The sequence below is a fragment of the Bradyrhizobium sp. Rc3b genome, assembly GCF_900114915.1.
Lineage (GTDB): Bacteria > Pseudomonadota > Alphaproteobacteria > Rhizobiales > Xanthobacteraceae > Bradyrhizobium.
The window spans coordinates 221,506-276,460 of record NZ_FOUS01000011.1; the positions used below are offsets into that span (position 1 = coordinate 221,506).

Annotated in this window: 57 protein-coding genes, 3 tRNA genes and 1 pseudogene (2 of these 61 running past the window's edge); 22 read left to right on the top strand and 39 right to left on the bottom strand. The window is 64.9% G+C overall.

The features are described 5' to 3' along the window. On the top strand, positions 1-742 hold the 3' portion of the coding sequence (locus BM190_RS26160; RefSeq protein WP_018322223.1) for an SDR family NAD(P)-dependent oxidoreductase. 44 nt of this gene lie to the left of the window's left edge; 742 of the gene's 786 nt are visible here — the last part of the coding sequence; the start codon falls outside the window, past its left edge; the stop codon is at positions 740-742. A 583-nt stretch (positions 743-1,325) separates the two neighbouring features. Here the strand turns inward: BM190_RS26160 and BM190_RS41215 are convergent. Beyond that, on the bottom strand, positions 1,326-1,646 hold the full coding sequence (locus BM190_RS41215) for a hypothetical protein (protein WP_244550736.1): 321 nt from the start codon (positions 1,644-1,646) through the stop codon (positions 1,326-1,328). Positions 1,647-1,778: 132 nt separating this feature from the next. Here BM190_RS41215 and argE point away from each other — a divergent pair, with 132 nt between their 5' ends. Then, the gene (gene argE / locus BM190_RS26170) at positions 1,779-2,957 is read left to right on the top strand and encodes an acetylornithine deacetylase (protein ID WP_092260271.1); all 1,179 of its coding nucleotides are present in this window, start codon (positions 1,779-1,781) and stop codon (positions 2,955-2,957) included. A 277-nt stretch (positions 2,958-3,234) separates the two neighbouring features. On the opposite strand, the gene BM190_RS26175 is transcribed toward argE, so the two are convergent. Both BM190_RS26175 and BM190_RS26180 read right to left on the bottom strand, forming a co-directional pair. After that, positions 3,235-4,293 (bottom strand): phosphotransferase family protein, encoded by a 1,059-nt coding sequence (locus BM190_RS26175; RefSeq protein WP_092260273.1) that lies wholly within the window; start codon positions 4,291-4,293, stop codon positions 3,235-3,237. Positions 4,294-4,433: 140 nt separating this feature from the next. After that, positions 4,434-5,669, bottom strand: coding sequence for an acyl-CoA dehydrogenase family protein (locus tag BM190_RS26180; protein WP_018322220.1), 1,236 nt, complete (start codon positions 5,667-5,669; stop codon positions 4,434-4,436). Positions 5,670-5,881: 212 nt separating this feature from the next. On the opposite strand from BM190_RS26180, the gene BM190_RS26185 reads away from it, so the two are divergent. Beyond that, on the top strand, positions 5,882-6,544 hold the full coding sequence (locus tag BM190_RS26185) for a TetR/AcrR family transcriptional regulator (protein ID WP_092260275.1): 663 nt from the start codon (positions 5,882-5,884) through the stop codon (positions 6,542-6,544). 4 nt (positions 6,545-6,548) lie between these two features. Here BM190_RS26185 and BM190_RS26190 read toward each other — a convergent pair whose 3' ends face one another. The 7 genes from BM190_RS26190 to BM190_RS26220 form a co-directional block, all read right to left on the bottom strand. After that, the gene (locus BM190_RS26190; protein ID WP_092260277.1) at positions 6,549-6,941 is read right to left on the bottom strand and encodes a RidA family protein; all 393 of its coding nucleotides are present in this window, start codon (positions 6,939-6,941) and stop codon (positions 6,549-6,551) included. 97 nt (positions 6,942-7,038) lie between these two features. After that, a complete protein-coding gene (locus BM190_RS26195; protein ID WP_018322217.1) occupies positions 7,039-7,254 on the bottom strand; it encodes a hypothetical protein in 216 nt (71 codons plus the stop codon). A 212-nt stretch (positions 7,255-7,466) separates the two neighbouring features. Beyond that, positions 7,467-8,696, bottom strand: coding sequence for a CaiB/BaiF CoA transferase family protein (locus BM190_RS26200; RefSeq protein ID WP_092260279.1), 1,230 nt, complete (start codon positions 8,694-8,696; stop codon positions 7,467-7,469). A gap of 191 nt (positions 8,697-8,887) precedes the next feature. Then, on the bottom strand, positions 8,888-10,093 hold the full coding sequence (locus BM190_RS26205) for an MFS transporter (RefSeq protein WP_092260281.1): 1,206 nt from the start codon (positions 10,091-10,093) through the stop codon (positions 8,888-8,890). A 134-nt stretch (positions 10,094-10,227) separates the two neighbouring features. Beyond that, positions 10,228-11,055, bottom strand: a complete 828-nt coding sequence (locus BM190_RS26210; RefSeq protein WP_092260283.1) for a 3-oxoadipate:acetyl-CoA acetyltransferase — start codon at positions 11,053-11,055, stop codon at positions 10,228-10,230. Positions 11,056-11,177: 122 nt separating this feature from the next. Continuing rightward, the gene (locus BM190_RS26215) at positions 11,178-12,575 is read right to left on the bottom strand and encodes an MFS transporter (RefSeq protein WP_092260285.1); all 1,398 of its coding nucleotides are present in this window, start codon (positions 12,573-12,575) and stop codon (positions 11,178-11,180) included. A 268-nt stretch (positions 12,576-12,843) separates the two neighbouring features. After that, complete coding sequence (locus tag BM190_RS26220; protein WP_092260287.1) at positions 12,844-13,584, bottom strand: NUDIX hydrolase; 741 nt, start codon at positions 13,582-13,584, stop codon at positions 12,844-12,846. A 101-nt stretch (positions 13,585-13,685) separates the two neighbouring features. Here BM190_RS26220 and BM190_RS26225 point away from each other — a divergent pair, with 101 nt between their 5' ends. Together BM190_RS26225 and BM190_RS26230 are read left to right on the top strand one after the other, a co-directional pair. Then, complete coding sequence (locus BM190_RS26225; protein ID WP_092260289.1) at positions 13,686-14,726, top strand: SPFH domain-containing protein; 1,041 nt, start codon at positions 13,686-13,688, stop codon at positions 14,724-14,726. Next, positions 14,710-15,648: a diacylglycerol kinase catalytic domain-containing protein gene (locus BM190_RS26230; protein ID WP_092260291.1), complete on the top strand. Its 939-nt coding sequence runs from the start codon at positions 14,710-14,712 to the stop codon at positions 15,646-15,648. Before BM190_RS26225 ends, BM190_RS26230 begins: the two co-directional genes overlap by 17 nt. Before the next feature lie 23 nt (positions 15,649-15,671). Here BM190_RS26230 and BM190_RS40655 read toward each other — a convergent pair whose 3' ends face one another. From BM190_RS40655 to BM190_RS26275, 10 genes are all read right to left on the bottom strand, one after another. Beyond that, the gene (locus tag BM190_RS40655; RefSeq protein ID WP_018322208.1) at positions 15,672-15,842 is read right to left on the bottom strand and encodes a hypothetical protein; all 171 of its coding nucleotides are present in this window, start codon (positions 15,840-15,842) and stop codon (positions 15,672-15,674) included. Positions 15,843-15,855: 13 nt separating this feature from the next. Then, the gene (locus tag BM190_RS26235; protein ID WP_018322207.1) at positions 15,856-16,071 is read right to left on the bottom strand and encodes a hypothetical protein; all 216 of its coding nucleotides are present in this window, start codon (positions 16,069-16,071) and stop codon (positions 15,856-15,858) included. A gap of 68 nt (positions 16,072-16,139) precedes the next feature. Continuing rightward, positions 16,140-17,477, bottom strand: coding sequence for a PQQ-dependent sugar dehydrogenase (locus BM190_RS26240; RefSeq protein WP_092260293.1), 1,338 nt, complete (start codon positions 17,475-17,477; stop codon positions 16,140-16,142). After that, positions 17,474-17,914 carry a DUF2231 domain-containing protein gene (locus BM190_RS26245; RefSeq protein ID WP_177237300.1) on the bottom strand — a complete coding sequence of 147 codons (441 nt, stop codon included), beginning with the start codon at positions 17,912-17,914 and terminating at the stop codon, positions 17,474-17,476. The genes BM190_RS26240 and BM190_RS26245 overlap by 4 nt, the downstream gene beginning before the upstream one ends. A 163-nt stretch (positions 17,915-18,077) precedes the next feature. Next, a complete protein-coding gene (locus BM190_RS26250; protein WP_092260297.1) occupies positions 18,078-18,383 on the bottom strand; it encodes a hypothetical protein in 306 nt (101 codons plus the stop codon). 324 nt (positions 18,384-18,707) lie between these two features. Further along, positions 18,708-19,241 (bottom strand): hypothetical protein, encoded by a 534-nt coding sequence (locus tag BM190_RS26255; protein WP_092260300.1) that lies wholly within the window; start codon positions 19,239-19,241, stop codon positions 18,708-18,710. Between the two features lie 39 nt (positions 19,242-19,280). Continuing rightward, the gene (locus tag BM190_RS26260; RefSeq protein WP_092260302.1) at positions 19,281-20,597 is read right to left on the bottom strand and encodes a pentapeptide repeat-containing protein; all 1,317 of its coding nucleotides are present in this window, start codon (positions 20,595-20,597) and stop codon (positions 19,281-19,283) included. Between the two features lie 19 nt (positions 20,598-20,616). Next, positions 20,617-21,915, bottom strand: coding sequence for a T6SS phospholipase effector Tle1-like catalytic domain-containing protein (locus tag BM190_RS26265; RefSeq protein WP_092260304.1), 1,299 nt, complete (start codon positions 21,913-21,915; stop codon positions 20,617-20,619). 214 nt (positions 21,916-22,129) lie between these two features. Then, positions 22,130-22,203 (bottom strand) — tRNA-Gly (locus BM190_RS26270). 329 nt (positions 22,204-22,532) lie between these two features. Further along, positions 22,533-24,938: an ATP-binding protein gene (locus BM190_RS26275; RefSeq protein WP_092260306.1), complete on the bottom strand. Its 2,406-nt coding sequence runs from the start codon at positions 24,936-24,938 to the stop codon at positions 22,533-22,535. Positions 24,939-25,284: 346 nt separating this feature from the next. Between BM190_RS26275 and BM190_RS26280 the strand changes: the two genes are divergently transcribed. Further along, positions 25,285-25,998 (top strand): substrate-binding periplasmic protein, encoded by a 714-nt coding sequence (locus tag BM190_RS26280; protein ID WP_092260308.1) that lies wholly within the window; start codon positions 25,285-25,287, stop codon positions 25,996-25,998. Positions 25,999-26,009: 11 nt separating this feature from the next. Here BM190_RS26280 and BM190_RS26285 read toward each other — a convergent pair whose 3' ends face one another. Together BM190_RS26285 and BM190_RS26290 are read right to left on the bottom strand one after the other, a co-directional pair. Further along, positions 26,010-26,213 (bottom strand): hypothetical protein, encoded by a 204-nt coding sequence (locus tag BM190_RS26285; RefSeq protein ID WP_092260310.1) that lies wholly within the window; start codon positions 26,211-26,213, stop codon positions 26,010-26,012. A gap of 22 nt (positions 26,214-26,235) precedes the next feature. Continuing rightward, entirely contained in the window at positions 26,236-26,418 is a 183-nt protein-coding gene (locus tag BM190_RS26290; RefSeq protein WP_038950498.1) for a hypothetical protein, read from the bottom strand. A gap of 212 nt (positions 26,419-26,630) precedes the next feature. On the opposite strand from BM190_RS26290, the gene BM190_RS26295 reads away from it, so the two are divergent. Beyond that, positions 26,631-27,011: a YciI family protein gene (locus BM190_RS26295; RefSeq protein ID WP_177237290.1), complete on the top strand. Its 381-nt coding sequence runs from the start codon at positions 26,631-26,633 to the stop codon at positions 27,009-27,011. A 9-nt stretch (positions 27,012-27,020) separates the two neighbouring features. Here BM190_RS26295 and BM190_RS26300 read toward each other — a convergent pair whose 3' ends face one another. Then, positions 27,021-27,611, bottom strand: coding sequence for a TMEM175 family protein (locus tag BM190_RS26300; protein WP_092260314.1), 591 nt, complete (start codon positions 27,609-27,611; stop codon positions 27,021-27,023). A gap of 126 nt (positions 27,612-27,737) precedes the next feature. Between BM190_RS26300 and BM190_RS26305 the strand changes: the two genes are divergently transcribed. Together BM190_RS26305 and BM190_RS26310 are read left to right on the top strand one after the other, a co-directional pair. Continuing rightward, positions 27,738-29,795 carry an ATP-dependent helicase gene (locus BM190_RS26305; protein ID WP_092260316.1) on the top strand — a complete coding sequence of 686 codons (2,058 nt, stop codon included), beginning with the start codon at positions 27,738-27,740 and terminating at the stop codon, positions 29,793-29,795. 56 nt (positions 29,796-29,851) lie between these two features. After that, complete coding sequence (locus BM190_RS26310) at positions 29,852-30,832, top strand: NADPH:quinone oxidoreductase family protein (RefSeq protein WP_092260318.1); 981 nt, start codon at positions 29,852-29,854, stop codon at positions 30,830-30,832. A gap of 39 nt (positions 30,833-30,871) precedes the next feature. Here BM190_RS26310 and BM190_RS26315 read toward each other — a convergent pair whose 3' ends face one another. Genes BM190_RS26315 through BM190_RS26325 form a run of 3 tightly spaced genes read right to left on the bottom strand, consistent with a single transcriptional unit; the run spans position 30,872 to position 33,989 of the window. Continuing rightward, positions 30,872-32,119, bottom strand: coding sequence for a metal-dependent hydrolase family protein (locus BM190_RS26315; protein ID WP_092260320.1), 1,248 nt, complete (start codon positions 32,117-32,119; stop codon positions 30,872-30,874). Between the two features lie 17 nt (positions 32,120-32,136). Next, positions 32,137-32,634, bottom strand: coding sequence for a GAF domain-containing protein (locus BM190_RS26320; protein WP_092260322.1), 498 nt, complete (start codon positions 32,632-32,634; stop codon positions 32,137-32,139). Continuing rightward, the gene (locus tag BM190_RS26325; protein ID WP_092260324.1) at positions 32,631-33,989 is read right to left on the bottom strand and encodes an MFS transporter; all 1,359 of its coding nucleotides are present in this window, start codon (positions 33,987-33,989) and stop codon (positions 32,631-32,633) included. Before BM190_RS26325 ends, BM190_RS26320 begins: the two co-directional genes overlap by 4 nt. Positions 33,990-34,077: 88 nt before the next feature. Between BM190_RS26325 and BM190_RS26330 the strand changes: the two genes are divergently transcribed. Both BM190_RS26330 and BM190_RS26335 read left to right on the top strand, forming a co-directional pair. Further along, positions 34,078-35,025, top strand: coding sequence for a LysR family transcriptional regulator (locus BM190_RS26330; protein ID WP_283806125.1), 948 nt, complete (start codon positions 34,078-34,080; stop codon positions 35,023-35,025). Positions 35,026-35,175: 150 nt separating this feature from the next. Continuing rightward, positions 35,176-36,207 carry an LLM class flavin-dependent oxidoreductase gene (locus BM190_RS26335; protein ID WP_092260326.1) on the top strand — a complete coding sequence of 344 codons (1,032 nt, stop codon included), beginning with the start codon at positions 35,176-35,178 and terminating at the stop codon, positions 36,205-36,207. A gap of 17 nt (positions 36,208-36,224) precedes the next feature. Here the strand turns inward: BM190_RS26335 and rlmB are convergent, their stop codons facing one another. Continuing rightward, complete coding sequence (rlmB, locus tag BM190_RS26340) at positions 36,225-37,052, bottom strand: 23S rRNA (guanosine(2251)-2'-O)-methyltransferase RlmB (protein ID WP_177237291.1); 828 nt, start codon at positions 37,050-37,052, stop codon at positions 36,225-36,227. A gap of 206 nt (positions 37,053-37,258) precedes the next feature. On the opposite strand from rlmB, the gene BM190_RS26345 reads away from it, so the two are divergent. Next, positions 37,259-37,344: transfer RNA gene (locus BM190_RS26345), tRNA-Tyr, on the top strand. Between the two features lie 212 nt (positions 37,345-37,556). Here the strand turns inward: BM190_RS26345 and BM190_RS26350 are convergent. Both BM190_RS26350 and BM190_RS26355 read right to left on the bottom strand, forming a co-directional pair. After that, positions 37,557-38,054 (bottom strand): hypothetical protein, encoded by a 498-nt coding sequence (locus BM190_RS26350; protein WP_092260331.1) that lies wholly within the window; start codon positions 38,052-38,054, stop codon positions 37,557-37,559. A 43-nt stretch (positions 38,055-38,097) separates the two neighbouring features. Continuing rightward, positions 38,098-38,583, bottom strand: a complete 486-nt coding sequence (locus tag BM190_RS26355) for a hypothetical protein (RefSeq protein WP_092260333.1) — start codon at positions 38,581-38,583, stop codon at positions 38,098-38,100. Positions 38,584-38,865: 282 nt separating this feature from the next. Between BM190_RS26355 and BM190_RS26360 the strand changes: the two genes are divergently transcribed. Next, complete coding sequence (locus BM190_RS26360) at positions 38,866-39,360, top strand: hypothetical protein (RefSeq protein WP_092260335.1); 495 nt, start codon at positions 38,866-38,868, stop codon at positions 39,358-39,360. A 164-nt stretch (positions 39,361-39,524) separates the two neighbouring features. Then, a tRNA-Thr gene (locus BM190_RS26365) sits at positions 39,525-39,599 on the top strand. A gap of 18 nt (positions 39,600-39,617) precedes the next feature. Here BM190_RS26365 and BM190_RS26370 read toward each other — a convergent pair. The 4 genes from BM190_RS26370 to BM190_RS26385 form a co-directional block, all read right to left on the bottom strand. Further along, a complete protein-coding gene (locus BM190_RS26370) occupies positions 39,618-40,031 on the bottom strand; it encodes a GFA family protein (protein WP_177237292.1) in 414 nt (137 codons plus the stop codon). A 232-nt stretch (positions 40,032-40,263) separates the two neighbouring features. Continuing rightward, the gene (locus BM190_RS26375) at positions 40,264-42,096 is read right to left on the bottom strand and encodes an outer membrane protein assembly factor BamB family protein (RefSeq protein WP_092260337.1); all 1,833 of its coding nucleotides are present in this window, start codon (positions 42,094-42,096) and stop codon (positions 40,264-40,266) included. 99 nt (positions 42,097-42,195) lie between these two features. Beyond that, a complete protein-coding gene (locus tag BM190_RS26380; protein WP_092260339.1) occupies positions 42,196-42,909 on the bottom strand; it encodes a class I SAM-dependent methyltransferase in 714 nt (237 codons plus the stop codon). 197 nt (positions 42,910-43,106) lie between these two features. Next, positions 43,107-44,804: a methyl-accepting chemotaxis protein gene (locus tag BM190_RS26385; RefSeq protein WP_092260341.1), complete on the bottom strand. Its 1,698-nt coding sequence runs from the start codon at positions 44,802-44,804 to the stop codon at positions 43,107-43,109. Between the two features lie 246 nt (positions 44,805-45,050). On the opposite strand from BM190_RS26385, the gene BM190_RS26390 reads away from it, so the two are divergent. Further along, positions 45,051-45,251: a hypothetical protein gene (locus tag BM190_RS26390; RefSeq protein ID WP_018322178.1), complete on the top strand. Its 201-nt coding sequence runs from the start codon at positions 45,051-45,053 to the stop codon at positions 45,249-45,251. A 3-nt stretch (positions 45,252-45,254) separates the two neighbouring features. On the opposite strand, the gene BM190_RS39750 is transcribed toward BM190_RS26390, so the two are convergent. Further along, the gene (locus BM190_RS39750; protein ID WP_143109081.1) at positions 45,255-45,521 is read right to left on the bottom strand and encodes a hypothetical protein; all 267 of its coding nucleotides are present in this window, start codon (positions 45,519-45,521) and stop codon (positions 45,255-45,257) included. Here BM190_RS39750 and BM190_RS26395 point away from each other — a divergent pair. Together BM190_RS26395 and BM190_RS26400 are read left to right on the top strand one after the other, a co-directional pair. Further along, positions 45,520-45,894 (top strand): hypothetical protein, encoded by a 375-nt coding sequence (locus BM190_RS26395; protein WP_092260409.1) that lies wholly within the window; start codon positions 45,520-45,522, stop codon positions 45,892-45,894. The two genes, BM190_RS39750 and BM190_RS26395, sit on opposite strands and share 2 nt — an antisense overlap. 304 nt (positions 45,895-46,198) lie before the next feature. Further along, entirely contained in the window at positions 46,199-46,453 is a 255-nt protein-coding gene (locus tag BM190_RS26400) for a hypothetical protein (RefSeq protein WP_018322174.1), read from the top strand. Between the two features lie 27 nt (positions 46,454-46,480). On the opposite strand, the gene BM190_RS26405 is transcribed toward BM190_RS26400, so the two are convergent. From BM190_RS26405 to BM190_RS26420, 4 genes are all read right to left on the bottom strand, one after another. Further along, a complete protein-coding gene (locus BM190_RS26405) occupies positions 46,481-46,723 on the bottom strand; it encodes a DUF6719 family protein (RefSeq protein ID WP_018322173.1) in 243 nt (80 codons plus the stop codon). A gap of 249 nt (positions 46,724-46,972) precedes the next feature. Further along, positions 46,973-47,680 carry an outer membrane protein gene (locus BM190_RS26410; protein WP_026202698.1) on the bottom strand — a complete coding sequence of 236 codons (708 nt, stop codon included), beginning with the start codon at positions 47,678-47,680 and terminating at the stop codon, positions 46,973-46,975. A gap of 286 nt (positions 47,681-47,966) precedes the next feature. After that, on the bottom strand, positions 47,967-48,401 hold the full coding sequence (locus BM190_RS26415; protein WP_177237293.1) for a hypothetical protein: 435 nt from the start codon (positions 48,399-48,401) through the stop codon (positions 47,967-47,969). 211 nt (positions 48,402-48,612) lie between these two features. Continuing rightward, a complete protein-coding gene (locus tag BM190_RS26420) occupies positions 48,613-49,020 on the bottom strand; it encodes a His-rich protein BRANT (RefSeq protein ID WP_092260343.1) in 408 nt (135 codons plus the stop codon). 250 nt (positions 49,021-49,270) lie between these two features. Here BM190_RS26420 and BM190_RS26425 point away from each other — a divergent pair, with 250 nt between their 5' ends. Continuing rightward, positions 49,271-49,813: a tetratricopeptide repeat protein gene (locus tag BM190_RS26425; protein ID WP_092260345.1), complete on the top strand. Its 543-nt coding sequence runs from the start codon at positions 49,271-49,273 to the stop codon at positions 49,811-49,813. 107 nt (positions 49,814-49,920) lie between these two features. Further along, positions 49,921-51,306: pseudogene (locus BM190_RS26430) on the top strand (serine hydrolase domain-containing protein). On the opposite strand, the gene BM190_RS26435 reads toward BM190_RS26430, so the two are convergent. Continuing rightward, positions 51,296-52,864, bottom strand: a complete 1,569-nt coding sequence (locus BM190_RS26435; RefSeq protein ID WP_092260348.1) for a S10 family peptidase — start codon at positions 52,862-52,864, stop codon at positions 51,296-51,298. The pseudogene BM190_RS26430 and the gene BM190_RS26435 sit on opposite strands and share 11 nt — an antisense overlap. A 249-nt stretch (positions 52,865-53,113) precedes the next feature. Between BM190_RS26435 and BM190_RS26440 the strand changes: the two genes are divergently transcribed. From BM190_RS26440 to BM190_RS26450, 3 genes are all read left to right on the top strand, one after another. After that, positions 53,114-53,893, top strand: a complete 780-nt coding sequence (locus tag BM190_RS26440) for an NAD kinase (protein WP_092260350.1) — start codon at positions 53,114-53,116, stop codon at positions 53,891-53,893. Positions 53,894-53,991: 98 nt separating this feature from the next. Beyond that, positions 53,992-54,537, top strand: coding sequence for a response regulator (locus BM190_RS26445; RefSeq protein ID WP_008549760.1), 546 nt, complete (start codon positions 53,992-53,994; stop codon positions 54,535-54,537). Between the two features lie 28 nt (positions 54,538-54,565). Then, positions 54,566-54,955 carry the 5' portion of an Hpt domain-containing protein gene (locus BM190_RS26450; protein ID WP_092260352.1) on the top strand. Its footprint extends 189 nt past the window's final position, so the window shows 390 of its 579 coding nt (coding positions 1-390); its start codon is at positions 54,566-54,568; the stop codon falls past the right edge of the window.

The following is a 54,955-nucleotide window of genomic DNA, read 5'->3' on the forward strand; positions in this document are numbered from 1 at the left end:
CAGCGGCATCGGTCGCGCCGCCGCGCTGCTGTTCACCCGGGAAGGCGCCAAGCTGATCGCGGTCGATCGCACCGAGGCGGTGAAGGAGACCGTCGACGAGGTGAAGAAGGCCGGCGGCGTCGCGGAAGCCATGATCGCGGACGCGGGCTCCGAGACGGACGTCATCGCCGTGATCGACAAGGCGGTGAAGACCCACGGGCGACTCGACGTGATCTGGGCCAATGCCGGCGTCAGCGGCGGGCTCGTCCCGCTCGGCGAGCAAACCGTAGAGCATTGGCAGGAGGTCTTGCGCGTCAATCTGATCGGCCCGTTCCTCGCCGTGAAGCACGCGATGCCGCACATGGTGAAGCAGCAGTCCGGCGCGATCGTGCTGACCGCGTCCGTCGCAGGCCTCAAGGCCGGTGCCAGCGGGCATCCCTATGCCGCAAGCAAGGCCGGCGTGATCAGCCTGGTGCAGACCACGGCGTATTCGCTCACCGGCACCGGCGTGCGCATCAACGCGGTGTGCCCGGGCCTGATCGAAACAGGCATGACAAAACCGATCTTCGACCGCGCCAAGGAGCGCGGCACCCAGGACAAGATCGGCCAGCTCAATCCGCTCAAGCGCCCCGGTCAACCGCACGAGCTCGCAGCGATGGGGTTGTTTTTGGCCAGCGACGAAGCCTCGTATGTGAACGGCCAGGCGTTCCCGGTCGACGGTGGCCTCACCGCGTCGATGCCGTATACGGGCAAGCCGGTTTAACTCTCGCGTGTCCCGGACGCGCTGCAGCGTTCTTACGCTGCTGCGCAGCGTCCAGCGCACGAGAGGCGAGTTTGGCAGCTCTCTCCACATCGTCATTGCGATGCTCCAGTGCAGATCCAGCCGCCGTGCCGTAGGGTGGGCAAAGGCGCATAGCAGCGCCGTGCCCACGATCTCCTCTCCATGAGCCACAGGGCGTGGGCACGCTGTGCTTTGCCCACCCTACGAGATCGAGATCGTGGCACGTAGCTCAAACCGCAGACACACCCTCGCATCCTCGCGGCTCATCTCGCCCGAGCTTTGCTTCATCTCTTCACCCTCAATTGAAAGAGGGCGCAGGGAAGACCGGGAGCCCGCTGGCACCCGAGGTCCACTGTGCGAAACCTGCGTGAACAAGAAGCTGCACAGCGGCATACAGGTGTAGCCAGGACATCCCGGCCTTCCCTGCGCAGTGGGCTTACGGCTTATGTCGCGCTCTCCCCGGGGAGCGTTGCACTATTGCCCCCGTCGCCTTGCGGATGGCTGGCGGATGCGTCCGGTTGGACGACACCCATCACCACAAGACTTGACGCACAGACCCCGGGCGTCAGGACCACACGATTTTGCCGTACGCTAGAATCACACCGGTCGTGTGCGCGACGCCATCGCTCACGGTTCCCCGCCCTGCGAAGCTGTTCGCGCCGATGTCACCTGCGTCCACCGCCACCCGGCCCGCGTTCGTGACGATCGCGATACGCCCCTCTTCCTTGGGCCGGGTTGCCGCGACACATACGCCATTTCCGAATTTCGGTAAAGTGGAATATTTTTGTCGCCGCGCGTTGACCCAGGGCTCGCGTGTTTTGCCCGCCGGGCAGCGCAAGATCTTGTAGCCCGGATGAAGCGCAGCGTAATCCGGGAGTCCTGTCACGAAGCACGAAGGCCCCGGATTGCGCTTCGCTCCATCCGGCTACGGGTTTGTGTTGATTTGCGCAATCAGCCACCGCGTTGGTATGGTTCCTGCAAGCACTGCAGCCTCCATACTCCCTGACAGAACGAGACAATGCCAAGCTCAAGACCCGACCGTATCCGCAAACTCCTCGCCGACCTCGTCGGCTTCGACACCGTCAGCGACCGCACCAACCTGCCCCTGATTGCCCATATCGAGAGCTACCTCGCCGCGTTCGGCGTCAAGGGCGAGCGCATCACCGACGTAACAGGGCAAAAGGCCTCGCTTTGGGTCTCGATCGGCCCTGAAGATCGCCCCGGTTTCGTGCTGTCAGGCCATACCGACGTCGTGCCGGTGGCGGGCCAGGACTGGAGCCACGATCCGTTCAGGCTGGTCGAGCGCGACGGCAAGCTCTACGGCCGCGGCACCACTGACATGAAGGGTTTTGTCGCGGTGTGCCTCGCCATGGTGCCGGAGATGCTGGAGGCCAAGCTCGCAACGCCAATTCATCTGGCGATCTCCTACGACGAGGAGATCGGCTGCGTCGGCGTGCGGCCGATGCTCGGCGAGGTCGCGAAGAAACGGATCATACCGCTCGGCGCCTTCATCGGCGAGCCAACCGAGATGAAGGTCATCATCGGCCACAAGGGCAAGCACGGCGTGCGCGCAACCTTCCGCGGCCTCGCCCGCCACTCCTCGATCGCGCCCGACGGCGTCAACGCGATCGAATATGCCGCCGAGCTGATCGTTGAGATCCGCCGCCGCGCCGTGGCGCTCGCAGCCGTGCGAGCGACCGACAGCCTCTACGACGTTCCGCATTCGACGCTGCTCACCAGCATCGTGCATGGCGGCGCGGCGCTGAACATCGTGCCTGATACCTGCACGGTGGATTTCGAATGCCGCGGAATCGGCATCACCGAGTCCAGGGAGGTGACGGATGCGATCGTCGCCTGGGCCAGGGCCGAGCTCGAGCCGGCGATGAAGGCGCGGCATCCGGAGTGCGGCATCGATTTCGAAGAGATCCTCGACTATCCCGCCCTCGACACCGCCGCCGACGCCGCCATCGTCACGCTCGCCAAGAGCCTTGCAGGGCGCAACGACCACGCCAAGGTCGCCTTCGGCACCGAGGCCAGCCTGTTCGCCAGCATGGCCGACATCCCATCCGTGGTGATCGGCCCGGGCTCGATCGCGCAGGCGCATACGCCGGATGAATTCGTGGAGATGGCGGAGCTGGAGAAGTGTGCGGGGTTCGTGGAGAGACTGATCGCGCATTGTGCGAAGGCGGCGTCGTAGGTGCCGTAGGGTGCGCAAAGCGAAGCGTGCCCACCATTAGGCTGCGATCACGGGGAGATCGTTGGCACAGCGCTGCGCGCTTTTGCCCACCCTACGAGAGCTGTCAGGGGACTTGTGGCCCGCCTCCTCGTCATTGCGAGGAGCCCTTGCGACGAAGCAATCCAGGCTGCCCCGCGGAAATGGTCTGGATTGCTTCGCTACGCTCGCAATGACGGAGTGTGTGGCGAGAGTGGCGCAAGAAAAAAGCGCGGCCACACCGACCGCGCCTTCGTCGTTCCTACACCGCGCCGGCCTTCTGCGCGTATTCCCATGAGGCCTGCGACAGCGGCACGGTGCGCTTGGCTGACTCCAGCGCCTTGGCGTTGGCGGCGGTGCCGTCGCGGACGCGGCCGGCGATGCCTTGGGTGATGCCGGCGAGACGGAACAGATTGTAGGCGAAGTACCAGTTGAGATCAGGCACCGTCATCTTGGTGACGTTGCAATAGATCTGCGCAGCTTCTTCCACGCTCGGGATGTTGAGCGCCTTGAGGTCCGCGCCCTGCAGGCCCGGCATGATCCACTGCATCAACAGGTAGGTGAAGTCGGCCATGGGATCGCCGAGCGTCGACAGCTCCCAGTCCAGCACGGCCTGTACGCGCGGTTCCGTCGCGTGGAAAATCATGTTGTCGAGACGATAGTCGCCATGGACGATCGAGACGCGGGCCTGCTCCGGCACCGTCTTGGGCAGCCATTCGGCGACCTTCTCGAACTCCGGAATGTGCTGCGTCTCTGACGCGCGATACTGCTTGGTCCAGCGGTCGATCTGGCGCGCGAAATAATTGCCGGGCTTGCCGAACTCGCCGAGCCCGATCGCCGTGGGATCGTACATGTGGAGCTTCGCCAGCGTCTCGATCTTGCTGGTGAAGATCTTGCGCCGCGCATCGCCATCCTGGCTCGGCAGTGTCGGATCCCAGAACACCCGGCCCTCCTCCATCGACATGATGTAGAAGGCCGCGCCGATGACGCTGTCGTCCTGGCACAGCGCATAGGCGTGCGCGACGGGAAAGCCCTGCTTGCCGAGCGCCGCGATCACCCGATATTCGCGATCGACCGCGTGCGCCGAGGGCAGTAATTTGCCGAACGGCTTGCGGCGCATCACGTAGGAACGGTTCGGCGTGTTCAGCCGGTAGGTCGGATTGGACTGGCCGCCCCTGAACTGGAGCACGACCAGCGGCCCCTGATAGCCTTCGACGTTGTCGCGCATCCAGGCTTCGAGCCGCATCTCGTCGAAGCGATGACGCTCCTCGACCGGCTTGGTGCCCGAGAACTCTTCGTCTTTCCTGACGCCGTCAGCCACGATGACGCTCCCTCTTCAGTCCTGACCATTTCAGGTCGAGCATGATCCTAATCGGTAACCGCTGACGCACTTGCGTCAAGCGGTCACCGCATCATGCCCTGCCGTTTCTTCAGATCGGGAGCGCCTCCCGGCTCTCCCTCTTAGTGACCGGGAGAGTTTGCATACTTCCGAACCTCAAGTCTGGCAATGGCGCGATTGTGCACCTCGTCCGGACCGTCGGCGAGACGGAGCGTGCGGATGTGGGCGTAGTCCTTGGCAAGGCCCGCCTCGTCCGAGACACCGGCGCCGCCGAAAGCCTGGATCGCCTCGTCGATGATCTTCAGCGCCATGTTGGGCGCTGCGACCTTGATCATGGCGATCTCGGCCTGCGCGGTCTTGTTGCCGACCTTGTCCATCATGTCGGCGGCCTTGAGGCAGAGCAGGCGCGTCATCTCGATATTGGTGCGGGCATCGCCGATGCGCTGCTCCCACACGCTGTGCTCGACAATCTTCTTGCCGAAGGCGCTGCGCGAGGACAGGCGCTTCACCATCTTCTCAAGCGCCTCCTCGGCCTTGCCGATGGTGCGCATGCAGTGATGGATGCGGCCCGGGCCGAGCCGGCCCTGCGCGATCTCGAAGCCACGGCCTTCGCCGAGCAGGATGTTCTCTTTCGGCACCCTGACGTTCTCCAGCAACACCTGGGCATGGCCGTGCGGCGCGTCGTCGAAGCCGAACACGGGCAACATCTTCTCGACCTTGATGCCGGGCGTGTCGAGCGGAACCAGGATCTGCGACTGCTGTTGATGCTTGGCCGCCTTGAAATCGGTCTTGCCCATCAGGATCGCGATCTTGCAGCGGGGATCGCCGACGCCGGACGACCACCATTTGCGGCCATTGATGACGTAATGATCGCCATCCTTCTCGATGCGGGTTTCGATGTTGGTTGCGTCCGAGGAGGCCACCGCCGGTTCCGTCATCAGGAAGGCGGAGCGGATCTCGCCGTCCATCAGCGGGCGCAGCCATTTGCGCTTCTGCTCCTTGGAGCCGTAGCGGATGAACACTTCCATGTTGCCGGTGTCGGGCGCGGAACAGTTGAACACTTCCGAGGCCCAGGTGATGCGGCCCATCTCTTCCGACAGCAGCGCGTATTCCAGATTGGTCAGTCCCGCGCCGCGGAATTCGTCGTCCTCATGCTCGCTCGGCGGCATGAACATGTTCCAGAGGCCTTCGGCCTTCGCCTTCTTCTTGAGGTCCTCGAGGATCGGGATCACCTTCCAGCGCTCGCCGGCATGATCCTGCTGGTCATAGATCGGCACCGCCGGGCGCACGTGCTTGGCCATGAAGGACCGCACGCGGTCGAGCCATTCCTTCTGCTTGGGGGACAGATCGAAATCCATGGGACGCTCCTCGTCTCTCTTCTGCGAAGCTGTTTGCCTCGCGAGCCTGTTTTGCGCCGGACCGTCCGGCCCGCAAGCGCACAGCTTGCGGGCGCTTCGGAACCGGCTTCGCGAGTTGCGAACGAGTCCCGATTGCGATTGACATCTCCGGCCTTCAAACGATAGTTTCATACAACTGTTTGAATTGCAACTCCCTCCCCTCCGGGACATCCATGGCCAGCGATCATACGAGATCTGCCATTCTCGCCGCCGCCGAACGGCTCTACGCCGATCGCGGCTTCGGCGACGTGACGCTGCGCGACATCGTCGCGGAGGCGGGCGTCAACCTCGCGGCGGTGAACTATCATTTCGGCTCGAAGGATGAGCTGATCGCGGAATTATTCGTCACCCGCTCGATCGCCACCAACCGCGAGCGCCTGCGCGAATTGAAGGCGGCGGAAGAGCAAGGCGGCGGCCGTGCACCGATCGAGGTGATCTTGCACGCGCTGGTCGGGCCGACCTTGCGCGGCTGCCTCGGGCCTGAGAACCAGCGCTCGACCGCAGCGCGCTTCATGATCCGCGCCTCGATCGAATCCGTGCCGCCGATCCGCCGCATCAAGAACCGCGAGATCGACCATTTGCGCAAATTCGCCGGCGCGATGCGCCGTGCCCTGCCCGACCGCAGCGACGTCGATATCTACTGGGGCCTCAACTTCGCGCTCGCGATGGCGCACCACACCATCCGCGAGAGCGAGCGGCTGACAAAACTGTCGGAAGGCAAATGCGACCTCGACGACGTCGAGGACGTGGTCGCGCGCGTGGTCAGCGTGGCCACGATGGCGCTGACGGCGGGACGGGCGGAGACGAAGGCACCGGCGCGGGTCGCGGCGCGGTAGTCCCTCACATCATCGCGATGCAGTCGATCTCGACGTCGAAGGGGCCGAACCATTCCGGCGTGCAGACGAAGATCCGCGCCGGCGGATCTTCAGGGAAATAGCGTGCATAGATGGCGTTGAACGCGGCGAAATGTTTCGTCGAGGTACAGTAGACGTTGCACTTCATGACGTTGTCGAGCGAGGCACCGGCCGTCTGGAGGCACAGCTTCATCTGCTCCATGACGATCTCGCTCTGCCGCTCGATCGGCATTTGCACGATCTCGCCCGTCTCCGGGTCGAACGGCGGCAGGCCCGAGACGAAGATCATGTTGCCGGCGCGCGTCACCGGCGAGACCGGTGCGTTGCGGCGGTCGAGAAAGGTCGAGATCGGTTCGACGCGGAGCGCTTCGCGTTTCATGCAGCCACCTTCGGTTCAAGCGAGACCGACGCCGGACTACATCATCCTGCAGCCGGCATGCTTCGCTTCTAATCGAAGTGTGGTTGTCGCGACGGGTTCAGGCCCGCTGCGGCATCTCCTCGGCCTCTTCCTTGGCGAGCAGCAGCAGCATCTCGATGCCCATCTCGCCTTCCTGCGGCGAGCGGATGAACTTGATCTCCTCGGCACTCTGCCGCAGTGCGGCAACGATGGCGACGGCCTGATTGGCGGTGGCCGCCTCGGTCGCCAGAATTGCCTTCTGGTCCTTGGCCTGGAACCCGATCGTGTAGGACATCCATTTCCCTCCCGACGTTAGTGGAGAGATCGAAACAGAGTCTGGCGCGGAACGGAAGCCTGTGAGACTACGGACCGGAACTATCTGGGGATGGCGCGCAAGCCTCAGGCAAGCCCGAGCATCGCGCGCGCGTCCTCTGCGGCCGCCGCTTTGCTGCGAACCACCCTCTCCCACGAGGGAAGAGGGTAAGAGCGCACGCTGCTTCTGCTGAGTTAGATGATCCCCTGCTGCTTCAGCGTCTCGATTTTGGCCGCATCGTAGCCGAGCTTGCCGCCGAGGACCTCCTGCGTGTGCTCACCAAGCAGCGGCGGGGCGCGATATTCGGTGATGGGGGTGCCCGAAAGAGTCAGCGCGTTTCGGATCAGCGAGAGTTCCGGTTCGAACTTGTGCTCGGTCTTCACCCGCATGCCGCGCGACTGGACGTGCGGATCGGAAAACACCTGCTCGAAATTGTTGATCGGACCCGAGGGCACGCCGGCCTCCTCCAGCTTTTCCAGCCAGTAGGCCACCGGCTGCTTCAGGAACAGGCCGGCGAAGATCGCCATGATCTCCTTGCCGTGCGTGACGCGGTCGTTGTTCTTGACGAAGCGCGGATCGCTCGCAAGCTCGGGTTCGCCGAGCACGGCGCAGGTCTTCCGGAACTGGCCGTCATTGCCGACCACCAGCATCAGCTCGCCATCGGTGCAGCGGAACACGCCGGCCGGCATGCCGCCATTGCCCCAGGTGCCGCGTCGCGGCGGCGTCTTGCCGTTGACGAGATAGATCTGCAGCCAGTGCGACAACGACGCGATGACGGTGTCGAACAGGCAGACGTCGATGTGCTGGCCCTGCCCATCATTGGCGTCGCGATGGTAGAGCGCCGAGAGAATCCCGATCGAGGTGTTCATGCCGGTCATGTAGTCGACAATGGAGGGACCGACCTTCATCGGGCCCTCGCCCGGCTCGCCATCCATGTGGCCGGTGACGCTCATCAGGCCGCCCATCGCCTGCAGGATGGCGTCATAGCCGGCGCGCGGCGCGTACGGTCCGGTCTGGCCGAAGCCGGTCACCGAGCAATAGATGATGCCGGGGTTGATCGCCTTGATGGTCTCGTAGTCGAGGCCGTAGCGCTTGAGATCGCCGACCTTGTAGTTCTCCATGAAGACGTCGACGTCCTTGGCGAGCTCGCGGATGATCGCCTGGCCCTCGGGCTTGGCGATGTTGACGGTGACCGACTTCTTGTTGCGGTTGGCGCAGAGATAGAAGGAATTGTTGTTGTTGGCCTTGCCCTCGGGATCGCTGAGATAGGGCGGGCCGAAGGCGCGCGCGTCGTCGCCGGTGCCCGGCCGCTCGATCTTGATCACCTCGGCGCCGAGATCGCCCAGCATCTGGGCCGACAAAGGCCCGGCAAGCACGCGCGTGAGGTCAAGGATCTTGATGCCTGAAAGCGGCAGGGCCGACATGTCGATTTCCTCCGGGGAACTGAATCTTAGAGCTGATTTTGGCGCGGCGGCTCGGAGCGGCCGCGCTCCCCAGCGGATACACTATTTTGGCGCCTTGAGCCCTGCACTGGCGGCATACGGCTATCCGCAGCTTCGGCAGCAAGCCACTTCCTGTCGGCAGCTTTCCGCGCCGCGAATATTGCCTGATCGGCTCAGGTCACGGCTGCCGCCGCAACCCGCGGCCGCCGCCGGCCGAGCAGGACCAGGATCAATACCGTCGCGCAGGAGCAGACGAAGGTGAGACCGAGCGCGCCGCGGCTGCCGAATTGGGTGAGAAGGCCGACAAGGAGCGGCGGCGAGATCGCGGACGCCAGATTGAGCGGCAGCGCGATCATCGACATCGCCTTGGCGAACTCGGCCTGGTCGTAGAACACCAGCGGGATGGTCGCCCGCGCCACCGCCATCGCGCCGCTGCCGGCGCCATAGAGCAGGATGAAGACCGCGACCGCCCAGGTCGCGCCTTCGCTCAGCATCAGCAGCAGCATCGCGACGGGCAGCGCGGTGCCCGCGACGAGCCCGGTCGTAATCCCGTCCCATCGCCCGCCGCCGAGAAGATCGAGCCCGCGGGCGCTGACCTGGATCACGCCCAGCATCGAGCCGAACGCGAGGGCCTGCGCAGGCGTGAGCCCCTCCGCCCGCAACAGCTCGATCATGATGGCGCTGATGCCGAAATTGACGAAGGCGTTGAGCGTGATCGCGGCGACCACGAGGCCGAAAGTGCTCCTTGGAATCGCGGGCACATCGGCAGACTTGGCCGGCGTGCCGCCATCGTCCTTCGCAAGTCTCCGGCGCGGCGCCACGAATGCATAGAGCGGAAGCGACACGAGGATCAGCATGGCCGCGTAAACCAGGCACGTCCCGCGCCAGCCGAGGTGTCCGCTGAGGAACGACGTCGTCGGCCAGAAGATGCTGCTGGACAGGCCCGTCACCAGCATCAAGGCCCCGATCGCGTTCTTGGCCTGCCGTCCCGCGACCTCGTTCAGCATGATATAGGCGCCGGTCGACAGCGTGGCGCTGCCGGCGATGCCGAGGACGATCCAGGCGGCGAAATAGAGCATCGGCTCGTGCGCGAGAGACAGCAGCACGAAGCCCGGCGCGGTGACGACCGTGCCGACCATCATGACCGTCCGCGCGCCATGCCGCGCAAACGATCTGGCGAGCCACGGCGCGCACAGCCCCATCGAGACGTAGAGAACGGACGTCCCGGCGAACACCGCCGGCAGGCTCATGCCGAGATCGGCGGCGAGATCGCGCCCGACGATGGCAGGAAGCCCGATCGTGCCCCATCCGACCAGCTGCGTGATGGCGAGCACCAGCAGGACCCCGATCAGCCTGCTGTCAGATTTCAAGAACCGCATTCCAAACGTTCGCCTGCCCGGCAGGCGCCGATCACGCCTGTGAACCTCTCTTAGCCGGAGACTCAGCGCGCGGGAACGCCGGCCGCCGAATGGCAGAAGGCAGCCGGGAGCATGTCAGGAGGAGGCAGTAGCCTCTACCGCGCGATCCCGAGCAGGGATCGCGCCTCGGCGGCGGTCGCAACGCGGCGACCGTGGCGCGTGACAGCCTCGCAGGCGATGGTCACGAGCTCCGCATTGCTGGCGGCCAGGCGTGTCTTGTCGATCCTGATATTGTCCTCGAGCCCGGTCCGAACCGCGTCGGCGCCCCGCGCCAGCGCCCAGCCCATGACCTCGGCTTGGTGACGTCCGATCCCGGCCGCGGTCCAGGTCGCGTGCGGGATCAGCCGCCTGAGCTCTGCCAGCAGGATGTCGAGGACATGCTCGTCCGCCGGCATCGCGTTCTTGACGCCCATGACGAACTGCACGTGCGGACGCGGGTCGATCAGCCCCGCCTCGATCAGGCGGCGGGCACCATGGATATGAGACAGATCGAAGATCTCGATCTCCGGCCGGATGCCATTCGTCTGCATACCGGTGGCGAGGGTCTCGACCAGGGCGGCGCTATTCTCATAAACAATCGTCGGGAAGTTCACCGATCCCGTGGACAGCGAGGCCATGTCCGGCTTCAGATAGAGCGACGATCCACGCGCCGAGGGATCGCGGCCCCGCCCGCCGGTCGAGAACTGCACGATCATGCCGGGACAATGCTTCCTGATCCCCTCCGCTACCTTCGCAAAACGTTCGGGATCGGACGACGGCGTCTCGTCATCATTGCGAACGTGGATGTGGGCAAGCGTGGCGCCGGCCTCGAAGGCCTCCTGCGTCGACTCGATCTGTTCGGACGGCAAAATCGGCACCGCAGGATTGTCCTTCTTGCGCGGAACGGAGCCGGTGATAGCGACAGCAACGACGACGGGGTTCATCCTGCAACCTCATGATGATCGCGCTTACGCGCACCAAGTTCGATCAGGCCCTGACATAGCGCGCGGAGCCCTGCCGCCGCAAACATCAATTGTCGCGGCGGCAAGGCTTCCTTGCGTTCGCGTCAGGTCTGAACTGCGGCCACACCATTCGCGGCTTCCGCACGCTGCCGCTCGTAGTCGGCTCGGGCGATCGGAACGGCCTTGGGATTGCCGAGATCATCGATGCTGATCCGATAGGTCTCCCGGGCCGAGACGGCCGCCAGCGCCGCGATCACCGTGATGCCGAAGGCGATCGCGCCCACCGTCAAGGGAATGTTGGCCGAGCCGGGAGGCGCTACGATGGCGAACAGGGCTGGAAGCAAGGCGGTGATGGTCGTTCCGATGTTCTGCGAGATCGCCATCGCCGACACCCGTGTGCGGGTCGGAAACAGCTCCGGGTAAAAGCTCGGGAAGATCGCGTTATAGCCCTGATAGACGACGCCCCACATCAGGAGCGACAGCAGGATCGCCAGCGGCACGTTCCTGATGCTGATGGCATAGAGATAGCCAAAGGCGAGCAAGCCGGAGAGCAGCGCGCCCACGACGATCGGAGGCTTGCGCCCGACCTTGTCGGAGAGATTGCCGACGAAGGGAATGACGAACACGGCCAGCATGTTTCCGAGGACCGGGATCCACAGATAAACGTCCTTGGCAAAGCCGATGCCGTAGGCCGGCTGCACCGCGTAGGCCGCACCGAAGATGGTCGCGACAACCGGAATGACATTCATCAGCGCCATGCAGATGACCCTGAGCATGTCGGGCCAGTTCAGCTTGATGGCCTGAACGATGGGCGCCCGCGGCGTTTCTCCCCGCTCGCCCTCTCGCGCAAAGGCCGGGGTCTCGTCGACTTCGCGGCGAATGATGTAGCCCGCGACGATGACGAAGAAGCTGAGCAGGAAGGGAATCCGCCAGCCCCAGCTGTTGAAGGCGTCGGTCGGCATATAGGCCGCCAGCGGCAGGAAGACCGCAGCTGCGAGAATTTGTCCAGCCTGTACGCCCTGAAGGGCGAAGCTTGCATAGAAACCGCGTCGACCGAACGGCGCATGCTCCAGAATCATCGAGCTTGCGCCGGAGATTTCACCGGCAACGGCAAATCCCTGCACGAGGCGCAGCATGACGAGCAGGATCGGCGCCAGGATGCCGACCTGCTGATAGGTCGGCAGGATGCCCACCGCCATGGTCGAGATGCCCATCAGGAACATGCAGAGGATGAGGACGGTCTTGCGGCCATGGGTGTCGCCCCAATGTCCGAGCACGAAGGCGCCGATCGGCCGGGCCACATATCCAACGCCATAGGTCGCCAGCGATGCGACGATCGCGACCGTGGGATTGTCCGACGGGAAGAAGATTTGCGGGAAGATCAGCGACGCAGCGGTCGCATAGATGAAGAAGTCATAATATTCGAGAGCCGACCCGATCCAGCCGCTGGCAGCAGCCTTTCTGGACTGACTCATGTCGTGGATCGCGCGCGTGGTACCCATCACAAAAGCTCCTCCCGATCTGTTCGTTTGATGCGTCCCGTTGGCGGGCTTCGCTGGACAATTGGACAGCAATCCCCGGGCGCTCTGCGGAGCTCCGCGAGCGCTTGGCACTGCCGGTCGGTGTCTTGAGTGAAGAGACAGTAGGCTTTCGCCGGGCTAACACAATTACCCAGTTATGCGATAAACCTAACATGATGTTATCTGGGCTAAAGGGCCGAGCCGACCCACTCTGCACGCTGACCGACGGCTCGGCATGTCGCCGCGGAATTCATTCCGGCGGATTGAACGTCCGCACGAAATACACGGGCTCGCTGCCCTTCTTCAGGCGGTAGAGTTGCGCCGGGCGGTTCGGGCCGCGCCGCATCTTCGCGACCGGCTCGATCATGTCGGCCGACAGGATGCGGGTGCGGAAGGCGCTCTTCTCCAGCGGGCGGTCGAGCACGATCTCGTAGACGCGCTGCAAATCCGGCAGCGTGAATTCCGGCGGCATCAGATAGGCCGGCAGCGAGGTGTATTCCACCTTGTTGCGCAGGCGCTGGATCGCGGTTGCGAGGATGTCGCCGTGATCGAAGGCGAGCTTGTCCTTGAGCCTGCCCCCTCGAATTGGAAACCAGTGCGCATCGTTCGCCAGCACGCTTGCGTCCGCCGGGATCAGCGCGAAATAGGCGTGCGTCGCCGACCAGCCGCGCGGATCGCGCGTCGCGCTTCCCCAGCTTCCGAGTTGCTCCAGATAAGGGCTGGTGACCCCGGTCTTCTCCTTCAGCTTGCGGGCCGCGCAAGCCGCGAGGTCGCGGTCCTTCGTGACGTCCACGAAGCCGCCCGGCAGCGCCAAGCTGAGCGGAAACGGCTCGCCCTCGCCGGCCGGGCGCTGCATCAGCAGCACCTGAAGGCTGTCGTCGAGGATCGTAAAGATCACGACATCGACCGTGGTCAGGGGGCGCGGAAAGTCCAATTCTCCAGACTTTCCAAGGCCCTTGCCAAGGTCCTTGCTCCGCCCCTCACCTGCCATCGCCAATCTCTCCTGTTCGGTCTTGACAGTAGCATAGTTAGTTGTACAGTCCAACTTACTTAGTTGCTCAGACACACTTATTGCAGCCGTTGGAGAAACACATGTTCGGCGTCAGGTTCATCAAGGCCCAGCCCACCACCTATCTGATGAAGTATCGCGCCGGCGCGATCGTCGCCGAGGGTGCTGGTCTTTCCGCGCTGTATTACGCGCCGGTGACCATGCTGGTCGCGGTGCCCATCGGCAGCCGCGACGCCTCGTTCATCTTCGAGCAGACCGCGCGCGACTTTCAGACGCTGACCGTGCAGGGCCAGGTGACTTATCGCGTCAGCGACCCGAAGAAGGCGGCCTCGATGCTCGACTTCACCCTGAAGGCTGACGGCAAGACCTATGCGAGCGACGATCCGGAAAAGCTGCCGGAACGCATCCTCGGCACGGTCGAGGTCCTCGCCCAGCAAGCGGTGAAGGAACTGACGCTGAGGGACGCGTTGCAGGCGTCCGACCGCATCGCCGACATCATCGCGGGCGGCTTGAGGGCGCGCGCCGACATCGCAGCTCTCGGCCTCGAAATCCTCGGCGTGTCGATCCGCGGCATCAAGCCGACGCCGGACACCGCGAAGGCGCTGGAGGCGCAAGCGCGCGAAGCGATCCTGAAATACGCGGACGAAGCGATCTTCGCCCGGCGCAACTTCGCCGTCGAGCAGGAACGCGCCATTCGCGAGAGCGAACTCGACACCGAGATCGCGGTCGAGCAGAAGAAGCGGTCAATTCGCGAGACCCAGATGGACGCCGAGGCGAGCGTTGCGGCAAAGCGCAATGAGCTGCGCGAGGCCGGCATGGCCGCGGACATCGTGCTGGAAGGCAAGCGCAAGGATTTCGTCGGCCTCAATGCCGAGAACACCAGGACGCTGGCCGACGCCGAGGCCTATCGCGTCGGCGCGCTGATGAAGATCTTCGAAGGCGTCGACACCCGCGTGATCCAGGCGCTTGCCGCTGCCGGCATGCAGCCGGGTCAGCTGATCGCACAAGCCTTCTCCGGCATTGCCGAGAAGGCCGAGAAGATCGGCCAGCTCAACGTCTCGCCGGACCTGCTCAGCCAATTGATGGAGAAGCCGAAGGAGGCCGCCAATGCCCGCCGCCAATGACCGAAAGGTGGTGCTGGTGACGCGCAAGACCAGGTTGGAGGACCTGATCGCGCGCCACCTGACGGCGGCGCAGGCGCGCTTCTATGTCGAACATCTCGGCGCCGACTTCTCCGACTATGAGCGCGAGCACGAGGTCTATCGTGCCCAGCGTCACACGACGCTGCAAGTGCTGGAGCAATGGGGGCGCTATCAGGTCATCGACCGCGGCTTCCTGCCGAACTTCCTCTTCGGGCCTGATGACATCGTCGTCGCGCTCGGCCAGGACGGCGTCGTCGCCAACACGATGAAATATCTCGATGACCATCCGCTGATCGGGCTCAATCCGGATCCCGCGCGCCACGACGGCATCCTCCTGCCCTTCGCGCCGCGCGACCTCGCCAAGCTCCTGCCGGAGGTCGCCACTGAGAAGCGCGACAGCCAGGCCGTGACGATGGCGGAAGCACGGCTCAACGACGGCCAGGTGCTCTACGCCGTCAATGATTTGTTCATCGGCGCACGGACGCATGTCTCCGCGATCTACGAGATTGCCGCCGGCGGGGCGACGGAACGGCAATCTTCAAGCGGACTGATCGTCTCGACCGGCCTCGGATCGACCGCCTGGTTCAAAAGCATCGTCACGGGCTCGCTGGCCATTGCCGGCAGTCTTGTTGGGCAGCCTCCCCCGCTGACCGGTTACGAGGCCCTGCCCTGGGACGCGCCAGAGCTGCGCTTCGCGGTGCGCGAGCCCTTCCCCAGCCGCCATTCGCAGACCCATCTCGTCTGCGGCCGGCTCGCCTCGGCGGACCAGTTGCGCATCCGCTCGCTGATGGCGGAAAACGGCGTCATCTTCAGCGACGGCATTGAAGCCGACCGTCTCGACTTCAACGCGGGTGCCGAGGTTGCGATCGGGATCGCCGCGCGGCGCGGACGATTGATCGTCTGATCATGTTAGGCCGCCGCGCCGCCTCACGCGGTGTGGCCGGGATCGACGTGCTTCGGCGTCTTCTTGTCGCGCTGCGGGGTCATCTTGGCCGGATCAGGCGCACCGGGCACGCCGCGGGGACCCAGCTGCTCCCGCTGGATGTCGTCCTCGGAACGGGATGGCTCGACGCCGTTCGGCTCACGCGGCTTGGTCATCGCGTCTTCCTTCTCAAGCGTTGTCCTGGACGCCGAGCGCGTTGCCTCCGGCTTCGCGGCCAGGCACGCTGACCTGGACTTCATGTCCCTCACGCAGCGCGAGGGATGCGGCGGCGACCGCCGATTCGAATGCAGCTTCCTTGGTGGCGTATGTGTTCTTGACGTCGCCGTCGTGCAGCACGCCCCATTCGTCCCTCACCGGCACGATGGCATATTGAGCAAGGCCCATTGTCCAACTCCTGGCTTTGAGTTTCAGAATTTGGCTTTCACCGTCTGTCCGATAACGCGCCGGCGGGCCTATCGTTGCGTCAACTGCGGATGCGCAGCTGTGACGCGCCACACCGTGTTGCCGCTGTCGTCTGCGATCAGCAACGCGCCTGATTTGTCGATGGCGACGCCGACGGGACGGCCACGCGCCTGGTTGTCGCTGTTCAAAAAGCCCGTCACGACGTCCTGCGCCGGTCCGCTCGGCTTGCCGTCCGTGAACGGCACGAACACGACCTTGTAGCCGTTGAGCACCTGCCTGTTCCAGCTGCCATGCTCGCCGACGAAGGCGCCGCCACGATAGGCGGCCGGCAGGCCGGAGCCGGTGTTGAAGACGAGCCCGAGCGGGGCGACATGCGAGCTCAGGGCATAATCCGGCACGATCGCCTTGGCGACGAGATCCGGTCGCTGCGGCTTGACGCGGGGATCGACGTGCTGGCCGTAATAGCTATAGGGCCAGCCGTAAAAGCCGCCGTCCTTCACCGAGGTCATGTAGTCAGGGACGAGATCGGGACCGAGTTCGTCGCGCTCGTTCACCACCGTCCACAACGCGCCGGTCTGCGGCTCGAAGCTGAGCCCGTTGGGATTGCGCAGGCCGCTTGCGAACACGCGCCAGCGGCCGCTGGCACGATCGACCTCGAGGATCGCGGCGCGGTTGTGCTCGGCCTCCATGCCGTTCTCGGTGATGTTGCTGTTGGAGCCGACGCCGGCATAGAGTTTCGAGCCGTCGGGGCTCGCGACCAGGCTCTTGGTCCAGTGATGGTTGATCGGCCCACCCGGCAGCGGCGTCAGCACCGTGCCCGGCGCGGTGATCTTGGTGTCGCCTTCCGTGTAGGGATATTTGACGATCGCATCGGCGTTGGCGACATAGAGGTCGTTGCCAACCAGCGCGATGCCGAAGGGCGAATTGAGATGGTCGAGGAAGACGCTTTGCGTCTCCGGCACGCCGTCGCCATTGCTGTCGCGCAGTAGCGTGATGCGGTTGCCCGGCCCGGTGTCGTTGCCGCCCGAGGTCGCCCAGGACTCGATGTAGCCCATGACGATCTCTTTGGGCCGCTTGATCCCGGCCCCCTTCGGCGCCTTGGATTCCGCCACCAGCACGTCACCATTGGGCAGCACGTAGATGAAACGCGGATGCTGCAGGCCGGTCGCGAAGGCCTTGACCTGCAGGCCCTCAGCCACAGCCGGCGTCTCGTTCTTCTTCCAGCCGACGATGCGCGCGATGTGGACCGGCGGCAGCAAATATTGCTGGATGTCGGGAAGTTTTGGGTTGGCGCCGATCTGCGCCTTGGGGTCGCCGCTGCCGTCGTCGCAGCCAGCCAGCAACAGCAGCGGCGAGAACACCAGCGCCCGGGCAAGCTTCGATATCATCGTGCAACTCCTATGCCGTGGCGATAGACCATGGCCCAGCCGAGCCAGCCGGTGACGGGCAGGATCAGCACCGTGATCACGGACAGAACGAGCCCGGTCGGCCACACCGAGGTCCAGGCATCGCGGGTGTGGATCAGCGCGTTGACGACGGCGAGGATCAGCGCCACGGCATTTCCGATCAGATGCGGCCATGCCGGCATCTGCGCCCGCACCAGGCGGTTGCCGAGGAAATCGGTCAGACCCGCGATCGCCGCCAGCACGCCGAAGACGACGCCAGCGAGCAGAAGCCAGGCGGAAAAATTCGCCCACATGATCTCGGCGCTGGCGACATAGGCGATGTCGGTCAAGAGCGCCCCGACGAAGCACGCGATCGGGATCGGCACCAGCATCGGATGAATCGGATGACCCGCGATCTGCGCGGTGGTTCGCACGCGCATGTCGTCTTGCACGGTCGGCCTCGTGTGATTTTCGGTCCTGCCCGACCGGCCAACTCGTGCGTCGTGCGATGGTTCCTAGGGGATCCCCGCCGCCTCGTTCCGACGCGCGCGGATAACATTCATCGCCGTAGCGATATCAGCGATCTCACGGGCTACGATGGCCTTAGATGCGCGCCAGACCCAGCTTTTCGCGGACCTCGTCATCCTCGATCACCTGATCGAGGCGCGCATTCTTGTCGGCTTCCAAATCTTCCGCGATCGTCTCGAGGGTTCGAAATGCGTCGCCAGCGCTCGCGGCCGTTTCGAGGTGAGCGATCGACTGACCGTTCACCGAGAGGTCGGCCTCGCCCCAGGGCGTAGTGTCGATCTCCAGGCGATCGCCGCCGGCCTTGGCGATGAAGTGCTGGACGGTGGATTTGGAGGTCGGCAGGGAGAGGTCCGGCGTCCAATCGATCGGCTTGTTGGTCATGTGTACGTCCCGAAGTTGCGACCAATGGATAGACCATCCGGCGCGGGGGACATTGACCTGGATCAGGCCGCGACCGGGCCGTCCTTGTTCTGCGGGCTGAGGTTAATATTCTCGATGCTTTCTTTCGGGGGTATCGAATGAAATTGATATGTCCGTGGCGGTGTGCCTGACGCTGGCATTGTGCACGACCGCTCACAGCCATCCTGTGGCGAGTTGCGCAGGCAAGTTCGTCGGCACCTGGATTCACCAAGAGCCTCGTGCGGAGCGACTGAGGTGGACCACTACTCTGGAGGCGTGGCCGCAAGGCCGCGTCTCGAAGGAATATTAGGCCGCACTCAGGAGCAGCGCGCAAATGCCGAGGACAACGGTCTGAGCCGCGGCCGCTCCGAAGGTCACGATCTTGATCGTCGTCGCCAGACGCATCAGGTTGAATTTGGTGTCACTCACGTCATGGCGCAGGAGGCTCTGCGCGATCATGGCGTCTTCCACGAAATCGCTGATGATATAGGCGGCCGGCACGATGCAGACCGCGACACAATACCACCAATTGGCCGGGTCAGGCCATGTCAGCGCCGCGGCGAGCCATAGCGAGCCAGTGACGAAAAACCCTCCGACAAGAAAAATGTAGATGACATCCAGAAGCATGATGCATCGAGCATAGGGCCTGCGGAAGGGACCATTGGTGGGCGACCGCAGCCACTGCTCAAGCGATCTCCGGGTGAGCGCCTCGCCGGTCGATGGAATAAGTCCTGGGCGCTCGAGGAAGCGAGCGCTCACATCGGCGCCGAACCTGCTCGAAATCATGGCCACGATGAACGGCCAGATGATGGCCGCCGCAGCGAACGTGATTGCGTACATCGTTCCTCCCGAAATTCGCTTAGGTGACCGATACCCTTCTCAGCGACGTGGCCGGTTCAGGGCCTTCGACGTCTGATCAGCACTTGGCTGGCAATCGCCCCGCCGAACTCCGCACATCTCGACGCGCCTGAACTCGCCGGAAAAATACGGCTCCAAACCGAGCGGCTGCGCAGCGATGATGGTGTCTTCATCGTCTCCAAACCTGCCGACGCAAACTTGTCGCAGCATCGCGGTCGTCAAACCCTTGGCGTCCCTGAAATTGGCCCGGCTGACCGTGGCGCCGCACAGATTGGCGCCGGTCAGATCTGCGTTCCTGAAATCGGCGCCTCCCAGGGAGGCATTTTCGAAGTTGACGCCGCGGAGATCGGCGTTGCGCAAATCGGTGATGAAGCAGCGATAGGTCTGCCAGACGTCCAATTTAGGAGATGCGTTGGTCTTTCTTTCCTCTTTCTTCTTCGGAGCCGGATCGGTTTCATCGAAGCCGATGCTCTCGGCGGTGAACCGCGTCTTCTCAAATTGCTTCGGTCTCTCGGATTCCTTCCACAACCATCCCGAACTAGCCGGCGAGCCTGGGACATCCCAGTCGGCCAGACTTGCGCCACCGAGATCAGCACCAAAAAGATTGGCGTATCGTAAGCTGACCCGACGCAGCTGGGCTTGCGTCATCACCGAACAAGAAAGGTCGAGCCCGCTAAGATCGAAATTGTCCAATCCGAGATTGGCCAGATTCAAGCGCCTGTCACCGGCACACAACCTGCCGCTGGGTAAACTGCGGACCCTCGATAGCACACCACCGCCGAGTTGCCGGATAGCAGCCTGAGCAGCAGGTGGGGGCTCCTCGCGGCGCTCGACGACCGGCCTTGGCCGGGTCGGATCTCCCGCGTCGCAAGTCCCGGATTCCTGCATCCGGTTGGCCTTCGTTCCATCGACGACGACGCTTTCCAGAATTGTGATAGCCTGCTGCCCGAAAGCGCCGGGGCTCTCCGAGACAAGGCTGGTGATCCGCTGCGCGGCCACCTGTGCATAGGGTTTGTCCGGGGCGTCAACCAGGCTGCGGGTCGCCTCCGCAAATTGCTGGCCCCGCTCGTGATCCAGACGAAGCCTGTAGTCTGCATTCCACTGATTGCTCGTCAACCAGAGCTGGACGGCACCGGCAATGAAGGTCGCGACGAGTCCCAGCCCGGTCAGGACCTGATAGTTCGTCTGGCGCAGGCGATCCTGAACCTCCAACTGCTTGATCTGATCGGCATCGAAGTGAAGCAGGACCTGCGCGCGCGGCGTTGCCCACCAGAACCAGAAAAACGCCCCGAGCAGGAAAATCGCAATGAAGACCAGCGGCACGATCAAGTAAAACATGACTAAGCTCCGCTCGCGGTTACCCGACTCTTTGCAGCCCTTGCCTCATCAACACCGTCGCCAGCAGGAGCGGCGTCGACATGGCATTCCAGTCCACGACGGCAACATCGCCGTTCAGCTGAACCAACTGCTGGAGGGCCGACATGAGGTTCCGCGGGGCGTATGTCGCGTCAACGCCGCCGATCCCGACGGATAGACCCAGGCGCTCGATGGCGCTGACGTGGATCGCCTCTCCGATCGGCTTGGCGTGCCGGTCGAAGCAGACGTTTCGTTCGAACGGTCTGGGCGCAACGGGTACGGGCAGATTTCCGATCGACCGGTAGACATAGGGCATGAAACGATACAGCCCCTGACGAGGTTCGTGCTGGGGCGCCGTGATACAATCAGGAGCGAGTGCTGGCGGCGGATCCAACGGGAAGTCGTCGCCGGCAATCTGGCGAACGCGCTTGATCATCCAATCCAGAGTGATGTCTTCGAGCTCATGCGGCCCGGACCGCACATATCCGCCGCCGACGTCGGCATGGGCCCCCGCGAACCACACCTGCTCCACGTTTGCCGGCCGTGCGGTGAAGGGCAATCGCCGCCAGAGAGTGGCTTCGAAAGCCTCCCGATGTTCGTCGATCGCCAGCGCCTGCAGGCTGTGCTCGCAGATCCCCGACAGACCGACGTCATGGAAGCCGTACAGGTCGCGATTTTCTTTCCAGAACGCATTCAGCGGTATCCCCAGGGCGCCCACGGTGTCGAACACGCCGAGCAACTTGACTGGAATGCTGTTCGGACCTGACGAAATCTTTCTGACGAGTATCTCGTCACAAGGGAGGCGGTTGGCCGGATGCGTGCGATAATGCGCCCACAGCCGCGACAAGGCCTTGGCGTCGAACTTATTGCGATAAATCAGACCGACGGCTGCCAGGCAGCCCACCAACGACCGGGCGGTGTATGAGCCGCGCGAGAAGCCGAAGATGAAAATCTCGTCTCCCCGGTCGTAGTGCTGGGCCAGAAAAGTGTAGGCACGGCGAACGTTTTCCGACAGGCCTGCGCCAAGGGCACCACCGCTGAACCGATCCAGAAAACCGCTGGTTCCTACCCCTCGCTCGTAGAGGATGACGTTGTCCCGGCCGCCCGGCTTGCCGCCCTTCAGGACGAATGTCTGCTGAGGCACGGCAGCGGAACTCGTGACGTCGCTCGTGGCGCGCGAATGCGCGTTGGAGAGATGCTCTGCAATTCTCTGCCTGAGGCGAACGATGTTGGTGTCGGCCCCGCCGTCATCGGCGTCGTTCCAGGTGCCGTCCAGAAGCAAGATGATCCGCTTCGCCACCCCAGCCCCCCAGCCTCATGGCACGCTCCGGCAGAACTCGATCAATCTAGCGAGATCGTGTCCCCTGCCCGCAACTTGAGGATGCTACACTTCCTCCGAGGATGTCCAGCCGGTTCGCTGTCAGCGCACAGCGAGTGCCAACGAACATTCGAAACGCGTCACTTGCAGGGGGATCGAGCAGATGCGCTCAGGGACATTCTGGCGCGGCACGTTTTGGAGCGGGTGAAGGGAATCGAACCCTCGTATTCAGCTTGGAAGGCTGCTGCTCTACCATTGAGCTACACCCGCGTTACGGGCTCCCTAACACGGCCGGGCGGCGGTCTCAACTGTTCAGGAGGTCGCTTTCCGGCCGTCCTGAGCCCTTGCGAATCGCGCCCGGTTCCTGCGGACCCGCCGCCCCTTAACAGCGGCGGCAATGCCCCCTATATTGAAATCTTCCGAAACCAACGAAAGGAGGTGATCCAGTGTCTTTTACCAAGCGCTGTCACCTCGCTGGGATCGCCCGCTAAGCTTTGAATAGGGCTTGGCATCGGGGCGCTCTCAGCCCTGGACCAGCGAGCAAGAAATCGGGCGCGACGGGGCTTCCCCGCCGCGCCTTTTTCGTCCGGGAGCGCGCTTCAACCCGGCGGCTCGCCCGCAAGCACCTCGCGAATCTTCTGCGACAGCTCCGACTTCCGGTAGGGCTTCTTGAGCAGCGCCACGCCGGAATCGAGATGTCCTTCGTGGACCATGGCGTTGTCGGTGTAGCCGGAGGTATAGAGCACCCTTGCCCCCGGCCGGCGGAGCCGGATCGCGTCGGCCAATTCCCGCCCGTTCATGCCGCCGGGCATGATGATGTCCGTGAACAGCAGATCGAATTTGGCGCCCTGGTCGACCAGCGCCAGTGCGGACGCGCCGTCGCCGGCCACCAGCGTGCGATAGCCGAGGCTGCCGAGCCGGGCGATGACATAGCCCTGCACCAGGGGATCGTCCTCGACCACGAGGATCGTTTCGTGTCCGCGTGCCGTGTCGAGCGCCTGGACCGGCGCGGTCCTGGCCGGCGCCTCGCCCTTCGATCGCGGCAGGAACAGCCGCATCACGGTGCCGCGCCCCTCCTCGCTCTCGACGGCGACCGTGCCGCCGGTCTGCTTGGCAAAGCCGTAGACCATGCTGAGCCCGAGGCCGGTGCCGCGACCGACGCCCTTGGTGGTGAAGAACGGCTCGAACACGCGCTCGCGGATGTCGGCGGGGATGCCGTGGCCGGTGTCGGCGACCGCGACCATCACGAAGGCGCCGCGAACGGCATCGCCATCACCGGCAACGCCGGTGTCGTCGAGCTCGCGGTTCGCGGTCTCGATCGTGAGCTTGCCCCCGCCCGGCATTGCGTCGCGCGCGTTGACGGCGAGGTTGACGATCGCGGAGGAGAGCTGCGAGGGATCGGCCATCGCGGACCAGGCGTCATCGGCGAGCCGGGTCACGATCTCGATATGGGCGCCGAGGATCGGCCTCAGCAACTTCGTAGACTCGAGCACGAGGGCGTTGACGTCGATCTCGCGCGGCTCCAGCGGCTGGCGGCGCGCGAAGGTCAGCAGCTGCGAGGTGATCTCCGCACCGCGCGCGGCCGCATCGTCGATCAGCTGCGCGATCGCGGCGAATTCGGGCTTGTCCGCAAGCCCTTCCTGGATGATCTCGATGGTGCCGGTGATGACCGTGAGCACGTTGTTGAAATCGTGCGCGACGCCGCCGGTGAGCTGGCCGATCGCGTCCATCTTCTGGGATTGACGTAAGCGCTCCTCGGTTTCGTGCTGCTTGGTGAGATCGGTCGCGGAGCCGCGATAGCCCATGAAGCGTCCGTCGGCGGCGAAGATCGGCTGGCCGTTGACGCTGAAATGATGCATCCGCCCGGCGGTGTCGCGGCCGCGATATTCGAACTTCCGGAACGGCTCGTGGCGGTCCAGCATCGCCATGTGCGCGCGCCATTTCTCGGGCTCGGCGTCGCGGCCGAACGCGGCATCGGCGCGGCGCTTGCCGATCAGCGCCTTGCTGTCCATGCTGAAGGCACCGGCCCGGTCGGAAATGTAGGTGAACCGATGGTCTGGTCCGGTCTCCCAGAACCAGTCGGACGCGGTCTCGGCATAGTCGCGGAAACGCTGCTCGCTCGCACGCGCGTCCTCTTCGGCGCGCTGGCGGATGGTCAGGTCGCGCTCGAGATTTGCATTGGCCTCGCGCAGCTCGCCATAGGCCCGCTGGAGGTTCACGCACATGGCGTTGAAGGCGTCGATCACCTTGTCCAGCTCGTCGGCATCGTAGGGCGGCCGGCGCTCCAGGCGCAAAGGCGGCGTCGGCCGCGCCAGGCTGTATTTGCTGACGAACTCGGCGATGGCGACCAGATGCCGCGTCACCAGCAGATGGAACATATAGATGATGAACAGCGAGACGAGGAACGTCTTGGCCGCCTGGCTTGCCAGGATGACCAACGCGCGGTTCAGCAGATGTTGATAGACATCGGTCAGCGTCGCCTCGACATGGAGCACGCCAATCTCGCGTGCGGTCCCCTGCACAATGGTGTTCAGCGGATAGTCGCGCGTCACCACTGAGCGGGTGCTCGGCTCGCCGACTGCGAGACGGATCGGATTGGGACGATCGGCAATCTCGCGCACCTCGGCGGCGCGGATGTCGGGCAGCCGCAGGATACCGTCGAGCTGGAGCTTGAGCTGGTTCTGGTCGAGATTCCATAGGCTCTCGCCGAGACTGCCGGTGGTGCTGCGGCCGATCTCCTCGAGCCTGGTCTCGATGAGGCCGACCTCGCGATCATAATCGAGATAGAGCTGGAGCGCCGTCAATGTCAGCGTCACGACCGAAGAGAACAGCAGCACGGCTGCGAGCAGGCGCGGCCCGACGCCGCTGCGCGACCAGTTGAAGAGCCGGGACAGCAGCGCGGCGAACATCGAAGGCGCGAGCGCGGTGCCGATCAAATCCTGCTTCGCAGCCGCCGGTGCAACGGCGCGGCCGCGCTTGGAGTCCTCGTCACCAGCCTTGACCATGCACCACATCCCCGGAAATGGCGGCACGCCGCGGCCGACCGGTCGCAGCCTCGAGCATTTCGATCGTCGAGACTTCCCCGTCCCGCGATGCGCGCGGCGATCCCGTCGGCCGATTTCCTGTCAACCCCTGGGCGGCTTGAGGTCGGCGGGGTCATATCTTGCGTCCGGCAGCAGGATTGTCGCGCAAACTACCACTTCGCGTGGTAGAATGACATCGGTGAAAGTCCGGAAGTCGCCTGCACCTCGGGCGGGCAGTGTCGCTATGGCCACGCGCAGGCGCCATCTCCGGTAGATCGGGCGGACATCGGAAATCCAGCGATAGCATCGGGCAACGAGGAGGCGCGTCATGTGGCGGATTATCGTCGCCTGCCTGTCACTGCTTGCAAGCGGTCCATCGCAGGCGCAGGAGGTCATCCGGCTGGCGCGCATCGCCGACATCCCCGATCAATATGTCGGCGGCGAGATGCTGCGGGCCGTCTACGCCAGGCTGAACATCAAGCTGGAGTTCGAGGACGTCCCCGGCAAGCGTGCGCTCGCACTGTCGAGTGCCGGCGCGGTCGACGGCGAGATCCAGCGCATCGGAACGCTCTCGCGCGACTACCCGACGCTGGTCCAGGTCACGCCGGCGATCAACTATATCGAGCCTGCAGTGTTTGCGACCAAACTCCGGTTCGACGTCGCCGGCTGGGATTCGATCAGGGACTACCGCATCGGCATCGTCCGCGGCGTCGGCTCCTCGGAGGCCGGCACGCGCGGCATGGCCCGCGTCACGGCGACCACTGGCCTCGACAACATGGTCAGGATGCTCGATGCCGATCGTTTCGACGTGATGGTCACCGATCTCTTCAGCGGGCTCGCGGCGGTGCGGAAACTCAATCTGCAGGCCAGGATCCACCCGCTCTCGCCGCCGCTCCAGCGTATCCACATCTACCATTACCTGCATGAACGCCATCGCGACCTGGTGCCTGAGGTCGGCAAGGTGATCGCCCAGATGGAGGCGAGCGGCGAACTGGCGGCGCTGCGCGAGGCCCTGGTCAAGCAGGTCTTGAACGGCCCGTAACGGGCGCCGGCTCAGCCCGCGCGAAGCCGCTCGCGCAAGGCGACGGCGGCAATCAGCATGCCGACGCACCAGGCCACGACTGCGCGGTGAGGCTCCCCGCCGAGCAGCACCGTGAAGATGCTCGTCAGCAGGCACGGCACGATGACCTTGCCCGTCTGGCTCGTCAGCGCGAGCAGGAATGGCATCGCCGCGATCGATATTTGCAGGACGTCCATATGGGACAGAGGGCGCGAGGCTTCAGAAGCCGCAAACGCCGAGCGCGCGCGGACGCTTGCCGCGCCGGCTTTCGACGATGCGCTCGCCGCCATTCTCGGCCGAGCTGCCGTAATAGCGGTGATGGCCGCTTTGGTCGTGCAGATCGGCCGTCTGAGATTGTCCGGCCCGACGTGCGTCGCAGATGATCTTGATGTGACCCGACATTGCCGCCTCCAGCAGAAATCTTGTTGTTGTGGTCATCAGTCGCGACCACTTCCGGCGGCGTTCACACGGCAACGCCGCAATCGGGTTTCAGGACGGTTTCGTCGCGGCATGGCTACGCAATATTTTGTGCTTGAATTCTTGTTTGGGGATTGTCGGCATCGCCCGCGGTGCTACGTCCTTTGGGATCGGTGCAGAAAAACAACGAGGTGACGATGCTGTACGCCATCCTGGCCTACCACGTGGAAGACGAGGTCTTGTCCTGGACGCCCGAGCAGGACGCCGCGGTCGTAGCCAAGGTCATCGAGGTTCAGGCCCCCTTGCGGGCCAGCGGGCAGTTCGGGCCGGCCGCCCGTCTGGATGAGACCCGGAAGGCCCGCACCTTGCGTGGCCCCGGCGCGGGCATGGTGCTGGACGGCCCGTTTGCCGAGACCAAGGAGCAGCTTCTGGGCTTCCACCTCATGGAATGTGCCACCGAGGAGGAGGCGATCGCGGCGGCGCGCAAGCTGCGTGCGGTCAATCCGACGGCGGTCTACGAAATCCGCCCGGTCAAGCTTTACGTGCCGGCGGATGGGTTCGGGACGACGTCCGGGTGAGGCACGGCCTCACGCCCCCGGCCCGGTCCGGGCACCGTAGAAGCGCTGGATTGCGAGCCCGCCGAAGGCGATGAACCAGACAAAGGGCGCGACGTGAGGGGCGAATGCCGCCACGATCGTGCCCGGAATGAACACCAGAAGCGGAAACAGCGAGGCCATGATCTCGTAGCGCCAGCTGCCAAGGATGGTCCACCACAGCCAGGCATTGAGGCCGGCGATCGCGGTCAGGTGCAGCCCGTAGAGCACCGCAACCGCACTGCTCATGCTGTAATTGGTATAGAGGCCGTTGGTGACAGGCAGCAGCACGATCGAGAGCAGGAAGAACAGGTTCAGGATCACCGCGCCGCGGCTGCCGACCGGCTGGCGCGCCAGCCGCCGGTGATGGCTGATCCAGAACACCCCGGCGATGATGAAGCTGAGTGCGAAGCCGGCGAGCTTGCCGGAATAGACATGGGCAAGATCGCTCCAGCCGGGCGCGCTGGTGAACACCGCGGCCTTGGGCAGGTCGTAGGCCAAAAGCGTCATGGCGACACCGAAAATGGTGTTGCTGAGCGATTCCAGCCGCCGCATCTCGAACTGGTCGGATTTGAGCTCGGTCATGCCGGGGCGCTTTTCGGGAGGGAACCTTGGGTCGTCTTTCCCCCTAAATCCTAAACCCGGTCCCGTCCAGCCGCATTGCGATTCGCGACGGGATCGCCGACTCTCGCCCTTTCACCGGGGCGATTCGTGGCGACATATCTGGACACGCTCAATGCGGAGCAGCGCCGCGCCGTCGAGCATGGCGTGGCCGATGGCGCGACCGTGGGCGCTCCCCTGCTCGTCATTGCCGGCGCCGGCTCCGGCAAGACCAACACGCTGGCCCACCGCGTCGCGCATCTGATCGTCGCCGGCGCCGATCCGCGCCGCATCCTGCTGATGACGTTCTCCCGCCGCGCCGCCGCCGAGATGGCCGGCCGGGTCGAGCGCATCGCCCGCAAGGTGCTGGGCGAGAACAACGCCGCAATCATGCGCGATGCGCTGACCTGGGCCGGCACCTTCCATGGCATCGGCGCGCGGCTGCTGCGAGAATATGCCGAACGGATCGGCGTCGATCCCGCCTTCACCATCCACGACCGCGAGGATTCCGCCGACCTGATGAACCTGGTCCGGCACGAGCGCGGCCTGTCGAAGACCGAGAGCCGCTTTCCGGCCAAGGGCACGTGCCTGTCGATCTACTCGCGCTGCGTCAACGCCGAGATGGAGATCGAGAAGGTGCTGGGGATGCACTATCCCTGGTGCGCGGGCTGGGCCGCCGAGCTGAAGGGCCTGTTCGCGGCCTATGTCGAGGCCAAGCAGGCCCAGCACGTGCTCGATTACGACGATCTGCTGCTGTACTGGTCGCAGATGATGAGCGATGGGTTGATCGCCGAGGAAATCGGCGGCCGCTTCGATCACGTTCTGGTCGACGAATACCAGGACACCAACCGCCTGCAATCTTCGATCCTCCTGGCGCTCAAGCCCGATGGACGCGGGCTCACCGTGGTCGGCGACGACGCCCAGTCGATCTATTCGTTCCGCGCCGCCACCGTGCGCAACATCCTGGATTTCCCGCAAAGCTTCTCGCCCCGCGCCGAGATGATCACGCTCGACCGCAACTACCGCTCGACACAGACCGTGCTGGCGGCGGCCAATGGCGTGATTGGACTTGCGCGCGAGCGCTTCACCAAGAATTTGTGGACCGACCGCACCGCCTCGCACAAGCCGCAGCTCGTCACCGTGCACGACGAGGCCGACCAGGCGCGCTACATCGTCGAACAGGTGCTGGCGAACCGCGAGCAAGGCGCGCTGCTCAAGCACCAGGCGGTGCTGTTCCGGACCTCCTCGCATTCCGGCCCGCTCGAGATCGAGCTGACCCGCCGCAACATTCCGTTCGTCAAGTTCGGCGGGCTGAAATTCCTCGACGCCGCGCACGTCAAGGACGTGCTGGCGCTGCTGCGCTTTGCCGAGAACCCGCGCGACCGTGTCGCCGGTTTCCGCATTTTGCATCTGTTGCCGGGCGTCGGCCCCGCGACCGCACAGCGCGTGCTCGACCAGATGGCGGAGAGCACCGATCCGCTTCACACGCTGGGCCAGCTCCCGGTACCCGCGCGCACCGGCGCGGACTGGACCGACTTCGTCCGCACCGTCGAGAACCTGCGCTATTCGGAATGGCCGGTCGATCTCGAACGCGTACGGCTCTGGTACGAGCCGCATCTCGATCGCCTCCACGAGGATTCCGAGACGCGCCGCGCCGATTTGATGCAGCTCGAGCAGATCGCGAGCGGCTATGCCTCGCGCGAGAAATTTTTGACCGAGCTCACGCTCGATCCGCCGGATGCGACCAGCGACAAATCCGGGCCCCCGCTGCGCGACGAGGACTATCTGATCCTGTCCACCATCCACTCCGCCAAGGGCCAGGAGTGGAAATCGGTGTTCGTGCTCAACGTCGTCGACGGCTGCATGCCGTCCGATCTCGGTGCCGGCACCAGCGCCGAGATCGAAGAGGAGCGCCGCCTGCTCTATGTCGCGATGACGCGCGCCAAGGACGATCTGCACCTCGTCGTGCCCCAGCGCTTCTTCGTCCACGGCCAGGCCGCCAAGGGCGACCGCCACGTCTACGCCTCGCGCACCCGCTTCATCCCGGAATCCCTGGTCTACCTGTTCGAGCGCACCGCCTGGCCGAAGGCCGCAGCGGGTGCAGCACGTACAGCGGCCCAGGGACCGAAGATCGACATCGGGGCGAAGATGCGGGGGATGTGGCAGTAGACACAAGAGACCGCCATCCGGACCTGTCAGGATAACTGGAACCACAGAGGTCCGACATGAAAGCCGTCGTCGTCGAGCACTACGCGTCCATCGATCAGATCGAGCTGAAGGACGTTCCGCCCCCGTCCATGGAGCCGGGACAATTGCGCATCCGCGTGGAAGCTGCCGGGATCGGCTTCGTCGACGGCTTGAAGATCGAGGGACGCTATCAGACCAGGGATCCCCTGCCCTTCGTTCCCGGCACGGAGTTCGCGGGGGTGGTGATGGACGCGCCCGGCGCCCCCGGCGGCTATCAACCCGGCATGCGCGTGATGGGGATGACGCGCTCGGGCGCGCTGGCCGAAGAGATCGTCGTCAGTCCCGAAGCGCTCCATCCCCTGCCCGACGGCGTCGCGGCCGAAGTCGCCGCCTCGTTTCGCGCCAATTATCTGACCGCGCTCTATGCGCTCAGTGCACGCGCCTCGCTCTGCGCAGGCGAACAGCTGCTGGTGCTGGGCGCAGCTGGCGGCACCGGAATTGCGGCAGTCCAGATCGGCAAGCTGCTTGGCGCCCGTGTGATCGCAGCGGCATCGACACCGGACAAGCGCGCCTTCGCCCAACAACACGGCGCCGACGCTGTGATCGACTACACGCAGACCGGTTGGCGCGACACGCTGAAGGAATTGACGGGAGGACACGGCGCTGACGTGATCTTCGACCCCGTCGGTGGCGACGTCTCGGTGCAGGCCTTTCGCTCCATCGCCTGGCGCGGCCGTCATCTCGTGGTCGGTTTTGCCGCCGGCGCGATCCCGGCATTGCCGTTCAATCTGCCGCTGCTGAAGGGTGGCGCCCTGCTCGGTGTCGACCTCGCGCAGATTCCCGTGCGCGAGCCCGAGGTGCAAAAGCGTCTGATGTCGCAGTTGACGGGCTGGCTTGCCGACGGCCAATTGAAACCGGTGGTCGGTCGCATCTTCGCGCTGAATGACTTCCGGGAGGCGTTCAGGACCATGCAGACGCGCGGAGCGCTCGGCAAGATGGTCGTGCGCATCTCGACATAGGACGCACAAACGGGCGAAGATGCCCGTGACGTGGCGCAACTACGCGTTCAGCCGGTCGAACTGGACCTTGCCGGCCTTCATCACCAGCGGAATATGCTCGCCCTGACCGAGCAGGCAAGCGACGTCGCTGAGCGGATTGCCGTCGACCACCAGCAGGTCCGCGATCGCCTCGGGCGCGATCCGGCCGAGCTTGCCCTCCATGCCCAGCACCTCGGCGCCGATCAATGTCGCGCTGGCGATCACCGCGCGCGGACCGAGGATCTCGGCGCGGATGCGGAATTCATCGCTCTGCAGGCGCTGCGACGGACCGAGCAAATCGCTGCCGAACCCCATCTTCACGCCGGCGTCGCGATAGATCGCGAGCGAACGGAGACCCGCGTCGCGGACGTCGGCGATCTTGGCGACGCTCTCGGGCGGCAGGCCGTATTGCGCGCCCTCATTGGCCAGCGCCTCATAGGTGACGAGCGTCGGCACCACATAGGCGCCCTTCTCGGCCATCAGGCGCGCGGTCTTTGCATCGACCAGATTGCCGTGCTCGATGGTGCGCACGCCGCAGCGAACCGCGCGCTCGATCGCAGCGGCGGTGTAGGCATGGGCGAGCACATAGGTCTGGCGCCCGCGCGCCTCCTCGACGATGGCGCGGATCTCGTCCTCGGAGTAGCCGAAGGCGCCGACCGGGTCGGTCGGCGACGCGACGCCGCCGGACGCCATGATCTTGATCTGGTCGGCGCCCATCTGCAGCTCCTCGCGCGCCGCCTTGCGCACGCCGTCGACGCCGTCGGCGACGCGCGCGAGCGCGCCGACGCGCACGCAACACGGACATGGCGCGTCGCTGGCGAGATAATCCGAGCGCGCCCGCATGTCGCCATGCCCGCCGGTCTGGCTCAATGCGCGGCCGGAGACGAACAGCCGCGGGCCATCGGTCAGGCCGGTGTCGATCGCCTGCTTCAGCGCATGGCCGGCGCCGCCGGCGTCGCGGACCGTGGTGAAGCCGCGGCGCAACATGCCGCGCAGCAGCAGCGTCGAGCGCAGCGTCACCAGCACATTCGGCATGTGCACCTGCTGCGCCAGGTTGAGCTCCACCGCGATCGCATGGACATGCAGGTCGATCAGGCCGGGCATCAGGGTCTTGCCGTTCAGATCGATGGTCCGGTCGGGTGAGATGGATAGCGGCCGGTCCGAGACCTCCTTGATCACATTGTCCTCGACCAGCACGTGATGGCCTTCCAGCAAATCCGGCTGAAGCGGATCGAGCAGAGCGGCATTCTTGAAGAGGGTGCGAGTCATGGTCGTTTCCTGTCCGGTCAGGACTGTGTGAGCAGCGCGGGCAATGCGAGCTGGGCGAACGGGAGACACGCGGCGACATCGTCTGCACCGTACCAGCCCGCTTCATGCAGCAGGTTGAGCGAGCCGAGTGTGCGCCCGCGCCAGCGCACGGGCATGTTGAGCACGCTCTCGCAGCCGAGTGAAGCGATCAGCTCGTGATCCGAGAAGACGGTGCGCAGATCATCCCGCGTATAGCCGATATAAGCCTCGCCGCGGTCGAGCACGGCCTCGGTCCATGGTCCCGCCGCGAGCCGCTTGCGTCCGCCCGTCGGGTAAGGCCCGGGGAGATTGGAATAGATCCGCGCCGCTTCCCCGGTGTCGTCGTCATAAGTCAGGATCGTGAACAGCTTGTGCCCGATCGCCGATTTCAAGGCGTCGTCCAGCGCGGAGAACAGCGCCTCCGGCTGATCCGCCCTGCCCTGCGCCGCCGCCACGGCGTTGAGCAACGGATCGCCCCGGCGTGTCGTCTCCCTCATGCGACTTCGCCCGCGGCAATGTCTTCCAGCGAACGGCCGCGCGTCGGCACGCCCATCACCACGACGGTGAGCGCTCCGATCAGCAGAACGCTGGTGGTGATCCCGAACACGCCGGCAAAGCCGAAATTGGGATAGAGGTAGCCGACCAGGATCGGCGAGACGATCGCGCCGATGCGGCCGATCGCCGAGGCAAGGCCGGCGCCGGTGGTTCGCACCGGCGTCGGGAACACCTCTGCGGTATAGGCATAGACGCCGGCATAGGTGCCGTTCATGAAGAACGACAGCAGAATCCCCGCGACCATGATGTGCTGGTCGCTCTGCGCGAAGGCGAGTCCGAGCGCGCTGATGCCGCCGAGCACCATGTAGGACGCAATGGTCGCCTGCCGGCCGATGCGCTCGTTGAACCAGGCGGCACTGAAATAGCCGGGGATCTGCGCGCAATAGATCGCGATCGAATAGGCGAAGCTCTTGGTGATGCTCATGCCGTTCTGGACCAGAAGGCCGGGGATCCAGACGAAGAAGGAATAATAGCTGAAGGTGATCGCAAGCCACATGATCCAGGTCATGACGGTGATGCGCGCCTGCCGGCCCTCGAGCAGCGCCGCGAAATTGGCGAGCAACGTCCCCCCGGCGACGGGCGGGCTGACTAAATCGACGACCGGCTGCGGCAGCACATGCCCCTGGCGTGCGAAGCCGGCTTCGATCTTGTCCAGCACCGCTTCGGCTTCCTTCGCCCTGCCCCGGCTTTCCAGCCAGCGCGGCGATTCCGGCAACGCCCTGCGCCACCACAACAGCATGACGACCGGCACTGCGGTGATGACCAGCACGATGCGCCAGCCGTTCTCATAGGCGGGCACGATGAAGTAGCCGAGCAAGGCCGCAGCGACGAAGCCGAACGAGAAGAACCCGGCCAGCGCGCCGGTGAAGCTGCCGCGGAAGCGCCGCGCCACGAACTCGGCGAGGTAAGGCGCGATGATCGCGCTCTCGGCGCCGGTGCCCATGCCCGCGACGACGCGGGCGGCGAAGAAGGACGGCCAGCTGTCCACGGCCGCGCTGACGATCGATGCGGCACAATAGAGCGCCAGCGCCGACATCATCACCGCGCGGCGTCCGATCAGGTCGCCGAGCGTGCCCGCCAGCAACGCGCCGAACAGGAAGCCGATATAGGTGCTGCTGCCGAGCACGCCGATCTGCACGCTCGTCAGATTCCAGGCGGTGCGCAGCACCGGCAGGATGAACGCCAGCACGGCCGCGTCCATCGCGTCGAACATGTAGCCGAGCCCGCCCATCAACAAAAGATGCGTGTGGAAGCGTGCGAATGGCAGGCGCTCGATGCGCGCCGAGATCATCGACATGTAAGTCCCCCTCTGTCCGGCGGCCCGGCATCCGCAAGTCCCGGTGGGAACCATAGACAAAGAGATATTATCGTCATAATTTATAATCGTGATCCCATACATCACCACGGTGAATGTTCTGTCGTTTCGATCGCTCGACCTCAACCTGCTGAAAGTCTTCGAAGCCCTGATGACCGAGGGCAGCGTCACGCGCGCAGCAAACGCGCTGCTGATGACGCAGCCCGCGGTCAGCAACGCGCTCGCGCGGCTGCGCGACGCGCTCGGCGATCCCCTGTTCGTCAGGTCCGGCACCGGCATCCGTCCGACCCAGCGCGCCGTGGTGTTGTGGGAGCCGATCGGCGAGGCGCTCGAAAGCGTCCGCGGCGCGCTCGACGAGCAGGTGTTCGATCCGCGCCGCGCGCAGACCGAGTTCAGCCTGTCGATGTCGGATTACGTCGCCTCGCTGGTGATGCCGAACCTCCTCGGCCATTTCGGCAAGGTCGCGCCCAAGGCGCGCGTGCACACCGTTCCCAACACCATCCTGGAGATCGCCGATCAGCTCGAAGACAATCGCGTCGATTGCGTGCTCAGCGTCTATGTCAACGAGGCGCAGCAGCCGGCCGCCATCCGCTCGCGCTCGCTGTGGACGGTCGACTATGCCTGCTTCATGCGGCGCGGCCATCCGCTCGCCGCCCAGAAGCGGCTGAGCACGCGCAGCTTCCTCGGCGCAGGCCATGTCGATGTGAGCCTCGCCGGCAAGACCCTGCCGTCCTACGATCTCTTCCTCGCCTCTCGCGGTCTGTCGCGCAATCTGGTCGCGACCGTCAACCACTACAGCGCCGCTTACGAGGTGGTGCGCCAGTCCGACCTGATCGCGGTGCTGCCGAGCGATCTGCGCTCGCAATCCCGCCACGCGCCGTTCCTGCACGCCATGCCCCTGCCGCTCAAGGCGCCGCCGCGCATCGTCAGCCTGTTCTGGCACCAGCGCAACGACACCGTGCCGGCGCAGCGCTGGCTGCGCGAGACCCTGGTCGAGATGTTCGCCAAGTCCGACTGAATACTCGGGCACAGGCCTGACACCATCCAAAAAGGAAACGGTGGGTTTCTCGAAGCAGCATTGTTGCACCGGCCGCCGCGGCCTAGCTCCACCGCAAACGATCCCCTCCCACAGCGACAAGCGCAAGCTGCGTCCGCAGAGACCTCACCGATGACCGCATCGCTTCAATTCGGACTGGATACTTTTGGCGACGTCACCAGGGACGCCGCAGGCGCGATGCTTCCGCACGCGCAGGTGATCCGCAACGTCGTCGACGAAGCCGTGCTGGCCGACGAGCTCGGTCTCGACTTCATCGGCCTCGGCGAGCACCATCGCGCCGATTTTGCGATCTCCTCGCCGGAGAGCGTGCTGGCCGCGATCGCATCGCGCACCAAGCGCATCCATCTCGGCTCGGCCGTGACGGTGTTGAGCTCGGACGATCCTATCCGCGTGTTCCAGCGCTTCGCGACGCTGGACGCGCTCTCGAACGGGCGCGCCGAGGTGATCCTCGGCCGCGGCTCGTTCACCGAATCCTTTCCGCTGTTCGGCTTCGACCTGCGCAAGTACGAAGAGCTGTTCGAGGAGAAGCTCGACCTGTTCGCCGCACTGCTGTCGCAGAAACCTGTGACCTGGGAGGGCAAGCTGCGTCCGCCGCTACGGGATCAGCTGGTCTATCCGCCGGTCGAGAACGGCACGCTGAAAACCTGGATCGGCGTCGGCGGCAGTCCGCAATCGGTGGTGCGTGCCGCGCATTATGACCTGCCCCTGATGCTCGCGATCATCGGCGGCGATCCCGCGCGCTTTACGCCCTTCGTCGATCTCCATCACCGCGCCGCCAAGGAATTCGGCCGCCCCGCGCAGCCGATCGGTGTGCATTCGCCCGGCTATGTCGCCGAGACGGATGAAGAGGCGCGCGAAGAGCTATGGCCCGACTACAAGGCCATGCGCGACCGCATCGGCAAGGAACGCGGCTGGCCCCCGATGGGCCGCGACGAGTTCGTCAACGAGGTCGAGCACGGCTCGCTCTATGCGGGATCGCCGGAGACGGTCGCGCGCAAGATCGCCAGGACGGCGAAGACACTTGGTGTTTCGCGGTTTCAGTTGAAGTATTCGGCGGGGCCCCTGCCGCACGAGAAGCTGATGAAGAGCATCGAGCTTTATGGGCGCAAGGTGGTACCGATGGTGCGGGAGATGATGGGGTAGCGGCTTGACGCAGCCGCCTACTTCATCAACCCGAGCCGGCTCGCGCCGACATAGAGCGAGAGCACAGCAGCGTTCGAGACGTTGAGGCTCTTGATCTCGCCGGGCATGTCGAGCCGCGCCACGACGCTGCAGGTCTCGCGGGTCAATTGCCGCAGACCTTTGCCTTCGGCGCCGAGCACCAGCGCGAGCGGCTCGCGCAGCGCGACGTCGCTGAGATCCGCGCTACCTTCGCTGTCCAGCCCGACGGTCTGGAAGCCGATTTCGTTCAGGGTCGTCAGGGCGCGAGCGAGGTTCTGCACGGTCACAACAGGCACCAGTTCCAGCGCGCCGGAGGCGGCCTTGGCGAGCACGCCGGTGGCTTCCGGGCTGTGGCGGGCAGTGGTGACGATGGCCTTCACCGCGAACGCTGCGGCGGAGCGCAGGATCGCGCCGACATTGTGCGGGTCGGTGATCTGGTCGAGCACCAGCACCATGCCTTCTTGCTTCAAGCTCTCGATATCAGGCGAAGGCAGAGGATCGGCTTCCGCAAGCAGGCCCTGATGCACGGCATCGGGCGAGAGCAGACGGTCGATCTCCTGGGGCCGGACGATCTCGGGCGTGACGCGGGTCTCGATGTTCTCGTCCGCAAGTCGCTTCGCAGCGTTCTCGGTCAGCGTCAGCTTGCGGATCCGCCGCTCCGGGTTGGCCAGCGCCATGGTGACGGTGTGCCAGCCATAGAGGATGACCGGCCCGTCGGGGTGCGAATCGCGGTCGCGCCAGGCCGGCCGGCCGCCCGATTTCCCGGGCCTGTTGAAGGGCTTAGCCCCGCCGCGGGGACCCCTAGAGGTGAATTTTTTGTCCTTCATGGGCTCGCTTGTGTCACGGGTCCCGGAATATGGCAATTTGGGTGGCTTGGGAGGCGATTTTAGCTGTTCGCCTCGGTTGACTTTGCCCCACCGGATCGCCCATAACCGCGCCCGGTCGCGCCCCCATCCGGGCTGTCGCGGCCTTCACGTTCCATGGCCGTCTTCGGTCGCCGGCAAGGTCCGGCCCGATTGTGCTGCCGTCGAGCGGGGGAGTGTCCCGAGTGGCAAAGGGAGCTGACTGTAAATCAGCCGCCTCATGGCTTCGCAGGTTCGAGTCCTGCCTCCCCCACCAGCCTTCGCTCGCTTCGCGAGCTGCGGCTCGGCAAGCCAATCCAGAACATCATTCAGCGAAGCGAGCGAAGGCTGCCACGCCGTAGCCGGCAGGCGCAGGCGGGCTGAACAGCCCGGATCGATTCCGATCGCGATCACGCACACATCGCAAGAAACAAAAACGCCCGTCCGCATCGCGCGAACGGGCGTCTCGTTAGCTCAACCGATCAGGGATCAGTAGTAGCGGCGCAGCACGCGGTGGCCGCCGTAGTACGGCGTCGGCGCGTGGCGATGGGCGTAGCCGTAGCGCGGACCATGGCCGTAGTGCACGCGGGGCAGATAGCCGTAGCGCGGGCCGTAGCCGTAGCGATACGGACGGTAGTACGGGCGGTGATAGGGAGCCACGGCGGCGCGATAGCCGTAGCCGTAATTGGCGGGCGCGACGACGGCGTCTTCACGGTAGGTCGGATACGGCGCGAAGGCGCCCGGGCCGGTATAGGTCGGGCCCTGGTTGACGTAGTAGTACTGTGTGGTCGGCTCGGCGAGACGCTCATAGGCGCCGTAGCCGTAGCCATAGCCGTATCCATAACCATAGCCGCCGCAGCCGGTGTTGCAGCCGGTATAGACCGGCGCAACCGGCGCGCAGCTGGTGAAGCCGCAGGCCGCAGCGGGCCCGGTGGCGGCGAACATCACGGCAGCCGCCGCAACCAGTCCCGAAATCATTTGACGCATTACTCTCTCCTGTTGATTTTCGTTTGTTGAATTTTGACGTTTCTTAACCCGGCGGCTTGCCGGGGACTTGGACATGCGGCCGCGGTCGCGGTGGCCGCGGACGATCGTTGATTTCAGGCGCGAGGATCACCGGCGGCGGATCGACGGGCACGTCCATCTGCGGCGGCAGCGGCGCCGATTGCGCACCCCAGCTCTGGTGGTAGCTCTCGGCAGGCTTCGGCAATTTTCGGTTCGCGGGCGGCTCGACCTCGAGCCGGCCGTAGCCGGGCCGCAGGCCCAGCGTCGGATAATAATGGCCAACGTCGGCAGGCTGCCGCTCGGCGATATAGCGCCCGCCATAGATCGTGGGCTGCACCTGCTGGTTCTTGCCCAGGCCCCAGACACCCTCGACCACAGCATAGGACGCGTCGATGTTGTTGATGATGATCGGCACGCCGGGCCGGCCGGGGACAACGATATCGAAGCCGCTGTCGGCAAACGCCGTCGCGGGCAGTCCGATCAGAAAGGCAGCGAGCGCCACAACGCGCATGAGGGGGACCCCGGTTATGCGGCGGCAACCTATCCGATCGCGGCGCAGAGAGGGTTAAGGCCCGCTCACCAAATTCCGGTAAGCCTAATGTGTAAGGATTGCGCGCCACTCAAATGCTGCAAGGCGGACTAGCGAAGCATTAACGGCATGGGGCTTCGCCAAGCGGAACCGCGGCTGCTCACATCGGTTTGACCGCCGCTTGCGAGAAAATCCACCGGTTTCATCGGAACGTCCGGCGCCGCAAGCGTTTAGCCCCCGTCAACAAGATGGGAGCCAACAACCATGAACATCAAACTTCTTGGAGCGACGGCGATTGCGGCGACCATGCTGGCAGGCTCGGCAATGGCGCAGGCGGTCGTCAACGAACCCGGACGCTGCTCGGCGCAATTCCCCAACGCCAATTGCCAGAATCTCGGCCCCGGCAATCCCTACACCGATCGCGGATCGCGCCATCGCCGCGTGTCGTATCGTCAAACCAATTCCTACCGTCAGGCCAATGGCGACTGGAATAATGACTGGAACAGGAGCCGCACCGGCTTCTGGCCGACCGACGTCGCAGCCGGCGTAGCCGGCGCTGCGATCGGCACCGCGGGCGCGATTGCCAGCGCGCCGTTCCGCGCCTGGGACAATTCCTACGCCTACGACAATTCGTGGGACAACCGCGGCTGGGACAATCGTGGCTGGGACACCCGCACCTACGCCCAGCGTAACGGCTTCGTCTGTACGCCCGGCACCTGGTTCAAGGGCGCAGACGGCCGCCGGCACATCTGCCAGTAAGGCGGTCTAAATCGATGCGAGAGATCAGGCGGCCTTCGGGCCGCCTGATTCATGTCTGCGGCCACGACGTTTCCGGTTGTGGCGCTTTCCGATCAAGTCTGGTATTGCGGCGCGCAACGGGTGGACACCCCGGCCCATGCCGGCCCTGCCCGCCTCCAGGCGTCGCCGGCTTAGCTCAGCGGTAGAGCAGCGGTTTTGTAAACCGAAGGTCGGGGGTTCAATCCCCTCAGCCGGCACCAGCGTCCGACGCTCAGCTCTCAGCTCGAATGCTTCGGCGCGCTGCCTTGCTGGAAATGCTCAGCGCCTGACATCTCCACCCAGCCGTGTTTCGACTGCTCGAACACCGATCTGATCGGCGGCGGAAAATCCGGATTTGCGATCGCGCCGACGGCAACGCCGATCATCGCAGGCAAATTCTCGGCTTGCCAATAAACCGTCGAGCCGCAGTCGGGACAAAAATAGCTGCGGACCTTGCCGCCGCTCGCCGCCGTCCGGACGTAGGGCTTTGGCGTCCCTGTAATCGTGACGGTCTCCACCGGATAGAAGGCGCCGACGCCGAACGGCGCGCCGGTTCGTCGCTGACAATCAACACAATGACAGGCGACGACGAGGCGCGATGGTTCCGGAAGCGACAGCGCGAGAGCACCGCAGCTGCATCTGGCATCGATCATCGAATTCTCTCCTCGTTGGTCGGGATGCAAGTTGAAAGGGAGGCGTCGATGACGAGGTTGACGAAGCAGCCCCGACCTCCCCGGACGCAGTGCAGCGCCTCTTCGGCGCTGCGCTGCAGAGCCGGGGCCCATCGCGCCACATTCCTCCGTGCCGCTTTCTGGGTCCCGGCTCAGCGCCGCAACGCTGAAGGCGTTGCAGCGCGTCCGGGACACGAGAGCGAACTCGTGACGCTCACTCCGTCCCCACCTCGAACGCCAGCAGCACGTTGCCGGCGACGCCGCTCCATTGGCCGTAGCCGGAATTGGTGTAAAGCATGCCGCCGGCGATGACCGGCCCGGGGCCGTCGATCGCGCCGCCATGGGCGGGGACGCCGTTCACGGCCTTGAAATCCTGCGCGGTGTCGAACTCCCAGAGCAGCTTGCCGTCGGTGGCATAGGCGCGCAGGAAGCCGCTGACGCCGCCGGAGAACACCACGCCCGGGATCAGGCTCACTGCCGCCGAGAGCGCGGGGCTGCATTTGGGGCGGTCGCCGCAGGCGACCGGCGGCACTTCCATCGCGATCTTGCCGCTGGCGAGGTCAAGTCCGAACAGGCCGCCGCCTTGCGTGGAATCGAGCTGCCGCGTGCCGTCACGCATGAAGCGTACGTCGGAGTTGGCGACATAGATGCGCTCGCCGTCCGCGGCCGAGCCCCATTCGCTGCCGCCGAGCGCACCGCCCTTCCCGATCCGGGTCTGCCACAGGATCTTGCCGCCGTCGTCGGGATCGAGCGCGTGCACGACGCCGGATTTCTGCGCGATGACGAGCACGCGTCTGCCGTCGCGCAAGGTCACGAGGATCGGCGACTGGCCGAAATCGTGATCGGGTCCGTGATCCTCGGGACAATTGGACTTGTCCGCAGTGAAGCATGCCACGACAAAGGCATCCTTCGGCGTCGCCTGCTGCTTCCAGAGCAGCTTCCCGGTCGCAAGCTCGAAAGCGAGGATCGCGTCGGCGGTTACCGCCGGCGGGTTCGAGTATGAATTGCTGGTCGCGACATAGACGGCGCCCCGCTTCGGATCGATCGTCGGCGCCGACCAGATCGCGGCGCCGGACGGACCGAACAGCTGCGTGCCCCTCGCACTCTTGCCGGTCGGATGCGGCACTTCCGGAATCGTATAGGCCTGCCAGACCAGCTTGCCGGTCGCCGCGTCCAGCGCCACCACGCTGCCGCGGAAGGTGCAGCATTCGTAGCTGGCCTGCGAGCCGGCCGCTTCCTCGATCGAGGACACCGGCACGTAGAGCACGCCGGAATGCAGCGTCGGCGCACCGGTGATGCGCGCGGCCGCATGCTCCTCGACCTTCGTTTTCCAGATCAGCGCGCCGGTCAGCGCGTTCACGGCGTAGACGTTGGCGCGCAAATCGCCGAAGAAGATCGCGAACTGGTCGGAGCCAGGAAGCGGCGCAAAGCTGATCGCGGCGCGCACCGCCGCATCGATCGCCAGCGTCCACAGCGTGCAGCCGCTGCGCGCGTCGAGCGCGTGCACCTTGCGATCGGTGCCGCCGATGAACAGCATTCCGCCCACGATGGTCGGCGGCGCAAACGACACCGAGGCGCCGGGGAATGCATAGGCCCATTTCAACCGCAGGCGCGGTACCTGTTCCGCCGTCAGCCCCGCCATGTCGGCGGGCTGGAATCGGCTGTTGTTGGTGTCGACGCCCCATCCGTTCCAGCGCGGACCGTCAAGGGCTTGCGGAAAACCGCTGGCCTGCTGCGTACAACGACCTTCCGCGTCGGCCGCAACGCCGCCGGTCGCGATCTTGCCGGTGACGAAGGACGCTATCGCGCGGCGTTCCGCGTCGCTGCGATCCTTTGCCATCGCCGCCATGCTGCCGGAGGTCAACGCCGCCAGCACATGGTCGAACGACATCGCCTGTAGGGCGCCGCGGCCCGGCACGCGGGTCTGCACATCGCCGTCGTGGCATTGCGCGCAATGCGCGGCATAGAGCGCGGCCCCCTCCTGCTGGGCCAGCGCCGGCGCGCTGCACCAGATCAACAACGCGGCCAGGACAGCACGTGCTCTCATGGTGGGCTCCGGCAGGTCACCGCAATACGAGATCGCTACACAACCCAAAGTCTATCGCCGGGGCGATCACTGATGCAATGGACGTTCCGCCCGCAGCTGTCACACATCCGTGGCCGTGCGGACGCGACCCGGCAACTCATCCAGCCGCCAGAGCCCGAGGCTCTTGTCGCGCCAGCCGCCATCGCCCTCCTCACAGCGCTCGTCGATCAATTCGCGCGGCGCCGGCCAGTCGAACGGCGCCGTCGTCATATTGAGGGCGCGCCAGTCGCCATCCTCGCAATCGCGGTTTTCCTCCCACTCCGGAAACGTCGTGGCGAGCAGGAATTGCGCGCCGCTCTCGCGAAAGCGGGCGATCACGCGGGCGATGTTCTGAAAACACAGATGCACCAGGCAGTCCCGGCACAGGATCAGATCGGCGCGCGGCAATGCATCGCACGTGATATCGGCCACCAGGAATCGGCCGGACAATTCGCCGCGCGCCGCACGCGCGTTGTTGGTCTCGATCAGCGACCGCACGATGTCGATGCCGATGTAATCGAGATCGAGATTGAGGCGGCCGATCCAACCGGCATCGCCGCAGGGCGCATCGAGCAGCGAGCGCGCGCCGAGCCGCTGCAGCAGCGGCGGCAACGCGTCCCGGATCGCGGCAGTCGCGGGGTCCTCCGAGCCGAGGCCGGACACCGAACTGGCCGCCCCCCAAAGGTTCGTCCTCTCGATCCGCTCGAACCGCGCGGCGAGATCTAGCCCTGAGAAGTTGTCGCGGTCGGCGACGAAGCGTTCGTGGGCGAGCACGGGAGGACGATTGGAGATCATGGGATCGGACTCAAGGTCGAGATTCCGGTGCAAACACGCTATACTCGCGTCCGATGCGCTCGACCACCCCGACAGAGAAGGCCAAGATCGTCGCCGGCGCGATAACGGCCGTCGTCATGACGGCCGTGTTGTTCGTGTTCGTGCTCGGTTTCCTGCTGGCGTGATCGAGGGCGCGGCGTGAAAGCCGCCGCGCACACTCAGGCCGTACGCACCGTCCGCAGGAATTTCCCGACCTCGTCCTTGAGGCGGTTGCTGTCGGTCGCCAGCATCTTGGCGGTCGAGAGCACCTGCGAGGAGGCCGAGCCGGTCTCGGCCGCGCCGCGCTGCACGTCGGTGATGTTCGTGGAGACCTGCTGGGTGCCGTGAGCGGCCTGCTGGACGTTGCGCGAGATCTCCTGGGTCGCGGCACCCTGCTCCTCGACGGCCGCGGCAATGGTCGAAGACACCTCCGACAGCCGCTCGATGGTCATCGAGATATCGCGGATCGCGTTGACGGATTCCTGGGTCGCGGTCTGAATGCCGGAGATCTGCTGGCTGATCTCGCCGGTCGCCTTCGCGGTCTGCTCGGCCAGCGTCTTCACCTCAGAAGCGACGACCGCGAAACCGCGGCCGGCCTCGCCCGCCCGCGCCGCTTCGATCGTGGCGTTCAGTGCCAAAAGGTTGGTCTGGCCGGCAATGGTGTTGATGAGCTCGACGACGTCGCCGATCCGCGTCGCGGCAACCGAGAGCTCACTGACCCGCTCCGTCGTGGTACGGGCCTGGGCGACGGCTTCGCCCGCCATTCGCGCGGATTCCTGCACCTGCCGGCTGATCTCGTTGACCGAGGAGGACAGCTCCTCCGTGGCGGTCGCGACCGACTGCACGTTGCCGGTGGCTTCGCCGGACGCGACTGCGACGACCGAGGTCAGCTCCTGCGCGCGCTGCGCGGTGGTCGCCAGCGTCGAGGACGATGCTTCGAGCTCGGTGGAGGCGGATCCGACGGTGTCGATGATCTCGCCGACTGCACGTTCAAAGCCATCGGCGAGGTTGACCATGTCGCGGCGGCGTTGCTCGGCAGCCTGCTTCTCGGCTTCGAGCTGTGCAGCCTTGAGGCGCTCGACTTCCAGTGCATTGGTCTTGAACACTTCGACCGTCTTGGCCATGTCGCCGATCTCGTCGCGCCGGTCCTTCTCGGGCACCTCGGTCTTGAGATCGTTGCGGGCAAGTCCCTCCATGGCGAGCTTGAGCCGGGCGATCGGCTGCGACATCGCCTTGAGGCCGATGAACAGCGCGATCGCGATGCCCAGGATCAGGCCGCCGGCGCTGACGCCGATCACGGTCCAGGTCGCGGCGTGGGCGTCGCGGTTGATGGCGTCCTTGCGCTTGGCGACGACCTGACCGGTTTCGGTCGTGAACTTGGCGATGCGCAGCAGGGCCGCATCGATCAGGGGATCGCACTCCTTGTGCGCGCGTTCGGCTGCCCTGACGTTCTCTTCCGTGCTGCTGGCCTGTGAGCCGGCCTGGAGCACCGGATCGCAGCCGATGAAAGCGGCTTTCAACTGGTCGCCGATGCTCCTCAGCTCGCCGGCACGCGATGGATCGTCCTGCTCGGCCGCATCAAGGAATTGACGGATTTCGTCGCGGTTCTGGGTCGCGGTCTTGAGGCGTTTGGCATTGCCCGCCTCGGTTGCCTCAGTGAACACCGCATAGAGCGCCGCGTGGTAGGTCTCGGCGCGGCGCTGGGCGCGGGTGAGGTTGAGAGCCGAGGATTGCGCGGCGGAGAGCTCGCCGAAACCGTCGACGGTCGCGGAAAGTTCGCGCACGCCAAAGGCCGCGACGGCGATCATCGCACACCCCATCACGGTCACGATCAACGCGACCTTCCAGACGATCTTCAGATTGTTCAAAAAGCTCATATGTGCCGTCCAATGATGGTGCTGCCGTCGATAATCCCAGCACCGTGCATTGGAACCGGCGGATGTTAAGATTTAACCTCAATTCGCCCGGGTATTCTTACGCAAAAATAACCCTTCTGCGCTCCAGCGTAAGCCTGGCGTAAGCTTCGGCCCGTTTTCGGTCGCGCGATCGGCATCGCCAGCCCGGAACCGAGCCTCCGCGTCAGCCGTTGTCGACCTATGCGGATCAGGGAAGAAAACCGAAATATGTTTCTGCTGGCGACGGTGGCGTTGTGCTGTGTCGCCGTGGCCGGGACATTGACGTTGTTGGAGCCGATGCTTTCGCCGGCCCCCGAAAAGCGGGTCGCGGAGACAGCCGTGATCGACGTCACCCGGACACCGGTTCAGACACCGGTCCGGGTGGTTGGCGCACCGTTCGAGCCCAACATCAATCCGCGCCAGCGATAGCGTTCACCTCGGCGACGCCTGCGTGCCCTCCTCGGGCCGGCCATGCGCACGCGCCAATTCCTCGACGAACGCGATCACCTCCGCCCGCTTGTCGGGCGGTAGCGACAAGAACGCGCGGATGAGCCTCAGGCCCTCCACTTCGTCCGACCGTTCTTTTCCGGAATCCATCCGACTAATGTCGGGTGACCGGGAAAAATATGCAATCCCCTGTTTACCGCCTTGATTCGGCGCAGCCGCTTTGCTGGAATGGGGCCGGCTGAGGTGGATCATGAAATGGATCGCGGAACGCGACGCGCTGATCGCGCAGACACTGGCCTTCGTCCAATCGGTAACTGGAAGAAAGGATGACGTCCTTCAGCCGGACGGGACCTCGGTTGCCACGACCGTCGCGGTCGAAATCGTTGCCGTGAAGGCCGCCGCAGTCGAGATCGAGCTGCCGCAAGCTCCGGTACCGCCCCCACCCACGCCTCTGCCGCCACCGCGGGCGATCGGTGATTTCCGCACCGAGATGCAGGCCCGCATCGCCAATTTCCGCAAGCATCAGGAGCGGTTCGAGCGCGAGCGCGAGGAATATTGTGCCGAAACCCTGACCAGATTGCGCGCCGCCATCCACGACTCCCCGGCCCCACCGGCCAGAAAATAAGGCCCCCCTCCCGTCAGAGGGGCCTATAGCCAGGACCACACCAGCCAAAGATTGGCCGCGCAGGCGCCGAATAACGCCAGCGTCAGCGGCAGGAGCATGTGCCCGCAGGAGGTCTTCAGGTCGCTCGTCATGGCGGAAAACATCCGCTGATTCCGCCAAACGAGTCCCAAGGATTCTTTTTTTCCCGATTCAGGACTCGTTAAGGACTCAGGGGCCCGGCAGCCCGATCACGGCCCCGTGATCGCCTGCCCCCCGGAACCGCCGGCCCATGAGGTCGTTAACGCGCTTTCCGGGAGCGGGAAGAATGCCCTACGCCTTGTTCTGCAACGACGCCCAGATCAGCAAGGCCTATCCGAGTGAATCCGACGTCTGGAAGCTCGCGTATCGGAGCGGCCTGGTCGTCGACGTCAGCGCCGACGAGGACCGTCCTGGGCCGCGCCGGGTGCTCGACAACGACTACGAGATCAAGCCCTGCCGGGTCGCGCAGGGTGAGGACCCCGCGCGAAACAAGGCCGAGGCCGACCGCCAGTCGAAAATGGAGCTCGAGCTGAATCCGTGAGATCTGGCGGCGGAGGCCGCCAAGCAATTAGGGCGTTGCGGTTGCCAGCGAGGCCTGCTCACCGGCCAGCGCCACGCAGGCCTTGCGGCGATGCAGCCCGCGGATCGCGCCGGTGACCTTGAGCACCTTGCCCGACGGGCAGGACGCGTCCTTGACGAAAGCCACCTCGTAAGGTGCCAGCATCAAAGGCTCGGATTTGAGGATTGTCTGTGCAGAGCACGGCAGGCAGATAAAGCACGAGAGCACCACCGCCGACACCAAGATACGCATGTCCGTCGTCCCACCAGCCCGGTAATTCTCATATAACGCTTTCCGGAGCGCGAGTTCCGTAAGCGGCAAAAATTATTTTTGCTTTACCCAAGTCCCATGACGCGCGTGAGAAGGCGCCCGCCGGAATGTTTTCCTGCAAATGACGCGCCAGATGGTTCATGCAAAGCAAACATGGGGCCGACAGGCAAGAGGCTGACAAACGAAAGGCCGGCAGAGCCGGCCTTTCCAGAGCGTGGTCGCGGTGGAGGGTCAGTAGCGCGAGGCTGCCGGACCGCCCCAGCCGAAGCGGTAGTTCACACCGACCTTGACGGTATGCTCGTCCTCCCGGCCGCGAACGCCGACGATGTCGGCCGGGCCGGAGGTGAAGGTGGTGCTGCCGAAATTGTAGTACTGGTACTCGGCCTTGGCCGACCAGCTCGGCGCGAACATGTATTCGAGGCCGGCGCCGACGGTGTAGCCGTCCTTGCTGTTGCCGGTGGTGGTGAAGCCTTGCGGCACGCCTGCGACATTGACGCCCAGGCCGCCATTGCGCCAGGCGTAACCGCCCTTGGCGTAGAGCAGCGCCGGACCCCAGGTGTAGCCGACACGGCCGGTCACCGACCCGAGCTGGTCGGTGTTGGAGGTCACCTGCGTGCCCAGCGGGAACGTGACACCGTTGTTGTTGGTCGGCAGCCAGGAATACTGGGCCTCGATACCCACCACCCAGTTGGGCGCGAACTGGTAGTCGAAGCCGCCCTGCACGCCGCCGAGGAAGCGGGCGTCGCTGGACTGGAAGCTGCTGTCGCCGGCAAACGCACCGCCGACATGGCCGCCGATGTAAAAACCGGTCCAGTTATAAATCAGCTGCGGCGGCGTATAGGCCGGGGCCTTGGCGTAGGTGCGCGGCTGCATGTCCGCGGCTGCCGCCGGCGCGGCCAGCGCAAGCAGAGCAGCTGCACCCAGCAAAATCGATTTCATGATCATCCCCGTTCTTTCATTTACGACACTCAGGAAACAACGTGGCGTGAATTGGGTTGCTTCGCGGCGATGCCGGAACGTTGATCGCTCGTGACTGTGACGGAGGGGCAACAACGCGATTTTGTTCCGTCCCGTCGTCCTGCACCGACTATTCCTGTCGTCTGCGCAGCACCTGCCGTAACAATTTGTCGCGAGGTCAAACCGCCCCGTTCAAAGCTCGCCGAAATGTGATCCCGCGGCTCCGGCAGTATCGTTCTAGCACCCGGCGATGAAAACGGGCTTTGCGCTACCGCGTCATCTTTTCGAGTTCCGGAAAGGGTACGTAAACCGCGCCGGCGCAGAGCTCGCTCGTACGGTCGACGACGCGGTCCGCGCGTCCGTTGACGAAGATCACAGCGCGTTCCCGCATGGCCTTGTAGCTGCCATCGGTCTCGCGCGGGATGAAGTGCAGGCAGCTCACATAGAACTGCCGGCCGCCGACCTCGCGCTGGACCGGCTCGGCCATGCTGGCGTCACGCACGCCGACCGGGTTGTTCAGATAGGTGCGCATCAGGGCCGGGATGTCGCCGCGGAAATTGTCCGGAAACGGCTGCGGCCCTCCGGCCTGGGTCCCACCGATGATGGTTGGACGATCACCGTCGCTGCCGAAACATGCCGCGAGCGCCAGCGGCAATAACAGGACCGATGCCAGGCTCGCCGCACGTTTCGCCAATCGCCCCACAGATCCCGCTCCCGCTCGAACAGACTAAGGGACGTTCTAGCCGCAAGGTCGCTCAAAGGGAATTCGCGTCCCCGGGGCTTTGCGACGCACGCACCGTCCCGCCGCCGGCGTCTTTCGCTTTCGCGCAAGGCGCCGAGACGACGGGCCGGGCCTGACGTCCTGACGCGGCGGCGGGGCAATGCTTGGGATGCCGCCGCGAGAGGATCAGTCGTTAGCTGCGCTTCTCGGTGGTTGCCGGCTTGGTCAGGTCCGGCTGCGCCTTCAGCGATTTCTTCGCCGACAGATGCTTGTGGTGGTGGCGATGGGTGCGCACGGTCTTGTGCTCGTCGGACGTGACCGCTGCGTTGGCATTCAGCGCCTTCGACTTGCTATCCACCTTGGCGTCCGCCTTGACGTCGGCGGGCTTGACGTCGCCGGCCTTCGCGTCGGTCTTGGCATCGACCGCCTTGGCATCGGCCTTGATGCCGGTGTCCGGTTTCGCGGCGGTGGTCGAGGCCTTGGTCTGGCTTTGGTCCACCTTGATCACCGGGGCCGTAGTGGTCTTGCCGGCCTCGGCAGCGAAGGCCGGGGCTGCGATCACGGAAGCTGCGAGCAAGGCTGCGGAAATGGTCTTCAGCATGGTGGTCTCCTCTTGGAAGGATCTTGAGGCGGCGCCCTCTCGCCTACCCGTCGATCGTGGGTGGGAGCCTAGGGGCGGCGCGCTGAACCCTGTCTGAAGCCCCCTGCAGGCTTCCGTTCATCTGGATGACAAGTTTGTCATCCGCGCCCTGGCGAATAGATCGTGCGGAGCGGGAATGTTTTCGCCAGACGGGTGTTCCGGTCTTCGGGCAATCGTGTAGGATCGCCACGTTCCATACGGGAGAATTTAGATGCGCAAACTCTCAATGCTTGTCGTGCCGGGATTGGTCGCCATGTCGCTGGCGACCGCGCCGGTGCTGTCCAGCGCCTATGCCGCCGGCAGTGACGAGCCCTCGCCGCCGCCGAAGTCGGACTCCTCGTCCAAGAAGGGCAAGAAGAAGAGCTCTTCGGTCAGCGATCCCAAATTCCTCGCCGCCTATCGCACGGCCTATACCGCGATCTACGACAACCACGACTACACCGGCGCGATCGATCAGTTGAAGTCGCTCAAGCGCGACGACGTCGCCGACGTCGCCAACCTGATCGGCTACTCCTATCGCAAGCTCGGCGACTACCAGTCGTCGAAGGTCTATTACGAGTTGGCGCTGAAGGACGATCCGAACCACGTCCGCACCTGGCAGTATTACGGCCTCTGGCAGCTCGAGCAGGGCAATCGCGAACAGGCGCAGTATCATCTGAACAAGATCGCCTCGCTCGCCGGCACCGACAGCTCCGAGTATCGCTCGCTCGCCACGGCGCTCGACAAGCCAACCGGCGCGACGCTCGTCTATTAAGATAATCGCATCTTCGAATGCAGCGAACGGGCACAACCTTTCGGTTGTGCCCGTTCGGCTTTCTCGGTTAGCCTCTCGCATCGATTTTCCCACTAAATTGGTGTGCAATGGACCCGTGGCTGCGATCCGCGATCGACTACATCGGCTCCTGGATCGAATTCCAACTGACGACGATCCAGCAGCCAGGCGTCATCGTCGCATTCGCCCATCGCGGCGAGATCGTCGCCGAGCATGCGTTCGGCCTCGCCAATCTCGACACCGGCGAGAAGCTCACCCCGCGCCACCGCTTCCGTATCGCCTCCCATTCCAAAAGCTTCACCTCGGCCGGCATCATGAAGCTGCGCGAGCAGCGCAAGCTCCGGCTCGACGACACGGTCGGCCAATATGTCGGCGGGCTGCATCCGCGCGTCGCCGAGACGACGATCGCGCAGGTGCTCTCGCATAGCGCGGGTCTGACGCGCGACGGCGCCGATTCCGGCCAGTTCATCGACCGCCGTTCCTATCTCAACGCGAAAGAGTTACTCGCGGAATTGAAGCTGCCGACCGCGATCGAGCCCGGCACCCGCTTCAAATATTCCAATCACGGCTTTGGCCTGCTCGGCCTCGTCATCGAGGCGGTGACCAAGCAGCCCTACTCAGCCTGGATCAAGCGCGAGATCGTCGAGCCTGCGGGCCTGCGCGCAACCGAGCCGGACGCGCCGCTGCCCAAAGGCGCGTCGTTCGCGCGCGGCCATACGCGAAAGCTGCCATTCGGCGAGCGATGCGTGATCCCCGGCGACAATCCCGCACAGGCGATGGCGTCCGCCGCCGGCTTCGTTGCGACTGCCGGCGACACCGCACGCTTCTTCGCGCAGCTTGCGCCCAATGCGAAGAAGAGCGTGCTCTCGGTCGCGAGCCGCCGCGAGATGACGCGACACCATTGGCGCATCCCGCAGAGCTTCGAGGGCTATTACGGGCTCGGCGTCAATGCCGGCAAGACCGACGGCTGGGACTGGTTCGGCCATGGCGGTGGCTTTCAGGGCTACATCTCCCGGACCTGCGCCATCCCCGCTTGCGAGCTCACGATCAGCATCCTCAGCAACTCCATCGACGGCGCGGCGCCGTTCTGGATGGACGGCGCGATGCAGATCTTGCGCGTGTTCAAGACGCGCGGCACGGCCGACCGGCGCGTGCGCGACTGGACCGGCCGCTGGTGGACGATCTAGGGCGCGAGCGACCTCGTGCCGCTAGGCAACCGCGTGCTCGTCGCCAATCCGCAATTCAACAATCCGTTCATGGATGCCGCCGAGATCGAGGTCACCGGCCGCGACACCGGCAAGCTCGCCTGGGCTGCCGGCTATTCCAGTCATGGCGAGCCGGTGCGCCGGATCCGCGACAAGCGCGGCAGGATCAGCGAGGTCTGGATCGCCGGCGCCAACGTCAAGCCTGCGAGCGTCGTGGCGAAGGAGATCGCGCGCCGCTATCCGCCGCGCAAACGCCGGCCTATTCCCTGATCAGTGCCTCGACCTCGCTGCGAAACGCCTGCCGCGAGCCGCCTTGCGAATAGAACATGTGGCCGCCGGGATAGACGGCGAACTTCACGCGCTGCGTCGCAAAGGCCGGCATCTGATCGAGCACCCGCTTCGTTCCGAAATAGGGCGTGGCAAGGTCAAACAGGCCGTGCGCGACCAGCACGTTCAGTTTCGCGTCGGTGGCGAGGATCTGGCGCAGCTCGGATACCGATTGCGGCGGGTTGATGCCACGACCGAAATCCCAGTGACCTTCCACAGCGCCGTTCAGGACTTCATAGGAGCCGTCGGGCCGCCAGTTGAGCTTGCGCGTGAGCACGTCGACCGCGGCGCTCGTCAGCGGCGCCTGGAGCGCATCGCCCGAGGGGTCGCCGAACCGCGAGCTGCTCGAATCCGGATAGGGATCGAAGCCGCGCACGGAGGCGTCGTAACGTCCCGTCACCTTGCCGTTCTTGCGGTCGAATTCGCGGCGGAATTCACCGACGTCGAAACGGCCGGCGAGCCGGCGGCTCACCGCCTGGTCGATGCCGGTAAGCGCGGCGACCTTGTCGGCAAGACGATTGGTGGCCTCCTTGTCCGCCTCGCCCTTGACGAGGTCGGCCAGGAATTCCCCGCGCGCGTAGGCCTCGACGTCGGCGAGATCGGCGCGCTTGACCGGCCCTTTTGCCTCGCGCGCCACCGCCACATAGCTCGGCAGCGTCGCGACATATTGCAGGAGGCTGGTGCCGGTGAACTCGCGGAAATCCAAGAGCGGCGACACCAGGATCAGGCCCTTGACGCCGACGCCGTGCTGGAGCTGCAACTGGCGCACGACCTTCGGCCCGCGAATGCCGCCATAGCTCTCGCCCGCGACGTATTTCGGCGAGGTCAGGCGGTCGTGCTTCTCGAGCCAGCGGCGGATCACCAGCGCGATCGCGTTGACGTCGCCGTCGACGGAGTAGAACGATTTTCGTGCGTCCTCGCCGCTCGCAATGAAGCGGCTGTAGCCGGTGCTGACGGGATCGATGAAGACGAGATCGGTGAAGTCGAGCCAGGTCTCCGCGTTCGGCTTCACCTCGGGCGAGGCCGAGGGCGACAGCGCTTCGCCGTCGAGCGGCAGCCGCCATGGACCGGCCGCGCCGAACTGGAGCCACGCCGAGGACGCGCCGGGCCCGCCATTGAACAGGAACGTGACCGGGCGCGTGGCGCGGTCGGCGCCGTCGAGCTGGTAGGAGGTATAGGCGATGTCGGCCAGCGGCTCGCCCTTGCCGTCGAACACGCGGATGGAGCCGGCGGTCGCGGCGAAATTGAGGGTGCGGCCGGGCAGATCCAGCGTCTGCTTCGTGGTCGAATCCGCGGGGAGACGGTGCGGCTCGGCCGCGGACGGCAAGGCCTGCGTCGCGCTTTGCGGATTGGCGGCGCGCCCACCCTTCTGTGCCGCTGGCGATGCCGCCTCGGAGCGCGGCTGCGGCGGATCATCCGCGCGCGCGACGCTCGCGAGCGCGGCCGCGGACACGGCCAGCGCGAGCCCGGTTCGTCGCAGCGTCGGCAAGATCGTGAACATGATCGTTCTCCCTGCCCGGCTGTCACAGCCGGTGCGCATCAAAGCTAGCGCGGAATTGCGACGCTTTGCGGGATCACCGGCCCGATGGGCAAGTAAGGCGCCCGGGCCGGCTCAAATCAACCCGTTTTGTTCTCCGGATCGACAATCGCCCGTTTGCCTTGAGACCCGGTCATCCTCGACAATGCAGGGCCACCTCGTATAGACGAGCCCGGCGGAACTTCCTCCAGCCAGCGGCCTGCCTGACAAGCCATGACCAAGCCCCAGCGATACGAACGCATCGCCTTCGTCGCCAGCCCGAGCAGCGAGGCGCAGACCGCCTTCAGCCAGCTCACCAGGGACTATGGCAATTGCGACCCCGGGGAGGCCGACGTCGTGGTCGCGCTGGGGGGCGACGGGCTGATGCTCCAGACGCTGCACCAGAACATGCGCACGGGAAAGCCGATCTACGGCATGCATCGCGGCACCGTCGGCTTCCTGATGAACGAATACGCGACGCACGATCTGCGCACGCGGCTCGAGACGGCGCATGAATCCGAGATCAATCCGCTCCTGATGCGTGCAACCGACGTCAATGACCGCGTCCATTTGCACCACGCCATCAACGAGGTCTACCTGTTCCGGCAGACCTCGCAGGCGGCGCGCCTGCGGATCCTGATCGACGAGCGCGAGCGCATGCCCGAGCTGATCGCCGACGGCATCATCGTGGCAACGCCGGCCGGCTCTACGGCCTACAATCTGTCGGCGCAGGGACCGATCCTGCCGATCAACGCCGCCCTTCTGGCACTGACCCCGATCAGCGCCTTCCGCCCGCGCCGCTGGCGCGGGGCGCTGCTGCCCAACACCGCCTATGTCGTGATCGAGGTGCTGGAGGACGACAAGCGTCCGGTCGCGGCCGTCGCCGACCATGAGGAGGTCCGCAGGGTCCGGCGCGTCGAGGTCCTGTCCGACAAGAGCATCTCGATGCGCATGCTGTTCGACCCCGGCCACAGCCTGGAAGAACGTATTTTGCGCGAGCAGTTCGGCTACTGAGCCCCTGCCCCCGCACGCTGCGGGAGTCCGGTCGCAACCCTTCGTTAACCCTCGCCACGATATGGTTAACGAAGGTTGACCGCTTTGGCCCGGGCGTCATGTTCCGTATCGACTTCAACAAGCTGCGCTTCCTCGTCTGCGACGACAATCCGCACATGCGCCGCATCCTGCGGACGCTGCTGCATTCCTTCGGCGCGCGCGAGGTCTATGAGGCCGAGGACGGCGCCACCGCGCTGGAAATGTACAGCCATTACGTGCCTGACATCGTCATCACCGACTGGGCGATGCCGATCTTCGACGGGCTCGAGCTGGCGCAGATGATCCGGCAGCCGGAATCCAAGGGCAACCCCTACGCGCCGATCATCATGCTGACCGGCCATTCCGAGAAACGCCGCGTCACCGTGGCGCGCGATGCCGGCGTCACCGAATTCCTGGCCAAGCCGATCTCGGCCAAGGGGCTCTATCAGCGCATTCTCAACGTGGTTGCCAATCCCCGCCCCTTCATCAAGACCAAGACCTATTTCGGGCCGGACCGGCGCCGCAACACCAATTCCGCCTATATGGGCCCCGAGCGCCGCGTCGGCGAAAAGCACGAGGTGCTCCAGCAGCCCTCGCTGCTCGACAAGGCCCGCTCATCCATCTAGCGCAACGCCTTCAGACGAGGCAGGCATCATGGCGAAGAACAGCGCAAAGGACATCGAGGTCACGGCCTTCGCCACGCATCAGATCATCACGCAGCCCAACCCGCTGCGGAAAGTCCTGCGCCGGGTCGAAGACAAGGACATGGACGATCCGATCGGCCGCGCCGAGCAGGCGCTCGCGGGCCTGTCCGGCGAATTCAAGGATTGGATGACGACCGAGGTCAACCGTCTCTCGGCCGCCTATGTCGCCATCCGTAATGACGGCTTCACCAAGGAGCGGCGCGACGAGCTGTTCCGCGCCGCGCATGACATCAAGGGCGACGCCGCGACCTTCGGCTATCCGGCCGCGGCCGGAATCGCGGAGAGCCTGTGCCGCGTCATCGAACACGCGCCTGATCTGGAAAAGGTGCCGGCCGAACTG

Bases quoted from the DNA above. Each gene is read 5' to 3' on its own strand.
- argE (WP_092260271.1), top strand. From the start codon at position 1,779: ATGCCAAGCTCAAGACCCGACCGTATCCGCAAACTCCTCGCCGACCTC.
- BM190_RS26180 (WP_018322220.1), bottom strand. From the start codon at position 5,669: ATGGATTTCGATCTGTCCCCCAAGCAGAAGGAATGGCTCGACCGCGTG.
- BM190_RS26185 (WP_092260275.1), top strand. From the start codon at position 5,882: ATGGCCAGCGATCATACGAGATCTGCCATTCTCGCCGCCGCCGAACGG.
- BM190_RS26190 (WP_092260277.1), bottom strand. From the start codon at position 6,941: ATGAAACGCGAAGCGCTCCGCGTCGAACCGATCTCGACCTTTCTCGAC.
- BM190_RS26195 (WP_018322217.1), bottom strand. From the start codon at position 7,254: ATGTCCTACACGATCGGGTTCCAGGCCAAGGACCAGAAGGCAATTCTG.
- BM190_RS26200 (WP_092260279.1), bottom strand. From the start codon at position 8,696: ATGTCGGCCCTGCCGCTTTCAGGCATCAAGATCCTTGACCTCACGCGC.
- BM190_RS26205 (WP_092260281.1), bottom strand. From the start codon at position 10,093: ATGCGGTTCTTGAAATCTGACAGCAGGCTGATCGGGGTCCTGCTGGTG.
- BM190_RS26210 (WP_092260283.1), bottom strand. From the start codon at position 11,055: ATGAACCCCGTCGTCGTTGCTGTCGCTATCACCGGCTCCGTTCCGCGC.
- BM190_RS26215 (WP_092260285.1), bottom strand. From the start codon at position 12,575: ATGGGTACCACGCGCGCGATCCACGACATGAGTCAGTCCAGAAAGGCT.
- BM190_RS26220 (WP_092260287.1), bottom strand. From the start codon at position 13,584: ATGGCAGGTGAGGGGCGGAGCAAGGACCTTGGCAAGGGCCTTGGAAAG.
- BM190_RS26225 (WP_092260289.1), top strand. From the start codon at position 13,686: ATGTTCGGCGTCAGGTTCATCAAGGCCCAGCCCACCACCTATCTGATG.
- BM190_RS26230 (WP_092260291.1), top strand. From the start codon at position 14,710: ATGCCCGCCGCCAATGACCGAAAGGTGGTGCTGGTGACGCGCAAGACC.
- BM190_RS40655 (WP_018322208.1), bottom strand. From the start codon at position 15,842: ATGACCAAGCCGCGTGAGCCGAACGGCGTCGAGCCATCCCGTTCCGAG.
- BM190_RS26235 (WP_018322207.1), bottom strand. From the start codon at position 16,071: ATGGGCCTTGCTCAATATGCCATCGTGCCGGTGAGGGACGAATGGGGC.
- BM190_RS26240 (WP_092260293.1), bottom strand. From the start codon at position 17,477: ATGATATCGAAGCTTGCCCGGGCGCTGGTGTTCTCGCCGCTGCTGTTG.
- BM190_RS26245 (WP_177237300.1), bottom strand. From the start codon at position 17,914: ATGCGCGTGCGAACCACCGCGCAGATCGCGGGTCATCCGATTCATCCG.
- BM190_RS26250 (WP_092260297.1), bottom strand. From the start codon at position 18,383: ATGACCAACAAGCCGATCGATTGGACGCCGGACCTCTCCCTGCCGACC.
- BM190_RS26255 (WP_092260300.1), bottom strand. From the start codon at position 19,241: ATGTACGCAATCACGTTCGCTGCGGCGGCCATCATCTGGCCGTTCATC.
- BM190_RS26260 (WP_092260302.1), bottom strand. From the start codon at position 20,597: ATGTTTTACTTGATCGTGCCGCTGGTCTTCATTGCGATTTTCCTGCTC.
- BM190_RS26275 (WP_092260306.1), bottom strand. From the start codon at position 24,938: ATGGTCAAGGCTGGTGACGAGGACTCCAAGCGCGGCCGCGCCGTTGCA.
- BM190_RS26280 (WP_092260308.1), top strand. From the start codon at position 25,285: ATGTGGCGGATTATCGTCGCCTGCCTGTCACTGCTTGCAAGCGGTCCA.
- BM190_RS26285 (WP_092260310.1), bottom strand. From the start codon at position 26,213: ATGGACGTCCTGCAAATATCGATCGCGGCGATGCCATTCCTGCTCGCG.
- BM190_RS26290 (WP_038950498.1), bottom strand. From the start codon at position 26,418: ATGTCGGGTCACATCAAGATCATCTGCGACGCACGTCGGGCCGGACAA.
- BM190_RS26295 (WP_177237290.1), top strand. From the start codon at position 26,631: ATGCTGTACGCCATCCTGGCCTACCACGTGGAAGACGAGGTCTTGTCC.
- BM190_RS26300 (WP_092260314.1), bottom strand. From the start codon at position 27,611: ATGACCGAGCTCAAATCCGACCAGTTCGAGATGCGGCGGCTGGAATCG.
- BM190_RS26310 (WP_092260318.1), top strand. From the start codon at position 29,852: ATGAAAGCCGTCGTCGTCGAGCACTACGCGTCCATCGATCAGATCGAG.
- BM190_RS26315 (WP_092260320.1), bottom strand. From the start codon at position 32,119: ATGACTCGCACCCTCTTCAAGAATGCCGCTCTGCTCGATCCGCTTCAG.
- BM190_RS26320 (WP_092260322.1), bottom strand. From the start codon at position 32,634: ATGAGGGAGACGACACGCCGGGGCGATCCGTTGCTCAACGCCGTGGCG.
- BM190_RS26325 (WP_092260324.1), bottom strand. From the start codon at position 33,989: ATGTCGATGATCTCGGCGCGCATCGAGCGCCTGCCATTCGCACGCTTC.
- BM190_RS26335 (WP_092260326.1), top strand. From the start codon at position 35,176: ATGACCGCATCGCTTCAATTCGGACTGGATACTTTTGGCGACGTCACC.
- rlmB (WP_177237291.1), bottom strand. From the start codon at position 37,052: ATGAAGGACAAAAAATTCACCTCTAGGGGTCCCCGCGGCGGGGCTAAG.
- BM190_RS26350 (WP_092260331.1), bottom strand. From the start codon at position 38,054: ATGCGTCAAATGATTTCGGGACTGGTTGCGGCGGCTGCCGTGATGTTC.
- BM190_RS26355 (WP_092260333.1), bottom strand. From the start codon at position 38,583: ATGCGCGTTGTGGCGCTCGCTGCCTTTCTGATCGGACTGCCCGCGACG.
- BM190_RS26360 (WP_092260335.1), top strand. From the start codon at position 38,866: ATGAACATCAAACTTCTTGGAGCGACGGCGATTGCGGCGACCATGCTG.
- BM190_RS26370 (WP_177237292.1), bottom strand. From the start codon at position 40,031: ATGATCGATGCCAGATGCAGCTGCGGTGCTCTCGCGCTGTCGCTTCCG.
- BM190_RS26375 (WP_092260337.1), bottom strand. From the start codon at position 42,096: ATGAGAGCACGTGCTGTCCTGGCCGCGTTGTTGATCTGGTGCAGCGCG.
- BM190_RS26380 (WP_092260339.1), bottom strand. From the start codon at position 42,909: ATGATCTCCAATCGTCCTCCCGTGCTCGCCCACGAACGCTTCGTCGCC.
- BM190_RS26385 (WP_092260341.1), bottom strand. From the start codon at position 44,804: ATGAGCTTTTTGAACAATCTGAAGATCGTCTGGAAGGTCGCGTTGATC.
- BM190_RS26390 (WP_018322178.1), top strand. From the start codon at position 45,051: ATGTTTCTGCTGGCGACGGTGGCGTTGTGCTGTGTCGCCGTGGCCGGG.
- BM190_RS26395 (WP_092260409.1), top strand. From the start codon at position 45,520: ATGAAATGGATCGCGGAACGCGACGCGCTGATCGCGCAGACACTGGCC.
- BM190_RS39750 (WP_143109081.1), bottom strand. From the start codon at position 45,521: ATGATCCACCTCAGCCGGCCCCATTCCAGCAAAGCGGCTGCGCCGAAT.
- BM190_RS26400 (WP_018322174.1), top strand. From the start codon at position 46,199: ATGCCCTACGCCTTGTTCTGCAACGACGCCCAGATCAGCAAGGCCTAT.
- BM190_RS26405 (WP_018322173.1), bottom strand. From the start codon at position 46,723: ATGCGTATCTTGGTGTCGGCGGTGGTGCTCTCGTGCTTTATCTGCCTG.
- BM190_RS26410 (WP_026202698.1), bottom strand. From the start codon at position 47,680: ATGAAATCGATTTTGCTGGGTGCAGCTGCTCTGCTTGCGCTGGCCGCG.
- BM190_RS26420 (WP_092260343.1), bottom strand. From the start codon at position 49,020: ATGCTGAAGACCATTTCCGCAGCCTTGCTCGCAGCTTCCGTGATCGCA.
- BM190_RS26425 (WP_092260345.1), top strand. From the start codon at position 49,271: ATGCGCAAACTCTCAATGCTTGTCGTGCCGGGATTGGTCGCCATGTCG.
- BM190_RS26435 (WP_092260348.1), bottom strand. From the start codon at position 52,864: ATGTTCACGATCTTGCCGACGCTGCGACGAACCGGGCTCGCGCTGGCC.
- BM190_RS26440 (WP_092260350.1), top strand. From the start codon at position 53,114: ATGACCAAGCCCCAGCGATACGAACGCATCGCCTTCGTCGCCAGCCCG.
- BM190_RS26445 (WP_008549760.1), top strand. From the start codon at position 53,992: ATGTTCCGTATCGACTTCAACAAGCTGCGCTTCCTCGTCTGCGACGAC.